Annotated in this window: 54 protein-coding genes (2 of these 54 only partly in view); 30 read left to right on the top strand and 24 right to left on the bottom strand. The window is 65.5% G+C overall.

What is annotated here, in order from left to right:
• The 3 genes in view from NMI01S_RS27720 to NMI01S_RS27710 are tightly spaced (each overlapping or abutting the next) and all read right to left on the bottom strand, a layout consistent with a single transcriptional unit that may run on beyond the window.
• A protein-coding gene (locus NMI01S_RS27720; RefSeq protein WP_063001655.1) for an alpha/beta fold hydrolase crosses the window boundary here: on the bottom strand, window positions 1-210 show its start. 612 nt of this gene lie to the left of the window's left edge; the window shows 210 of its 822 coding nt (coding positions 1-210); the start codon lies at window positions 208-210; the stop codon falls past the left edge of the window.
• Complete coding sequence (locus tag NMI01S_RS27715) at window positions 210-1,394, bottom strand: FAD-dependent oxidoreductase (protein WP_063920890.1); 1,185 nt, start codon at window positions 1,392-1,394, stop codon at window positions 210-212. The genes NMI01S_RS27720 and NMI01S_RS27715 overlap by 1 nt, the downstream gene beginning before the upstream one ends.
• Window positions 1,387-2,472 carry an amidohydrolase family protein gene (locus tag NMI01S_RS27710; protein WP_063001653.1) on the bottom strand — a complete coding sequence of 362 codons (1,086 nt, stop codon included), beginning with the start codon at window positions 2,470-2,472 and terminating at the stop codon, window positions 1,387-1,389. The genes NMI01S_RS27715 and NMI01S_RS27710 overlap by 8 nt, the downstream gene beginning before the upstream one ends.
• A gap of 180 nt (window positions 2,473-2,652) precedes the next feature.
• Between NMI01S_RS27710 and NMI01S_RS27705 the strand changes: the two genes are divergently transcribed.
• Entirely contained in the window at window positions 2,653-3,462 is an 810-nt protein-coding gene (locus tag NMI01S_RS27705; RefSeq protein ID WP_063001652.1) for an IclR family transcriptional regulator, read from the top strand.
• A 39-nt stretch (window positions 3,463-3,501) separates the two neighbouring features.
• On the opposite strand, the gene NMI01S_RS27700 is transcribed toward NMI01S_RS27705, so the two are convergent.
• The 3 genes from NMI01S_RS27700 to NMI01S_RS27690 are packed head-to-tail and all read right to left on the bottom strand — an operon-like array spanning window position 3,502 to window position 6,137.
• Window positions 3,502-4,566, bottom strand: a complete 1,065-nt coding sequence (locus NMI01S_RS27700; protein WP_063001651.1) for a DODA-type extradiol aromatic ring-opening family dioxygenase — start codon at window positions 4,564-4,566, stop codon at window positions 3,502-3,504.
• A 4-nt stretch (window positions 4,567-4,570) separates the two neighbouring features.
• Entirely contained in the window at window positions 4,571-5,788 is a 1,218-nt protein-coding gene (locus tag NMI01S_RS27695) for an NAD(P)/FAD-dependent oxidoreductase (protein ID WP_063001650.1), read from the bottom strand.
• A 22-nt stretch (window positions 5,789-5,810) separates the two neighbouring features.
• Complete coding sequence (locus NMI01S_RS27690) at window positions 5,811-6,137, bottom strand: non-heme iron oxygenase ferredoxin subunit (RefSeq protein WP_063001649.1); 327 nt, start codon at window positions 6,135-6,137, stop codon at window positions 5,811-5,813.
• A 224-nt stretch (window positions 6,138-6,361) separates the two neighbouring features.
• Between NMI01S_RS27690 and NMI01S_RS27685 the strand changes: the two genes are divergently transcribed.
• The gene (locus tag NMI01S_RS27685; protein WP_063001727.1) at window positions 6,362-7,678 is read left to right on the top strand and encodes an aromatic ring-hydroxylating oxygenase subunit alpha; all 1,317 of its coding nucleotides are present in this window, start codon (window positions 6,362-6,364) and stop codon (window positions 7,676-7,678) included.
• Window positions 7,679-7,722: 44 nt separating this feature from the next.
• Here NMI01S_RS27685 and NMI01S_RS27680 read toward each other — a convergent pair whose 3' ends face one another.
• The 3 genes from NMI01S_RS27680 to NMI01S_RS27670 are packed head-to-tail and all read right to left on the bottom strand — an operon-like array spanning window position 7,723 to window position 9,783.
• Window positions 7,723-8,460: a dienelactone hydrolase family protein gene (locus NMI01S_RS27680; protein WP_063001648.1), complete on the bottom strand. Its 738-nt coding sequence runs from the start codon at window positions 8,458-8,460 to the stop codon at window positions 7,723-7,725.
• A gap of 7 nt (window positions 8,461-8,467) precedes the next feature.
• Window positions 8,468-9,271 carry an SDR family NAD(P)-dependent oxidoreductase gene (locus tag NMI01S_RS27675; RefSeq protein ID WP_063001647.1) on the bottom strand — a complete coding sequence of 268 codons (804 nt, stop codon included), beginning with the start codon at window positions 9,269-9,271 and terminating at the stop codon, window positions 8,468-8,470.
• Window positions 9,268-9,783 carry an aromatic-ring-hydroxylating dioxygenase subunit beta gene (locus tag NMI01S_RS27670; RefSeq protein WP_245717056.1) on the bottom strand — a complete coding sequence of 172 codons (516 nt, stop codon included), beginning with the start codon at window positions 9,781-9,783 and terminating at the stop codon, window positions 9,268-9,270. The genes NMI01S_RS27675 and NMI01S_RS27670 overlap by 4 nt, the downstream gene beginning before the upstream one ends.
• Window positions 9,784-10,004: 221 nt before the next feature.
• On the opposite strand from NMI01S_RS27670, the gene NMI01S_RS27665 reads away from it, so the two are divergent.
• The 3 genes from NMI01S_RS27665 (at window position 10,005) to NMI01S_RS27655 (ending at window position 13,618) form a co-directional block, all read left to right on the top strand.
• On the top strand, window positions 10,005-10,994 hold the full coding sequence (locus tag NMI01S_RS27665; protein WP_157126402.1) for an esterase/lipase family protein: 990 nt from the start codon (window positions 10,005-10,007) through the stop codon (window positions 10,992-10,994).
• Window positions 10,995-11,087: 93 nt separating this feature from the next.
• The gene (locus tag NMI01S_RS27660) at window positions 11,088-11,957 is read left to right on the top strand and encodes an alpha/beta fold hydrolase (RefSeq protein ID WP_063001644.1); all 870 of its coding nucleotides are present in this window, start codon (window positions 11,088-11,090) and stop codon (window positions 11,955-11,957) included.
• 5 nt (window positions 11,958-11,962) lie between these two features.
• The gene (locus tag NMI01S_RS27655; protein WP_063001643.1) at window positions 11,963-13,618 is read left to right on the top strand and encodes a class I adenylate-forming enzyme family protein; all 1,656 of its coding nucleotides are present in this window, start codon (window positions 11,963-11,965) and stop codon (window positions 13,616-13,618) included.
• Between the two features lie 61 nt (window positions 13,619-13,679).
• On the opposite strand, the gene NMI01S_RS27650 is transcribed toward NMI01S_RS27655, so the two are convergent.
• The 4 genes from NMI01S_RS27650 to NMI01S_RS27640 form a co-directional block, all read right to left on the bottom strand.
• The gene (locus NMI01S_RS27650; protein ID WP_063001642.1) at window positions 13,680-15,041 is read right to left on the bottom strand and encodes a C40 family peptidase; all 1,362 of its coding nucleotides are present in this window, start codon (window positions 15,039-15,041) and stop codon (window positions 13,680-13,682) included.
• Window positions 15,042-15,549: 508 nt separating this feature from the next.
• On the bottom strand, window positions 15,550-16,380 hold the full coding sequence (locus tag NMI01S_RS36595; RefSeq protein ID WP_439956306.1) for a helix-turn-helix domain-containing protein: 831 nt from the start codon (window positions 16,378-16,380) through the stop codon (window positions 15,550-15,552).
• Window positions 16,381-16,663: 283 nt separating this feature from the next.
• Window positions 16,664-17,761, bottom strand: a complete 1,098-nt coding sequence (locus NMI01S_RS27645) for a LuxR C-terminal-related transcriptional regulator (RefSeq protein ID WP_063001641.1) — start codon at window positions 17,759-17,761, stop codon at window positions 16,664-16,666.
• Window positions 17,758-18,879, bottom strand: a complete 1,122-nt coding sequence (locus tag NMI01S_RS27640) for a LuxR C-terminal-related transcriptional regulator (protein ID WP_063001640.1) — start codon at window positions 18,877-18,879, stop codon at window positions 17,758-17,760. Before NMI01S_RS27640 ends, NMI01S_RS27645 begins: the two co-directional genes overlap by 4 nt.
• Before the next feature lie 287 nt (window positions 18,880-19,166).
• On the opposite strand from NMI01S_RS27640, the gene NMI01S_RS27635 reads away from it, so the two are divergent.
• From NMI01S_RS27635 to NMI01S_RS27550, 18 genes are all read left to right on the top strand, one after another.
• Complete coding sequence (locus NMI01S_RS27635; RefSeq protein ID WP_063001639.1) at window positions 19,167-20,270, top strand: NAD(P)-dependent alcohol dehydrogenase; 1,104 nt, start codon at window positions 19,167-19,169, stop codon at window positions 20,268-20,270.
• A 33-nt stretch (window positions 20,271-20,303) separates the two neighbouring features.
• The gene (locus NMI01S_RS27630; protein ID WP_063001638.1) at window positions 20,304-21,749 is read left to right on the top strand and encodes an aldehyde dehydrogenase; all 1,446 of its coding nucleotides are present in this window, start codon (window positions 20,304-20,306) and stop codon (window positions 21,747-21,749) included.
• A gap of 303 nt (window positions 21,750-22,052) precedes the next feature.
• Complete coding sequence (locus NMI01S_RS27625; RefSeq protein ID WP_094027751.1) at window positions 22,053-22,733, top strand: MlaE family ABC transporter permease; 681 nt, start codon at window positions 22,053-22,055, stop codon at window positions 22,731-22,733.
• 9 nt (window positions 22,734-22,742) lie between these two features.
• Window positions 22,743-23,576, top strand: a complete 834-nt coding sequence (locus tag NMI01S_RS27620; RefSeq protein WP_084513336.1) for an MlaE family ABC transporter permease — start codon at window positions 22,743-22,745, stop codon at window positions 23,574-23,576.
• A gap of 7 nt (window positions 23,577-23,583) precedes the next feature.
• The gene (locus tag NMI01S_RS27615) at window positions 23,584-24,753 is read left to right on the top strand and encodes an MCE family protein (protein ID WP_063001636.1); all 1,170 of its coding nucleotides are present in this window, start codon (window positions 23,584-23,586) and stop codon (window positions 24,751-24,753) included.
• The gene (locus tag NMI01S_RS27610) at window positions 24,750-25,763 is read left to right on the top strand and encodes an MCE family protein (protein WP_063001635.1); all 1,014 of its coding nucleotides are present in this window, start codon (window positions 24,750-24,752) and stop codon (window positions 25,761-25,763) included. Before NMI01S_RS27615 ends, NMI01S_RS27610 begins: the two co-directional genes overlap by 4 nt.
• Window positions 25,763-26,803, top strand: coding sequence for an MCE family protein (locus NMI01S_RS27605; RefSeq protein WP_245717055.1), 1,041 nt, complete (start codon window positions 25,763-25,765; stop codon window positions 26,801-26,803). Before NMI01S_RS27610 ends, NMI01S_RS27605 begins: the two co-directional genes overlap by 1 nt.
• Window positions 26,800-27,939: an MCE family protein gene (locus NMI01S_RS27600; RefSeq protein ID WP_063001634.1), complete on the top strand. Its 1,140-nt coding sequence runs from the start codon at window positions 26,800-26,802 to the stop codon at window positions 27,937-27,939. The genes NMI01S_RS27605 and NMI01S_RS27600 overlap by 4 nt, the downstream gene beginning before the upstream one ends.
• Window positions 27,936-29,162, top strand: coding sequence for an MCE family protein (locus NMI01S_RS27595; RefSeq protein WP_063920873.1), 1,227 nt, complete (start codon window positions 27,936-27,938; stop codon window positions 29,160-29,162). Before NMI01S_RS27600 ends, NMI01S_RS27595 begins: the two co-directional genes overlap by 4 nt.
• On the top strand, window positions 29,162-30,646 hold the full coding sequence (locus NMI01S_RS27590) for an MCE family protein (RefSeq protein ID WP_063001633.1): 1,485 nt from the start codon (window positions 29,162-29,164) through the stop codon (window positions 30,644-30,646). The genes NMI01S_RS27595 and NMI01S_RS27590 overlap by 1 nt, the downstream gene beginning before the upstream one ends.
• A 59-nt stretch (window positions 30,647-30,705) precedes the next feature.
• Complete coding sequence (locus tag NMI01S_RS27585; RefSeq protein ID WP_157126399.1) at window positions 30,706-31,239, top strand: Rv1363c family protein; 534 nt, start codon at window positions 30,706-30,708, stop codon at window positions 31,237-31,239.
• Window positions 31,236-31,784 carry an Rv1363c family protein gene (locus NMI01S_RS27580; RefSeq protein ID WP_063001631.1) on the top strand — a complete coding sequence of 183 codons (549 nt, stop codon included), beginning with the start codon at window positions 31,236-31,238 and terminating at the stop codon, window positions 31,782-31,784. Before NMI01S_RS27585 ends, NMI01S_RS27580 begins: the two co-directional genes overlap by 4 nt.
• Before the next feature lie 40 nt (window positions 31,785-31,824).
• Complete coding sequence (locus NMI01S_RS27575; RefSeq protein WP_063001630.1) at window positions 31,825-32,832, top strand: ABC transporter ATP-binding protein; 1,008 nt, start codon at window positions 31,825-31,827, stop codon at window positions 32,830-32,832.
• Between the two features lie 138 nt (window positions 32,833-32,970).
• Window positions 32,971-34,290 carry a cytochrome P450 gene (locus NMI01S_RS27570; RefSeq protein WP_063001629.1) on the top strand — a complete coding sequence of 440 codons (1,320 nt, stop codon included), beginning with the start codon at window positions 32,971-32,973 and terminating at the stop codon, window positions 34,288-34,290.
• Between the two features lie 75 nt (window positions 34,291-34,365).
• Entirely contained in the window at window positions 34,366-34,683 is a 318-nt protein-coding gene (locus NMI01S_RS27565) for a 2Fe-2S iron-sulfur cluster-binding protein (RefSeq protein WP_063001628.1), read from the top strand.
• Window positions 34,684-34,688: 5 nt separating this feature from the next.
• Window positions 34,689-35,105 carry a DUF2834 domain-containing protein gene (locus NMI01S_RS27560; RefSeq protein ID WP_063001724.1) on the top strand — a complete coding sequence of 139 codons (417 nt, stop codon included), beginning with the start codon at window positions 34,689-34,691 and terminating at the stop codon, window positions 35,103-35,105.
• Complete coding sequence (locus NMI01S_RS27555) at window positions 35,102-36,364, top strand: NAD(P)/FAD-dependent oxidoreductase (protein ID WP_063001627.1); 1,263 nt, start codon at window positions 35,102-35,104, stop codon at window positions 36,362-36,364. Before NMI01S_RS27560 ends, NMI01S_RS27555 begins: the two co-directional genes overlap by 4 nt.
• Window positions 36,365-36,381: 17 nt before the next feature.
• Window positions 36,382-36,606, top strand: coding sequence for a hypothetical protein (locus tag NMI01S_RS27550; RefSeq protein ID WP_063001626.1), 225 nt, complete (start codon window positions 36,382-36,384; stop codon window positions 36,604-36,606).
• A 121-nt stretch (window positions 36,607-36,727) separates the two neighbouring features.
• Here NMI01S_RS27550 and NMI01S_RS27545 read toward each other — a convergent pair whose 3' ends face one another.
• Together NMI01S_RS27545 and NMI01S_RS27540 are read right to left on the bottom strand one after the other, a co-directional pair.
• Window positions 36,728-38,485 (bottom strand): 1-acyl-sn-glycerol-3-phosphate acyltransferase, encoded by a 1,758-nt coding sequence (locus tag NMI01S_RS27545; protein ID WP_063001625.1) that lies wholly within the window; start codon window positions 38,483-38,485, stop codon window positions 36,728-36,730.
• Window positions 38,482-40,017: an HAD-IB family hydrolase gene (locus NMI01S_RS27540; RefSeq protein WP_245717054.1), complete on the bottom strand. Its 1,536-nt coding sequence runs from the start codon at window positions 40,015-40,017 to the stop codon at window positions 38,482-38,484. The genes NMI01S_RS27545 and NMI01S_RS27540 overlap by 4 nt, the downstream gene beginning before the upstream one ends.
• 13 nt (window positions 40,018-40,030) lie before the next feature.
• Between NMI01S_RS27540 and NMI01S_RS27535 the strand changes: the two genes are divergently transcribed.
• The 3 genes from NMI01S_RS27535 (at window position 40,031) to NMI01S_RS27525 (ending at window position 43,602) form a co-directional block, all read left to right on the top strand.
• Entirely contained in the window at window positions 40,031-41,458 is a 1,428-nt protein-coding gene (locus NMI01S_RS27535) for a wax ester/triacylglycerol synthase domain-containing protein (RefSeq protein ID WP_063920872.1), read from the top strand.
• Entirely contained in the window at window positions 41,455-42,411 is a 957-nt protein-coding gene (locus NMI01S_RS27530) for an alpha/beta fold hydrolase (RefSeq protein WP_063001622.1), read from the top strand. Before NMI01S_RS27535 ends, NMI01S_RS27530 begins: the two co-directional genes overlap by 4 nt.
• A gap of 168 nt (window positions 42,412-42,579) precedes the next feature.
• Window positions 42,580-43,602 (top strand): NAD(P)H-dependent glycerol-3-phosphate dehydrogenase, encoded by a 1,023-nt coding sequence (locus NMI01S_RS27525; protein WP_063001621.1) that lies wholly within the window; start codon window positions 42,580-42,582, stop codon window positions 43,600-43,602.
• Between the two features lie 11 nt (window positions 43,603-43,613).
• Here the strand turns inward: NMI01S_RS27525 and NMI01S_RS27520 are convergent, their stop codons facing one another.
• The 7 genes from NMI01S_RS27520 to NMI01S_RS27485 form a co-directional block, all read right to left on the bottom strand.
• Window positions 43,614-43,865: a hypothetical protein gene (locus tag NMI01S_RS27520; RefSeq protein ID WP_157126398.1), complete on the bottom strand. Its 252-nt coding sequence runs from the start codon at window positions 43,863-43,865 to the stop codon at window positions 43,614-43,616.
• Window positions 43,866-44,056: 191 nt separating this feature from the next.
• Entirely contained in the window at window positions 44,057-44,872 is an 816-nt protein-coding gene (locus NMI01S_RS27515) for an SDR family NAD(P)-dependent oxidoreductase (protein WP_245717053.1), read from the bottom strand.
• Complete coding sequence (locus NMI01S_RS27510) at window positions 44,869-46,023, bottom strand: acyl-CoA dehydrogenase family protein (protein ID WP_063001619.1); 1,155 nt, start codon at window positions 46,021-46,023, stop codon at window positions 44,869-44,871. Before NMI01S_RS27510 ends, NMI01S_RS27515 begins: the two co-directional genes overlap by 4 nt.
• Window positions 46,024-46,488: 465 nt before the next feature.
• Window positions 46,489-47,928, bottom strand: coding sequence for an aldehyde dehydrogenase (locus NMI01S_RS27500; RefSeq protein ID WP_174554577.1), 1,440 nt, complete (start codon window positions 47,926-47,928; stop codon window positions 46,489-46,491).
• 25 nt (window positions 47,929-47,953) lie between these two features.
• A complete protein-coding gene (locus NMI01S_RS27495; RefSeq protein ID WP_063001616.1) occupies window positions 47,954-49,057 on the bottom strand; it encodes an NAD(P)-dependent alcohol dehydrogenase in 1,104 nt (367 codons plus the stop codon).
• 2 nt (window positions 49,058-49,059) lie between these two features.
• Window positions 49,060-50,343: an NAD(P)/FAD-dependent oxidoreductase gene (locus tag NMI01S_RS27490; protein WP_063001615.1), complete on the bottom strand. Its 1,284-nt coding sequence runs from the start codon at window positions 50,341-50,343 to the stop codon at window positions 49,060-49,062.
• A gap of 5 nt (window positions 50,344-50,348) precedes the next feature.
• Window positions 50,349-51,671 carry a cytochrome P450 gene (locus tag NMI01S_RS27485; protein ID WP_063001614.1) on the bottom strand — a complete coding sequence of 441 codons (1,323 nt, stop codon included), beginning with the start codon at window positions 51,669-51,671 and terminating at the stop codon, window positions 50,349-50,351.
• 225 nt (window positions 51,672-51,896) lie between these two features.
• Between NMI01S_RS27485 and NMI01S_RS27480 the strand changes: the two genes are divergently transcribed.
• Window positions 51,897-52,220, top strand: coding sequence for a 2Fe-2S iron-sulfur cluster-binding protein (locus NMI01S_RS27480; RefSeq protein ID WP_063001613.1), 324 nt, complete (start codon window positions 51,897-51,899; stop codon window positions 52,218-52,220).
• Here the strand turns inward: NMI01S_RS27480 and NMI01S_RS27475 are convergent.
• Window positions 52,186-53,169, bottom strand: coding sequence for a helix-turn-helix transcriptional regulator (locus NMI01S_RS27475; protein ID WP_063001612.1), 984 nt, complete (start codon window positions 53,167-53,169; stop codon window positions 52,186-52,188). The two genes, NMI01S_RS27480 and NMI01S_RS27475, sit on opposite strands and share 35 nt — an antisense overlap.
• A complete protein-coding gene (locus NMI01S_RS27470) occupies window positions 53,166-54,314 on the bottom strand; it encodes a helix-turn-helix transcriptional regulator (RefSeq protein WP_245717052.1) in 1,149 nt (382 codons plus the stop codon). The genes NMI01S_RS27475 and NMI01S_RS27470 overlap by 4 nt, the downstream gene beginning before the upstream one ends.
• A 251-nt stretch (window positions 54,315-54,565) precedes the next feature.
• On the opposite strand from NMI01S_RS27470, the gene NMI01S_RS27465 reads away from it, so the two are divergent.
• The 3 genes from NMI01S_RS27465 to NMI01S_RS27455 all read left to right on the top strand — a co-directional run.
• A complete protein-coding gene (locus NMI01S_RS27465) occupies window positions 54,566-55,018 on the top strand; it encodes a MaoC family dehydratase (RefSeq protein ID WP_063001721.1) in 453 nt (150 codons plus the stop codon).
• A complete protein-coding gene (locus NMI01S_RS27460; protein ID WP_084513334.1) occupies window positions 55,015-55,905 on the top strand; it encodes an HpcH/HpaI aldolase/citrate lyase family protein in 891 nt (296 codons plus the stop codon). The genes NMI01S_RS27465 and NMI01S_RS27460 overlap by 4 nt, the downstream gene beginning before the upstream one ends.
• Before the next feature lie 314 nt (window positions 55,906-56,219).
• On the top strand, window positions 56,220-57,370 hold the 5' portion of the coding sequence (locus tag NMI01S_RS27455; protein WP_063001720.1) for an AMP-binding protein. It continues 541 nt past the right edge of the window; only the first 1,151 of its 1,692 coding nucleotides appear in the window; the start codon lies at window positions 56,220-56,222; its stop codon lies beyond the right edge, outside the window.

Below are 57,370 nucleotides of genomic sequence, written 5' to 3'. Positions count from 1 at the left end.
CAGGCCGAAGCCGACCAGATCGAGCGCGACGGCTCGCGACGAGCGGGCCAGGGCTGGCAGGGCGTGGTGCCAATTCGCCCACGCGGACACCCCCGGGCCCGAACCATGCAGCAGCAGAACGGTTTTCCCGTCGCCGGCGTCGTGATAGTGCGTCGATACTCCGTCGACGTCGATGAATTGGCCGGTTTCGAGTGTCGTTGTCGCGGTCATCAGTTCGTTGTCTCCTTCATCGGTGAACGGCCCTCGAGGCCACTGAGCAGCATCAGATCCCGGAGGTCGTCGGGGTGGGCGGCCGCGTCGCGGTAGTACGCCAGTTCTGTCTCCAGCTCCCGGCGGTCGCTGACCTGTGAGATGAGGTGCTGGCGCGCGGCGCTCATGGGTGCGGCGTGGTCGTCGAAGACGCGCTTGCGGTCGCGCGCGTACTCGTCGAGAACGATGTCCCCGGCCTGTCCGGTGATCACCGCGCTCAGTGCGTCGATCAGGTGGAAGGCGTCGAAGAATGCGGTGGTCGGGCTGTGACCGGTCATGCGGTTGGTGACGTGGGCGGCCTCGCCTGCGAGCAGAACGCGACCGCGCCGGTAGGTCGGCGCGGTGCGCTGATGCATGCGCGCGCAACGGTTTTCGAAGATGCGGGCGGGGGCATCGCCCAGGATGTTGCAGAGGGCATCCGAAAGCCGGTCGGCGACACCGGCTTCCGGCAGCGTCGATGGTTCGGCGAAGGTATAGCGCCAGCAGTTGTCGTCGGCGCGCTGCACGACCGCGCCGTAGCGGGCGTCCACCTGGACAGTGGTGGCGGCATATCCCTGCCTTGCGAAGTCCGCCTCGACCAGTGCCGTGACGCAGCGCTCCGGCCAGGTGTATCCGGGAAATCCCAGCCCCAGTCCGCGGCGGACCGCGCTGCGCGTGCCGTCGGATCCCACCACCCAGTCGGCGCGCAACCGGTGCGCGCCCGTCGCATCATCGAAGGCCAGCTCTACACCGTCGCCGTGCTGAATGATTTCCGACAGCCGGACATCGCGCAGCACCCTGGCGCTGGGCTGGTCGGCCAGATGCCATGCCAGAATCCGGCACAGCGCGGCCTGCTCTATGTGCAGGGTGAACGGAAAAGGTGTGACGGGCGCCAAGGCGCCGAGGTCGAAGTCGAGCCGCTCGCCGGTGCGCAACACCCGCAGGCACCAGCGTGCGGATGTGAATCCCGTTCGCAGGGCATCGTCGAGGACTCCGAGCCGGTCGAGGCCCGGCAGGACCGACCAGTCGTGGGCGCAGTGGGCTGCCGCGATGTCGTCGCACCCGGTGTCGGCGACCAGCACGTCGACGCCCGCGCGCGCCAATCCCAACGCGGTGGTCGATCCGGAGAGATCCGCTCCTGCAACCACCACCTGCACGTCATTCATCCGGACACCCACAGGCGTCGAATACCGTTGTGCAAGTGGTGATTTCGGTCGGCGCCCGCAGGAATGCGGAACCGTTCGCGGCGTGGATGGCGTGCACGGTCGGCGCCTCGATCGCTGCCATGGTCTGCGCGGAGCGCAGGAAGTCGGCTGCCCCCTCGAGCTGGCCGGGAATGAACGGGTAGTCGGTACCGAGCATGACGTGATCGGACCCGAACCGCTCGACCAGCAGGCTCAGGTGCGCGGAATCGAAGACCAGCGAATCGACCCAGAGCGAGCGGACCAGCTCCTGAACCCGGCCCTCATCCGCGTCGAGCCAGATCTTCGCACCCAGACGAAGGCGGGGATATGCCCACGGAAATGTTCCGCATCCGTGCGCCAGCGCCACCCGCAGGTTCGGGAAGCGTTCGAGTACACCACCGAATATCAGGGCCGTCGCGGCGACGGCCGTATCGGTGAGCATTCCGAGCCCGAAGTCGTATGGTTGCCCGCCACGGTGGATCACCCCACCACCGCCGTCGGTCGGATGCACGAATACGGCGGCACCCAGCGACTCGGCGGCCTCGAAGAAGGGCACGAGGCCGGGGGAGTCCAGGTCTTGGCCGGCGATCCGGGTGCCGATCTCGACGCCGGTCAGGCCGAGATCGACAATCACACGCTCGAGTTCCTCGACGGCCGCGGCCGTATGCGGTAGCGGCACGGTGCCCAGCCCGGCGAGCCGCCCTCCGGATCGGGCGACGGCGGCGGCGATCGAGTCGTTCGTGGCCCGCGCGCAGGCTGCACCGACGGTTTCGTCGGCCCAGTAGGCCAGCATCACCGGTACCGGCGAGATGAGCTGCACCCCGATCTTCGCGGCGTCCAGTTCACAGATGCGTTCGTCGATATCCCACAACACCGAGCGAACCTTTCGAAACAGCTTGTCTCCCAGCATGATCGAGCCACCGCCGGGGCCGTTCCGGTGCAGCGTCGGCCAGCGCGGATCGCACAGACCGGGCAGGCGTTCGGTCATGTCGAGACCGAAATAATGGGCGTGGGTATCCACGCCGGCGGTCGAAGTCGTGTGCTTGGTGGTCAGGTCCACGTCATATCCGAATCCTGGGGCGGGAGGCTGTCCTGGCGGTTCGGAAACTAATGGGATGCGCGCTCGGCGGGTATGGCCGGTTCCGGCCCCCGGAACCGGCCGATCGGCCGGGGGTGACGGCAGTCACGATAGGGAGTACACAGGAAATCGAATCGCCTCACCCGAGGCTCGAGGTACACAATGACGTCTGCCGATACACCACCGCGCGAATCCGGTGCGGGCGATCCGCCCTCGATTCTGTCGAAGGCGTTCGACCTGCTGCGCGCATTCAACCCGTACGTCCGGGTCATGACGCTGAGCGAACTGGCCCGCGCCTCCGGGTTGCCGAAGTCGACGGTTCATCGCTTGCTGGCGCGACTCGTCGAACTGGGCGTCGTGGAACACCATCGCGGCGGGTACAAGATCGGCTTGGACATGTTGCAGCTGTGCGCGTCCACGCCGGCCGGCTATATGCGCGATCGGGCCATGCCGTATCTGACGAAGCTGCATCGCTGGTGCGGGCACACCGTGCACATGGCGGTGCTGCGGCAGTACGACGTGGTCTATCTGGAAAAGCTGTCGGTCTCGGAGTCGCCGACGTCGATCACCTCGGTCGGCGCGCGGCTGCCGGCGCATTGCAGCGCGCTGGGGAAAGCGCTGCTGGCGCATGAAAATCTCGACGATCTGCGCGACTTTCTGCCGCGCCCACTGCCGGCGTTGACACCGAAGTCGATCACTGGGGTCGACGTGCTGATCCAGGAACTGCGGCAGGTGCGTGCCGACGGTGTGGCCCGGGAGCGTGAGGAAGCACAGCTGGGTTTGGCGTGTCTGGCCGCGCCGATCTGTATGAACGGGTTCGCCGTGGGCGCGATTTCGGTCGGCTATCCCGCCGAGTTCGCGCCACCGACCAGCCTGGCGGGTGCGATACGCGCGACCGCCGCGCAGATCGGCAGCGATGTCGACGCGGGGCTGGGGCACGGGCGGGAGCGCTGGTTCCCCCGGGAGATCTGAGTCGAACGCGATCCCACCGCGGGAACCAGCAGGCCCGCTTCAGCGGAAGACGGCGAAGGCCTTGTTGGAGTTGAAGATCTCGGTGACGACCAGATCCGACCAGTCCAGCCGCATATCCAGTTCGCAGACGGCGCCGAGCAGGCAGTACCAGTTGAGCATCTCGTGCTGGCCCGATTCGATGATCTGCCTGCTGGTGCGCGCGTTCCAGAGGTCGTAATCGCCTGCGCACATGCCCCGATAGAGCTCCTGGTCGGACTCCGTATCCGGGCGCAGATGCCAGCCCTTGTCGTGCAGGAACGCATGCGACCAACTCGATGAGGCGACCAGTGCGATCCGCTGGTCGCTCTGCCGCGCGAAACGCCCGACGGCGCGGCCGAATTCGAAGCAGCGAGCCGGTGTCGGCCCTGGCGGGTCGAGGTTCTCTCCGACGTTGATATCGGCGAAGCGCGCGATCCCGCCCTTGCGGGCGATGACATGTTCGCCGTAGCAATTCACCGCCATCGGCACGATCGGATAGGGGAATTGCACGCCGACCTTGTCGTAGTCGAGAAACAGCTGCGTGTTGCCGAATGCGTGCGGAAAGTGGATGCCGGTCCGCGGCTGATACGAATAGGCGACGTCGACACCGCTGCTGAGTACCGCGCTCGCCGCGGCCTTGGCGAATTCCGGCGCGCCGCGCATGACGAAAGACGTGTCGGACGGCAGCCCCCAGACATTGGGCACGCGCAGCATGTCGAGAACCCCGAAGGGATGCACCACCGTATCCGGATAGGCGAGCACACAGAAGGAGGGAATCACTTCTTCGCGGAAGTTCTCGTACTGGTCGTCGCCCCAGACGATGAGGACGTCCGGATCGAAATCATCGATCGCGGCCCGACACCGTTCGAGGTCGGCGAGCAGATGGCGTCGATGGCCGGCGGCGGCCGCGGTGCCTCCGTCCTCGCCCCATTCCCGGCGCGCGAGTTCGGACCAGGACGCGCGATCTTTCACCTCCGGCGGGATGTCCGGATCTTTCAGGGCACTTTTGAGCAGATCGGCCATATGCTCGTCCGTGCCCGCCAGCAGCGGATAGTGGGTCAGGCCCACACCTATTACTTCTGCCACTACCTCACCTCGGTTGTTTCGTCCGCCGGGACGCGGTCGCGGCGGTCTGCTCGTACTCATCGCTGTGTTGTCTGCCGGTGATCGCCCGGCGGAACCCGCCCAGCAGCCGGGGGTTGTCCACGACAAGCGCCCCGACAAGGACGCCGTCGGTATCGGCGTATCCGGCGACCAGATCGCCGGATATCAGGTCGCCGCGCAGGATCCGGGCAGTGCCCAGGGCGGGACGCCCGATGATCTGGATGCGGTTGCCATACTGGTCGGACCAGACGTAGGGCAGGGTGGCGCGAGGCAGCGGTTCGCCGAGGATCGCCGCGGCCACGATCGAGGCGTGGTCGTTGGCGTTGGTCCAGTGCTCGATGCGCAGCGCCTCGCCATAGAAGGGGTGCTGGCGGCGAGCGATATCACCGACCGCGTAGATGTCGGGAAAGCCTGGCACACAGAGGGATTCGTCGCAGCAGATCCCGTCCTCGACCGGCAGTCCGGACGTCGTGAGCCAGTCGGTGGCCGGCCGCGCACCGATGCCCACCACGACGAAGTCGGCCGCGAGTTCGGTCCCATCGGTGAGCCGCACCGCCTGCACCCGAGGTGAGCCGATGAATTCGGCGAACCCGGTTCCGAACCGGAGATCGACGCCGTGGGACGCGTGGAGCTGGGCCATGGCGCGCCCGATGTCGGGCCCGAATTGCTGTGCGTGCGGTGTCGACTGCGCTTCCACAAGGGTTACCTCCACCCCGTGGGCTCGCGCCGCGGAGGCGACCTCGGCGCCGATGAAACCGGCACCGATGATCACGCCCCGCCTGCCGGGCACCAATTCCCGGCGCAGGGCGACCGCGTCGTCGGCGGTCCGCAGGGTATGGACATTGTCACGTGATTCGGCGCCGGGCAGACTCCGCGGCCGCACGCCGGTGGCGATGATCAAGGTGTCGTAACCGATCTCCGCGCCCGCTGCGGTCGCCACCGTCCGGCGCACGGGGTCCAGGCCGGTCGCGCGCACGCCCAGCCGCAGTTCGACATCGAGAGTGTCGATATCGGCCGGTGTCAGCAGCGGTGGCGGCACGACATCCGCGGATCCATCGAGCATCTCCTTCGAGAGCGGCGGTTTGTCGTAGGGAAGATGTCGTTCCTCGCCGATGACCGTGATCGCGCCGCGATACCCACGGGCGCGCAATGCTTGCACGGTTCGTACTCCGGCGACCGATGCGCCGACTACCACGATTCGCATGTTTTCCTCGTCGTGCTCGAGTTCAGGACAGGATGTAGACGTTTCCGTCCGCGACCTCCACCTCGAAGGTCGCCAGGGCGACGGTGGCGGGGAAGCACAGCGGCCGGCCGTCCCGAATGTCGAAGCGGGCCATATGAAGTGGGCAGACCACCTCGTTACCCTCGAGATCGCTGTCCTCGCCGAGGGACCAGGCCTCATGAGTGCAGGTGTCGGCGGTGGCGTAGAAGTCGCCGTCGTCGTTGCGGAACAGGGCGATCGGGACATCGCCCGCGACGGTCATCGATTCGCCCCTGTCCAGGTGGTCCACCGTGCAGACGAATCGCCGTTCGGTCGTCCGGGTGCTTTCCATATGCGCCTCACAGACATGTCTTTCGGCCGCCGGGCTGCGACCTGATCGTCGACCGAAGTCTGGGGCGTCGTCGGGAATGTGCCCAGGGGCGGTTTCACTCGCTGGAAACCTCGCCCTTCCGGCGTCGCTTCGGTTCCGTCGATCGGAACCGGCTCGTGCGTTTCCGCCTCGATGGGTGCACGGTTCTTCGATATCCGTGTCCGGGAGACCGAAGGAGTTCTGTGGTGTCTGAGTACGTGATCGATGACCGGGAGATGCCCAGGTTCCGCGTCGATCGGCGGGTGATGGTCGATCCCGAAGTCTTCGCCAAGGAGCGGGACCGCATATTCGAACGCAGCTGGCTGTATGTGGGCCACGAGTCGGAACTGAGCAAGAAGAACGACTTCACGACGCGGACGGTCGCGGGACGTCCGCTGATCTTCGCCCGCGACAACAAGGGGGAAATCCGGGTCTGGATCAATTCGTGCCCGCACCGCGGTGCGATGCTGTGCCGCGAGCGGCGGGGCAATGCCCGCTTCCTCACCTGCTTCTATCACGGCTGGAGCTTCAGCACGGCCGGAAATATGGTCTCGATGCCCGGTGACGATTCCTACGGCGAGGATTTCCAGCGGCCCGATCTCGCCGCACCCCCCAAAGTCGATTCCCACCGCGGCTTCGTCTTCGTCAGCTTCGATCCCGGCATCATCGACCTGCGAACCTATCTCGGCGCCGCGGCTGAATACCTCGACCTGGTCTGCGATCAATCCGAACAGGGGATGCGGGTGCTGGCGGGAACCCACGAGTATTCGGTGAAGGCGAACTGGAAGTTGCTGGTGGAGAACAGCATCGACGGCTACCACGCGGTCTCGACACATCAGCGCTACTTCGAGATGGTGCTCGCTGCCCGTGGTGAGCTCGATCCGAACGCCCTCGGCGAATCCCGGGGGGTCGACCTGGGCAACGGTCATGCCGTCATGGCTGGTGCGCCCACCACCGAGGGGCTTTTCGGGCGGCCGCTCTCGGATGCGGGCGCCGCGGAGCGTGCCGCTCGATTCGACCGGTTGAGGGAACTGTATGGGGACGGCTGGGTGGACCGAATGCGCGGCAACCGCAATATGGTCATTTTCCCGAACCTGGTCGTGATCGATCTGGTGATGGGTGTGCTGGTCCGCAAGATCGATCCGATCAGCCCGGACTACATGGAGGTCACCGCCTGGGAATTGGCGCCGCCGGAGGAAGGTGACGAGCTGCGCAAGCAGCGTCTGGACAACTTCCTGACCTTCTGGGGGCCGGGCGGGCTGGCCTCGCCGGACGACGTCGAAGCGCTCGAAACCTGTCAGGTCGGATACGGCGCCCGTAAGGAACTCGGATTTTCCGACATCTCGCGCGGGATGAACAAGCGGGTCAATTCCAGTACCGACGAATTGCAGATGCGGGCGTGGTGGCGCCGGTGGAACGAGCTGATTACCGGCGAGGTGTTGCCCCCGGAGGAGCAGGATCCGCTCGGCGAGGCATTCCGGGCGTCCAGGCGTACCCCGGAAGACGCCGCATCGGCGTTGTGAAACGAGAGGCGGCCGAAGGAATTTCCTCCGGCCGCCTCTTATCACTACCGATTCACTCTCGGGCGCAAGACCCTACGTGTGGTCCTACTCGATCCGTTTTCCAGTCGGCGCCGTTGCCAGCGGCGGGCGCGAGCTGTCGGTCGCGGGGCCACCCGGGCGTCGAGCCATTCGACCGTGCGCTGCCAGCTGTCGTAGTACGCCGCGTAGCCGGGTCCATCGTCACCGCACCGATAGAAGTCCCGTCCCACGCCCGGATAGGAGACGACCTCGGTGTAGATCTGCGACCGCGAGTCGAGTCGTGACGCCAGTGCCCGACGATCATCGGCGCTCACGCTCGGATCGGCGTCCCCGAACAAGCCGAGCCACGGCGTACGCACCACGTCGTCGAAGTCGAGCAGACCCGGCCCGTCGGCAGCGGGGCTGATACTGATCGCCGCGGCGAGTTCGCGCTGCGCCGCGGCCTCGAACACCGCCGAACCGCCGTGACCCACACCGACCAGCCCGATCTGCTCGTCGATCCAGTTACGGTCGTCGGCTCGGGCCATCAGCACATCCAGGTCCGAAGCATCGACGCTCCCGGCTTCGACCGCGAGCGATTCGTACCCGTGTTCGGCGAGCCGGTTCATCAGTCCGGGGCCGTCGCGGTTCAACGTACCTCGCTCGCAGATCAGCACGACCAGGCCGCGCGGCGTGCCATCGAGTGAAATCTCCAGTGCGGGCATCGGTTTCGTGGCTCCGAACAGGGGCGACGTGGCGGGCTGAATCAACACCGGCTCGTTCATGGGGTCCTCAGATCGGGTGCGGTGTCCACGGCCAATACTTCGCCGTCGCGCCGCCGTCCACGGTGATATTCGTACCGGTGACCATCGAGCTCTCGTCGGAGGCGAGGTAGACCACGGCGCCGACGTAATCATCCGGGGTGGGCAGTCTCGACAGCGGCAGCTGGCCGGTCAAGTCCATCCGGTATTCGCCTGGGGCGCTGAGCAATTCGTCGAGTTGTTCGCGCGCGGCGGGATGGTTCGGCGCGGTCGCGGTCGGGGTGAAGCCGTTGACCCGAATCCCGTGCGGCGCGAGTTCCATGGCCGTCGAACGGGTGAAGTTGATCAGTCCGCTCTTCCCGGTGGAGTAGCCGATATTGCCGGGCTGGCCCTGCCACGCGGCGGTCGACAACACGAGGATGATGCTGCCCGCGGTTTTCGTCTCGATCATCGATTTCGCGACGGCCCTGGTGAACAGAAACGAGCCGCCCAGGATGACGTCGAGTTGACGGCGGAAATCCGCATACCCCATCGTCAGCAAGCCCTGCTGGTGGAAGAACACGGCGTTGCCGACCAGGATGTCGACCTTTCCCCAGCGTTCGACGGCAGCGGCCACCGCCGCGTCGGCGTGGTCCGGATCGGTCACATCACCGGCGATGGCCGCGGCGTCGCCGCCCGCCGCGACGATCTCGACCGCACAGCCTTCGGCGACCTCGGCCGTGAGGTCGGTGCACAGCACCCGAGCCCCCTGCGCGGCGAGGCCGAGCGCCAGTGTCCCGCCGATGTTCGGGCTGGTCCCGGTGACGATGGCCACCTTTCCCTGCAAGCGATTCACAGGATGATGCTCACTTTCCCATGGGGCCGCAGTGTGTCGAGGTCGAGCACGCAGCGGCGGATCCGGAACAGGAATCCGTCGCCGGCCGGTTCGACCACGTGCTCGTAATGGCCGACATAGGTATCGAGCGCGCTGGACCGCACCCGGTGGACCGTGAAATTGGCCGCGATGCTCAGCTCGTCCCCGTCGCGGCCGGTCACCCGCACATTCGAAATCGTGCGTCGGGTGCGCGAATGCGGGTACTCGGCATGCGCGGCGCGCCGCATGAGCGAATTGACCCGCTGTTCGAGCAGGAACCGATCGTCCTGCACCAGGAACAGGTCCCGGTTCGGATCACCGTCCGGTTTGTCGGTGGCCGGAACCAGATAGCGGCCGTCGGGGGCGAACAACTCGAGCCATTCAGGCAGCCACCACGAATCCAGCAGCGCCGCTTCGTAATACAGGAATTGCTCGACTCGGTGGCAGAGCGTCATCGACTCGGTAGCCGATGACGCCGCGGGGATATCAACCACGGCGGTTCTCCTCAGATCGGATATTTCCCCACTGTGGCGATGGGCGCGCGGGTTTGCCATCGGTTGTTCCGGGCCTCGGAACCGGCTTCACGCAAAACGTTGACTGTTCGGTCTGACCATACATATAGTAGGACAGATATGTGACGGCGGTCACGGCGGGCGAGGCGTTCTGAGCTCGATCGAAGGTCGTCGCCGGTCCGACCGACGAGTGTGGAGTGAATATGCGTGTGGCTCGTGTCATCGCCACTGTGGCCGCGGGGCTCGGAATGCTCTGGGTGACCACTTCGCCGGGTTCGGCCGACGAACCGGGGGCCGGGTTCCCCGCGGTGGCGGCGCACGAGTTCACTGTCGACCAGGACGAGTTGGCCGCCGCAGTCCAGTGCGACTCCGGTGCCCAGTCCGGGCGGCCGACTGTGCTGCTGATTCCCGGCACCGGTGGCAGGCCCGACGAGATCTGGTCCTGGAATTATGAAAAGGCGCTTCCCGCAGCGGGTTACGGGTGGTGCACAGTCGCGCTACCGGATCGGGCGCTGGGCGATTTCGCGATCTCGGCCGAGTACGCGGCCTATGCGGCGCTGCAGGCTCATCGGGTCTCCGGCCGGCCGATCGGCATCGTGGGGCACAGCCAGGGCGGTGCGATGGCGGCGTGGATCGCGAAATTCTGGCCGGAGGTCGCCGCCGTTACCTCCGACGTGATCCCGATCGCCGGGCCGCTGGGTGGCAGTGCGGTGGCAGACAGTCTGTGCGCGGGCGGCGCGTGTGCGCCGATCGCCTGGCAAATGGGCACTCGCTCGCATGTGACGTGGGCCTTCGCCAATGCTCCCGTGCCCGACGGACCTGCGTTCACCTCCATCCAGACCATGCAGGACGAACTTGTGTTGCCGCAGCCGCAGGCCGGCTCGATGCGCGGTGGACCGACGATCATGGTTCAGCAGGTGTGCCCCGGCCATCTGGCCGATCACGGCATGCTGGTCTTCGATCCGGTGGCCTACGCCCTGGTCCTGGACGCGCTCGGCCATCCCGGCCCCGCCGACCCGAGTCGGGTGGACCGTGGGGTGTGCGCGCAGGCGACACTGCCCGGATTCGACCCGGCGGGCTACACGAAGTTCACCAATACGGTGTCGGCCTTGATGTTCGGACTGCTCGATACCAGGAATTGGGTTCCCGCCGAGAAACCGCTGCCGGCGTATGCGGCGCACTACGACCGCTGACCGATATCGGTTGTCGGCCAGACGTTTTCATCCCGGTCGCGTGCGCGGCTGCCAGGAATACCGAGCCGAGTGCTCGGCTCGAGAGGAGTGCACATGTCTCAGCAGCCCACCCGTGTCGATTTTCCCAGCAGCGGCGGGCTGACCGTCGCCGCCTATCGCTGGGACCCGCAGGGGACCCCTCGGGCGATCGCCCAGATCGTGCACGGCGTGGGCGAGCACGCGTTGCGCTACACGCCGTTGGCCGAGGTGCTGGCCGCCCGCGGCTTCGTCGTCTACGCGCACGATCATCGCGGCCACGGCGCGACGCTGCTCGACGGCCAGGAACCCGGAGTCATCGGCGCCGACGGCTGGACCGAGCTGGTGGCCGACGTCGGCCGGATGGGGCGCAACGCCCGTGACGCGAATCCGGGACTGAAGTTGGTGCTCATCGCGCACAGCCTCGGCTCGTTCGCCACCCAGCAATTCCTGCCCGAGCACAGCGCCGAGGTCGATGCGGTGGCGCTGTCGGGCACCGCCGCGCTGGACCTGCTCCCGCTGGATCTCGACGCACCGGTCGACCTGTCGATATTCAACGCGGGAATTCCCTCGCCGCGAACGGAATTCGACTGGATCAGCCGCGACGAGGCGCAGGTGGACGCCTATCTCGCCGATCCGCTGTGCGGGTTCGGGCTCGATATCGCGGGAATGAAGGGCATGGTCGGCGGGGCGGTGGCGGTCGCCGCCGCGGAACGCGTCGCCTCGATCCGCTCGGATCTGCCGCTGTATATCGCTGTGGGCGACAAAGATCCGGTGAACGGCGAACTCGCGTTGGTGGACGCCTTGGTGCAGCGATACGAGCATGCCGGTTTTACCGACATCACACTGAAGGTGTGGCACGGTGCTCGCCACGAGATCTTCAACGAGATCAACCGCGACGAGGTCTTCGCCGATCTGCTGACATGGATCGATCGGAAGCTGGCGTGAGCGCAATGGATTTCGATGTCACCACGTTGCACGGCCGCCGAGCGGATCAGAGATGGAACCGAATGGTTGTCGGCGACATCCTGGAACGGCTGACCTGGAGCTCGCCGGAGAAGACCGCGTTGGTCGGTTGCCCGGGCGCCTATGCGACACCGGAATTCGCGCGGATGAGCTACCGCGAGGCCGACGCTACGGCCAATCGCATCGCGCACGCGTTGCGTGCGGAGGGCTTGAGCAGTGGCGACCGGGTGCTGCTGTACTGTGAGAATTCGATCGAAGCGGTGTTGACGCTGTTCGGGATCGCCAAGGCCGGGTTGGTTGCGGTGCCGGTGAATCCCAACCTGGCTCCCGATGTGCTGGCCTGGGCCCTTGACCATGTCGGGGTAGCGTTTGCCGTGGTAGACGCGGAGTTCGCCGAGCGGGTCTCGGAGGTATTCGATCGGGCGGGCGTGCGCGCGGGCGTCACCATCCCGATCGGTGGTCCGGTGCCGCCGGGCAGTCGCGCATTCGCCGAATGGATCGCCGATCAGCCGACCGACGAGGTTGATCTGAGACTGCACAGCGACGACATCTGGAGCCTGGTCTTCACTTCCGGAACCACGGCGATGCCGAAGGCGCCGATGACGTCGCACACTTATTCCTACACAACGGCATTCGCGTATGCGATGTCGCTGACTCGCGGGCTTCGATACGAAAACGACTTGGTCGTATGTACCTTCCTGCCGATCCTGTACCACTGCGGCCACAATGCGACCGTGCTGCCCGCGATGTTGGCGGGCGGGAGCATGGTGCTCGGACGCCGGCCCGATCCGGTCGCGCTGGCGCAGGCGGTCACCGCGCAGCGCGTCACCGCGGTATGGGCCGGATCGCCCGCGTGGGTGCAGAAACTGCTCGACGTGGGTTCCAGCCGTAGCGATGTGGACCTGAGCAGCCTGACGGTGGTGCTGTTCTCCTGGGGTGCGATGCGGCCGGAGATGGCCGAGCAACTGACTCGGATCTGCGGTGAGCAGGCGCGAATGCTCGAGGTGTTCGGACAGACCGAGGCGATGTCGTGCTATCGCTTCTGGCCCGATTGGCATCCCGACAAGTTCGAGCAGAGCCTGCAGGGAATCAACCATGTGGGAGTGCCGAATACGCTGCTCGCCGCCGATATCGTCGACGATGCCGGCGCGAGTCTAGGTTTCGCGTCCGGTGTGGCTGGTGAGGCCGTCTACCGGAGTCCCGCTGTCACCCAGGGGTACTACCGCGATGAGGAGGCGACCAGAGCGGCGTTCGAAGGCGGCTGGTTTCACTCCGGTGACAGCTGCGCTTATGACGACGACGGCATGCAGATCATGGTGGACCGGTTCAAGGACATCGTGAAGTCCGGCGGTGAGAACGTATCGAGCGTTCGGGTCGAGGGCGTGCTCGCCACGCACCCGGACATCGAGCGCGTCGCTGTGATCGGTATACCCGACGACACCTGGGGCGAACGCGTGACCGCAGTCGTCACGCTTCGCCCCGGCCGCAGCGCCGATGTGAAAGCAATGCTGGCCTTCGCGAGGGCCCGGCTCGCCGGCCACGAGGCTCCGAAACAGATTGTGGTAGTGGACTGTATGCCGGAGACGGTCGGCGGGAAGATTATGAAGTACCGACTGCGCGGACTTGTCCAGAGCAGGCCATAATTCGCGCTCAATTTGCGCGCCGGGGGCAACCATCGGGAAAGCCCCGGCGCGAAATCAGCTTTCAGTTGGGCGCCGAGTGCTCGGTGCCGATGTGGCGGGCGCGCATGCCCGTCATAAGCGGGCTGATTCGGACGACATCGCCGGTTGTCGGTGCGTGAACCATTCGGCCGTTGCCGAGGTAGATGGCGACATGCCCGGGATTGTCCCCGTCCGCTTCGAAGTTTCCGAAGAGCAGATCGCCGGGAACTGCCTGTGACAACGGAACTTCGGTGCCGACGTGCCACTGGTTCTGAGAGGTTCGCGGCAATGTCATCGCGCCGCTGGTCGCGGCGTGAACAGCGAAGGAGGTCAGTCCTGAGCAATCGAAACCTCCCGAGGACGGGCCGCTGCTGTCGCCTCCGCCCCAAACATAGGGCAGTCCCAAATATTTCAATGCCTGCGCGATGATTCGACGACCGAGGTCTTCCAGAGGTCGATGATCAGCGGCAGGCAAGTTGTAGTCGTTCGCCGACAACCACTCGAATTGCATGCGAGCAGACAGGATTCGCGCAACGTAGAGTTTTGTTTCGGCTTCGTAGTCGGGACTGCCGCTGGGCATGCCGCCGGACCGCAGAACGGCTCCGGCACCCGCGTTGTATGCGGCGAGAGTGAGCGCGAGGGTGTCGCCGGAGACGACGCCTGCGTGCTTCCATCCCTCGATCTGCTGGTAGGTGTCGCAGAGCAGATGGCCCGAGGCCATCACCGAATCTCCGACGTCGAAGATGTCGGGTACCCCGTCACCGTGCACGTCCCGGCCGTATTTCGCCCACGTGGCGGGCATGAACTGGCCGGGACCCATCGCGCCGGCGGGGGAGATCGGAGCGCTCGGACCGTAACGGAATCCGTTCTCGGCCGCGTACAACGCTGCCAGGGTCGGTGCCTGAATACCGGAACATAGGGTGCCGGCCTTCCGAAACCACGGGACGAAGACGGCGATGTCGCCGGTGACGGGTGAGGGGACTGCCGCGGCCGGGTCTACCGGGACGATCGCGAAAATCTTCGGGGCGGTCGAATATCGAGGGGCCGAATCGATGTCGGTCTGTGGGGCCGGTTGCACTGTCCCTCCGCTGCGCGGGCCGGACTGCGCTTCTGGCTGGGGGCCCACGCCGATATCGGTCTGTGCCGCAGAAGGTTTCGAAGGCGGCAGCATGTTTGCTATCCGCTCGGTGGTGTCGTCGACTGCTTGCCGCACCGGCTGCTGGGCGGGTTCGGGAAGCCGGGCGATCGCGTTGTCGAGCTGCACAGTCAGCGACGTGGCCGCCACGCCCGTGGATTCGACTGCCGCATGGGCGGAGTACGCGGCCGGGCCCGGCAGTCCCGAGTTGTCGACCGCGCCGGTCGCTGCTGACACAATGGTGGAAATCACGGTGGCCGGGTCCGACATCGTGAGCCGCCCTTCTACATTCGTTTCCGCAACAATTCGGCGATATGCCGACAATTGATCCCCCCGAGGACGATTGTGGTGCGGTGCCGCCTTCGTGACATCCCCCTGGCGGGTGGTGGCAGTACCAGTTCGAGGGACTGTCTGCAGGAGTGGGGAGCTGTCGAAACAGCCAGTAGTGGCCACACGCTGTCCGCGCGATAGTTCTGGTGTTCACTACAACACGTCGACTCGGTCTGGTGGTCGGGTCACAGGGATGGGAGACACAGGGTGACGATTCGGCGGCAGAGCAGCGCACCGGTCAGCCACGTCGCAGTCGACTTCGCCTTCAGCTATACGGGTGCGTTGGTCCCGCCGGAGGTAAAGTTGGGCGGTCGCATGCTGATCCAGGGCTCCACCGTCGTGGACAACCCTCGGAATTCGGCACCGGTGACTGCAAGTTACCGGTGCGTCGATCGTGGCGCGCGGCAAGAACACCGACAGTGACGGAAGCTGTGATTTCGGCGCGCAATTACAGGTTCGTGAGGCACTCCGGACAGGTTTTCCCGGGAGGGAGACATGGCCGGTTACCTGCCGACTTTGTCGGCGAGTGCCCCCAGGCCGAATGCGGAGCGCAAAATGCTCCCGGCTTCTCTAGCAGATCGGCAAGACGATTCGACAGTCTGACCCCCTCGGCGCAGCGCGGCGCGGATGCTGCGTCGGTGGCACGCTCCATCTCGAGGTGACGGCGCACTCCCGCTTGGGTGATACCCCCGTCCTCGCTCAGAATGCCTTTGTCACACAGCCGTTTCAGCGCTTCGCGCGGGTCGACCGCCGGCCACTGCCGATCGACGAGGCCGCTAAGGTCCGGTGCGGTTTCCGCATTCCACCGTGATCCCCATGTCGCGCATGAGCCGATGACACTCGCATGGGTAAATGCCACTGGAAACGAGCACTGCGAGTGGGTGTCACCCCGGTACTCCCGCAGGAAGCTGAATGCGTGCCAGATGGTGAGGTGTGCTTCCTTGTGATCCGGCCACGGCAGCGCGGCAAGACCGGCCGGTAGAGCGCGAGCACCGGTGTCGCGTATCTCCATGGCGTGGCGCAGAATACAGCCTCCTTGCCGTGCGTACGGAGAACCAACCAACTTCCGAGCAGTGTGCGGAAGCTTTCGTCGGCGACTTCGACCTGGACGTCCAATGCCTTCTGCGATGTGGTCTTCTCCCATACGCGAGGGAAATAGGCGTTGATACGATCGGGATGGAAGCCGGAAGAACGCCGCTTGCACGACGCTTGCCGGTGCCATGCCAAGCGGCGTGGCACGGGTAGCGTTGTAAACCATCCCGGTGTCGGTAAGTCCGATTCTTTCCTATGGCGCGCTGTCGGTCGGCGCCAATTGCGGTATCACATAGAACGCCTCTCCCATGCCGGTGGCAACCATGACGAATCGACCTCCGGTCAATCCACTCACAAGTTCGGCCTTTCTGTAGTGCGCCTCCGACGGAGACGGACGATCACGGTGAACAGATCGTGACCCATCGGCGTCCCGGAATAGTTGCATTGAAAGAGGGCTAGCGTTTCCGACAGTCCGGCAGTCCAGTTCCGACGATCGACTCGGTCGTATGGAAAAGGCCGATTGTCGGGCCCTATGGCGTTTTTCCGGCCCGGCGCCGTTCCTCCAGATACAGCGAAATGGCTTCCGATCGGTTGACCGCGCCGAGTTTGCGCAGTACCTGCTTGACATGTGACTTGACGGTTTCCACGGTAATCACCAATTGTTCGGCGATTTCGTTGTTCGACGCGCCGTCGACGATCAGGCCCAATACCTCGGCCTCACGTGGTGTCAGCGATTCGTGTACTGCCGCTCGTATCGACTGTGCAGGGCTGCCCGGTCGTATCGATGCTCCTTCGAGCCCGAGGTCCGCGTCCAGACCCGCGAAAGAGTCGGTCTCGGTGGCCAGCTGCCGCACCGCGGCGAGAATACTCCGCCGCTGCCGTTGCATCCGATGTGTTCGCACCTCGCGCTTCTGAATCACCGCGAAGGTTGCGGCGACGATATCGAGTAGCTGGAGATCGGTGCTGTCGACGGTCCAGGGCAGGTCCCGGGCGGCGTGGATCAGCGCACGGACATCGGAACCGACGACCACAGGCGCTATTACATAGTGCGCGGTGTCCAAGATCTCGGCCATATGGTCGCGGTCCTGCCCCAGTGCAGTGGTGTCGACCAGCGCCGACCGGCGGTCGGCGATGCAATCCCATTCGGCCGCAGTCGGTTTCCGGGAATCGGTACTTTCTGGCGGCGGCAATTCGGCACCGGGATGCACGTACCGCAGGGTGCAACTGGCACCGTCGAACAGCGAATAGCTCGCGCGCCGGAATTCCAGCGTGCCGGTCAGTTCCGAACAGGTCTGCCGAATCAGTGCCTCGACCGAGGTGGCGCTGCGCATCCGGGTGACTGTTCGTGCGAGTGCCGGTATCCGTTGCGTCTGTACCTGCAGGATGATCTCGCGAACCTGGGCCTGGGCGTCGAGAACTGCTGCGATCAAGCTTCCGCGCGCGATGTCGGCAGCCGAATCGGGTATCGCCCGCGCTGACAGCGCGACGGCGATTGTCTTCTCGGACATGAGGATCGCCTGGGCCAGCGTCGACACATCTGGTTGCCGCCCGAGCTGAAGGGTGCGACGCAGTTCGCGGTCGAGCGCCAGGAGGGTGTCGAGTGCCCGGTACGCCGTGCCGGCGTTCATAATGCGATTCCGCAGGGTTCCTGGGTCATACGCGTATAGGCCGCGACAGCGGCAGCACGACTCGAGGTCCCGAGCTTTTTCGAGATCTGCTTCAGGTGCGACTTGACGGTTGCCTCGGAGACTGTGAGGTTACGTGCGATCTGCATATTGGTCGCGCCGGTCGCGAGGTGAGTGAGGACCTCGCGTTCCCGGAAAGTCAGGGATGCCGCGCCTGTGGGCGCCGAATGCAACCGTCGTGTCGGTCTGTGCGCAGCCGCGGGCGGCGATGGTGAGGCCCACGCGGCTGCGTCGTCGGAATCGTCGAACATGGCCAGCACTTCGGCATAGGTATCGGCGGCACGTTTGAACTGTTTCGCCATGTGATCGGCCAAGCACGCACTCTCGAAGACCGTCGACAGGCATTCGGCGAACGCGGCGAGCAATTCGATACCGTCGTCGGTCAGGCTGTGCGGATCTTTCGGACGGTCCGCATGCAGCATCCCGATGGTCCTGCCGCGCACGGTGATCGGGGCCGCGACATAGGCGCGCGTCTGCGCGGCGTCGACGATCTGCTTATATGTCCGCTTGTCCGAGACAGGGTCGGAGACCAGAGCGGCGGTTCGCCGGCGGACCAGCATTTCCGTCTCGAGCGGTGCGTCCGACAGGGGAATCCGGGCACCGTCGACGAACTGTTCGAACGCCGCGGAGCCGACAGTGCGTTCCTCGATGTGCAGGTGTTGGGGCAGCCAGACTGAACCACTGATTGTCGAGATCATCGCCCGGCCCAACGACAGGTCGCGACAGGCCTGAGCGGGCACGGTGTCGATCAGTTGTCGAGGCGACAGTCCGGCCAACGTGCCGATGCTGTCGCGGATCTCGGAGAGGGAAGACAATTGTTGCGTCAGGGCCGTCGCCAGCTCCTCGTGTCGTAGCCGATGCAGTGCCGCCAGAACCTCGCAGGCCTCGGTTCGGCGTGCGGGCGTGGTTTCGGCGCTGTTGATCAGATCCAGCAGGCGAGTCCGCAATGTTGTGATTCGTGCGTCGCGTGGCAGAGGGAGATCGACAACATACTCTGCTCCGACGAGGTCGCTCGCGTGTTGGAGCACCTCCTGTGTTGCTCCGGCGAACGGTTCGTCCACGGCCGAAGTCCAAGATGCAATTGGCACCATGGAGGCCTCCTTGCACACCCTCGGGTCGGCGATGACCCTGCAAACACTGAATGGTTAGACCATAATTTAAGCTTGATGTGACGTCAAACACACGCGCTGTTCACATTTGCTGGACGGAATCCGACCCGGTGCGCGGATTCTCCCTCTGAAGGGGGAGCGGTGGGGGGTATTCGAGTGATTTGCCGTCTGAACAGCGGTTTTCCTGCTGTGCGCTACCTAACATCGGTCCGAACATCGACACCGTCAGGGAGTAGGACATGGAAATCAAGGCCGCTGTGCTGGGTGGGGTAGGCGAAAAATTCAGCGTCGAGACAGTCGAACTCGGTGCCCCCGCGGCCGACGAGGTGGTCGTCGAGATCGTCGGCGTCGGCATCTGTCATACCGATCTCGCCATCCGGGAAGGCCACCTGCCGTTCCCGCTTCCCGGTGTGGTCGGGCACGAAGGCAGCGGAACCGTGGTCGCAATCGGCGTGGAAGTCAGCACAGTCGCTGTCGGCGATGCGGTTGCCGTCAGTTTCAACAGCTGCGGTTCCTGCGTGCAGTGCGACCACGGAGCGCCGGCCTACTGCGTGAACTTCATGGCATACAACTTCGGCGGCGTGCGGCCGGACGGTTCCTCCGCGTTGGCGCAAAACGGAAAGACGTTGGGTTCCAACTTCTTCGGCCAGTCCTCGCTGGCGACGCACGCGGTTGCGCATGAGCGCAATGTGGTGAAATTGCCGGACGACGCCCCCGTGGAGATCGTCGGACCGCTCGGATGTGGCATTCAGACCGGTGCGGGCGCGGTGATGAATTCACTCGACGTGCAGGCCGGTTCCTCGCTGGTGGTGGCAGGCGGCGGAGCTGTGGGCCTGTCGGCCGTGCTCGCGGCGGTGGTGCGGGAAGCCCGCGTCATCATCGTCGTCGAACCCCATGAAAGCCGGCGCAAGCTCGCTCTCGATCTCGGTGCCACCCACGCGATCGATCCGAGCGCCGGCCCGGTGGCGGAGCAGGTCCGGGGCATCGTGCCCGAAGGCGCCGACTATGCGATCGACACGACCGCGATCCAGGACGTGCTGGTGCAGTTGGTGTTGTCACTGGGCGCTCGAGGCACCTTGGGGCTGATCGGCGTGCCCTCCAACCCGGAGGCGGCGCTACCGGTCCCACTCATCCCGCTCTTGATTCAGGGCCTCTCGGTCCGCGGCATCACCGAGGGCGATGCCGATCCGCACACCTTCATTCCGCAGCTGCTCGACCTGCACCGCCAGGGCAGGTTCCCGTTCGAGAAGCTGATCACCACCATGCCGCTGGCGCAGATCAACGAGGCGGTCGAAGCGCAGCACCGCGGCGAGGCCGTCAAGGTCGTCCTGACCAACCGTTGATCCGAAATATCAAAACGCGCAAAGGATTACATCATGACTGTTCAACGCGATCGTTTCTACATCGGCGGTACGTGGCGCATCCCGGCGTCGTCGGCGAAAATCTCGGTGATTTCGCCCAACACCGAGCAGGTGATCGGCCAGGTTCCCGACGGCGCACCCAGCGATATCGACGCTGCCGTCGCCGCGGCACGGGCGGCATTCGACGATCCCAGCGGGTGGTCGCAGTGGGCTCCGGCGCAGCGGGCGGACGCCCTGGACCGCCTTGCTGATGCGCTCGACAAGCGGGTCCCGGATATGGTCCAGGCGGTCAGCTCCCAGAACGGCATGCCGGTCGCGGTGTCGGAGAAGTTGGAGGCGGTATTCCCGCAGCTGTTGCTGCGCTACTACGCCGGCGTGCTCCGGGAAACATCGTTCGAGGAAACCCGCCCCGGACTGCTCGGCGGATCGACCCTGGTGGGCCGCACCCCGATCGGTGTCGTCGGCGCCATCGTCCCGTGGAACTTCCCGCAGGCGCTCGCCGCATTCAAATACGCACCCGGGCTCGCCGCCGGCTGCACCTTCGTCATCAAGCCCTCACCGGAGACCGTTTTCGACAGTTATGTGCTGGCCGAGGCGATCGAGGAGGCGGGTATCCCCGCGGGCGTGATCAATATCGTGCCCGGCGGCCGGGAAGTCGGTGCCTACCTGGTAGAGCATCCGGACATCGACAAGGTCGCGTTCACCGGCTCGACGGCGGCGGGGCGCAGTATCGCCGAGGCTTGCGGGCGGCTGCTGCGGCCGGTGACCCTGGAGCTCGGTGGAAAGTCGGCCGCGATCATCCTCGACGACGCGAACCTGGATCTGGCCGCGGTTGGTGAGCAGCTGTTCGGCGCCACCCTGCTCAACAACGGGCAGACCTGCTTCCTGGGGACCCGCGTGCTTGCACCGAAATCGCGGTATCAGGAAATCGTCGACGTGTTCACCGCTTTGGCGGGTTCATTGCAGGTCGGCGATTCGCTCGACCCGCAGACTCAGATCGGGCCGATGGCGAGCGCCCGGCAACGCGAGCGCGTGGAGTCCTACATTGCGAAGGGCATCGGCGACGGGGCGCGCGTCACCGTCGGTGGTGGTCGGCCCGAGGGGCTCGATCGCGGCTGGTTCGTGCAGCCCACGATCTTCGCCGACGTGGACAATCGCTCCGCGATCGCTCAGGAGGAGATCTTCGGCCCGGTGCTGTCGCTGATTGCGTACGAGGGCGACGACGATGCGATCCGGATCGCGAACGACAGTGCCTACGGGTTGGGTGGCAGCGTGTGGACCGGCGACCACGACCGCGGCGTCGAGGTCGCGCGGCGCGTGAAATCCGGCACCATCGGCATCAACAGCTATCTGCCCGATCCGACCGCGCCTTTCGGCGGCGTGAAGGCCAGTGGGCTCGGACGCGAACTCGGTCCCGAGGCGCTGTCCGCCTATCTGGAAACGAAGTCGATCTATCTCTGATCGACACGGTGTGCTCGGTCCCTCGAGGGCGAGTTCCGGGTCGATCGAAGTCACGCGTGTGAGCCGGGGTGGTGGACGTCGGTCGTTCGACGACGCTCCACCACCCGGCCGTGCTCGGCCCCGGTCGGCTGCCGCGTTCGATCGCCCGCCTATCCGATACGTGAGGAAGAAATGGCCGTAATAGATGGCCGTGCATCTTCGCGCGGCAGAAATAAATTTGCCGCCGAAGTGCTGCGCTTTGTGAAAGGCGGTGCCACCGCGCTCGGTGAATTCTATGTCACCGCCTGGGAAACATTCCGGTGTATGTTCCAGCGGCCGGTGCAGTGGCGCGAATTCATTCATCAGGCGTGGTTCATCTGCCGGATCTCGATCGCTCCGTCGATATTGATGGCGATTCCGTTCTGTGCGATGATCATTTTCGAGATCAATCTCATTCTGGATCAGATCGGCGGCATCGACCTCAGCGGCAGTGGCGCCGGTGTCGGCGTGATCCGCGAGATGGGCCCCATGACGACGGTACTGGTCGTCGCGGGCGCCGGCGCGACCGCGATCTGCGCGGACCTGGGCTCGCGAAAGATCCGCGAGGAGTTGGACGCCATCGAGGTGCTGGGTATCGATCCCATTGCGCGACTGGTGGTTCCGCGCGTCGCTGCGGCCGCGGTGGTGGCGGTGTTCCTGAACGGCGTGGTCACGGCGGTCGGCATCACCGGAGGTTACGTCGTCAGCGTCTACGTCCAGGGCGCCACGCCCGGACAGTTCGTGAACAGCTTGTCGCTGCTGACCGGTCTCGGCGACTTCGTCGTCGGCGAGATCAAGGCCGGTGTTTTCGGGCTGCTGGCCGGCCTGGTCGGTTGTCACCTCGGAATGCGGGCGAAAGGTGGATCCAAAGGTGTCGGCGAGGCAGTCAACCAAACCGTTGTCGTGAGTTTCGTCCTGCTCTTCCTCACGAATTCGATCATCACGACTATTTCCCTGCAGGCGTAGGAGGCTCGGGTGGCAACCAAAATTGCCGGTGTCGCGAACGCGCCGGTCGACAGTCTCGCCGATCTCGGCGGGCAATTGAAGTTCTACGGGCGGAGTATCTCCTACGCCCCGCACACATTCCGGCAATACCGGGGGGAAGTGCTGAAACTCATTGCCGCGGTGAGTATGGGGACCGGCGCGCTGGCGCGGGTCGGCGGCACGATGGTCATTCTCGGGTTCATGGCGATGGCCGGCGCCTACGAGGTCGGTCAGCAGGGCGATACGTCGCTGGGCCGGATCGGCATCGGGGCGCTGTCAGGATTCGTCTCCGCATTCTTCAACACCCGCGAAGCGGTCCCGTTGATGACCGCGTTCACCTTGATCGCCACCGTCGGCGCCGGATTCACGGCCGAACTGGGCGCGATGCGGGTCAGTGAGGAAATCGACGCACTGGAAGTGATGTCGGTGCCGCCGATTTCGTTCCTGGTGACCACGCGACTGATCGCCGGTGTCATCGCCGTGATCCCGCTGTACGCGATCGCGCTGATCATGGGATATTTCTCCACCCGCGCCGTAACCCTCGTCTTCACCGACCAGACCAGCGGAACCTACGACCACTACTTCAAGGAATTCCTGATTCCGGCGGATGTCTGGTGGTCGCTGTTCAAGGTCATCGTCATGGCGATCGTGGTCATGTGCGTCACCTGCTACTACGGATTTCACGCCTCGGGCGGTCCGGCCGGCGTCGGCGTCGCCGTGGGTCGGGCGGTCCGGACCTCGCTGATCGCGGTGATGGTGATCGACCTGTTGGTGGGCATCGCAGTATTCGGCGGTCCCGGTTCCGGCGCACACATTTCGGGGTGACGACGATATGACGAACACACCCAACCGATCTCGCATCCACGACGCCGGCGTCGGTGTCGCGATGATCGCCCTCCTGCTGGCACTGACGGCATTGGCGGTCGCGGTGTACAAGGACGCGTTCACCTCCACGGCGAGGGTGTCCATCCGAACCGGCCGGACCGGCTTGATGATGGACGTCGGCTCCCAGGTGGAAATGAGCGGCAAGGTCGTCGGTCGCGTGACCGCAGTGTCCTTTCACGACAGCAGCGCCACCATCGACATGGCGGTCCGGTCGGACCAACTGAAATGGATACCCGCGAACGTGGGTGCCGATCTCAGCACCTCGACATTGTTCGGCCGCAAATACGTTTCCCTGGTCCGTCCCGCCGATCCGTCGCCGAAACGGCTGGCCGACGGCGCGGTCATCGATGCGCGGCAGGTGACCGTCGAATTCCAGGACGTCCTCGGCAAGCTGATGGGTGTTCTGCAACAGGTCGACCCCGCGCAGGTCGACACCGTGCTGACGCAGAGCGCGGCCGCGGTGCGCAGTCGCGGAGGCGGACTCGGCGAGAGCCTGCAAACCCTGTCGGCGTACCTTAGTGAATTCAACGGCACCATGCCGACATTGCAGCGCGACATTCCCAAACTGGCCGACAATGCCGACACCCTGTCCGGACTGGCGCCCGACCTGCTCGCGGTCCTGAACAACGCGAGCGTGACCGGGCAGACACTGACCGACAAGCAGTCGGTGCTGGCGGCATTCCTGATGAGTTTCACCGGACTGGGCAATGTCGGAACCACCTTCTTCGACGCCGCCGGCAGGCCGTTGCCCGGAGCCGTCGACGCGCTCGATCCGGTGACCGGCGTGCTGGCCGACTACTCGCCGGAGTACCAGTGCCTGCTGTCGGGGCTCGTACAGTCCGACGCCTATTTGAAGCGCACGCTGGGCGGTGCCCGGCCGGGCCTCAACATTCTGGGAACGGTCCCCATGGGCGACCCGCCCTATACGCAACAGAATTTGCCGCATATCGGTGGGGTGTCGAATCCGCCGAGTTGCTACGGCTCCCATGACGGAGTGACGGGGGCCGATCCGGGCCACACCGATTTCGACGACGGCAGCCGGGCCTATGAAACCCCCGCCCCTCCTTCTCCCTCGGCCACGAATATCGCCGAACTACTGCTTGGACGGACGAAATGACCATACGTGGACCACTGATCAAGCTTCTCGTATTCGTCGTCGTCACGACCCTCGCCGGTTTTCTCGTCGCCTCCACCGTCGGCAATATCCGATTCACTCCGGCGACCTCGTACAGCGCCGTATTCACGGACGCGTCGGGTCTGAAGGTGGGCGACGATGTGAAGGTGGCCGGAATCCCGGTAGGGAAAATCCATTCGGTCGAATTGACCGGACCACGGGAAGCGCTGGTGAAATTCGACGTGGATTCCCAGCGGCCGCTGACCACCGCGACGAAGCTGCAGATCCGGTACAAGAACCTCATCTCCGACCGCTATCTGGAGCTGACCGACAGTTCACCGTCGGCGCCGGCGCTGGCGGCCGGTGCCGTGATCCCCGCGAGCCGGACCGGCGCGGGACTGCAAATGGATCAGCTGGTCAACGGATTCCGCCCCCTGCTACAAGGATTGGATCCCGATGCCGCCAACCGGCTGACCGCCTCGCTGGTCGAGGTCATCAACGGCCGGTCGGACAAGATCGCCGATATCGTGCGGCAGGTCGCGACGCTGAGCGGCACGCTCGCCGATAAGGACCGGGCGATCGGGGCGATCATCACCAACCTCGGCGCGGTGATGAACACCGCCGACCAACGCGGGCAGGATCTGTCCGCCGCGGTGGCCAATCTGCAGAAGTTGGTCAGCGGTCTTAACGAGGACCAGGCGACGGTCACCGGCGCGGTGGACCAGCTCGACGCTGCGACTTCCACCCTCAGCAGCGTTCTCGCCGAAGCGCGCGCGCCGCTGGCCGCCGATATCACACAACTGGGGCGTACGGCGGCCAATCTCAACGCCGAGACCGACAGTCTGAACGCGTTGCTCAGCGGACTGCCGCACGCGTACCAAAAGATCTCTCGTGCAAGCAGTTACGGCAACTTCGTGAACTTCTTCGTATGTGGTTTGGCCATCCGGTACCCCGGTCCGCAAGGGGGCGCCGATACGCCGATGGTCGTAGCCCCGGCAGACAGGTGCAAATAATGGGTCGGATCGCAGAGCGGGCACTGAAATGGAAATGGCGCGGACGGTTGCCGATGCGGGAACGAAATCGCGTGCGCGTGGGCCTCGTCGGCACACTGCTGGTGGTCATCGTGCTCGCGGTCGTCTTCGAGTACCGGTCCATTCCAGGCGTCAGTGACAATTCGAACTATCGCGCCGAGTTCGCCGATGCCAGCGGTTTGGCGGTCAAGGACGACGTGCAGGTCGCCGGCGTGGTGGTCGGCCGGGTGAAGAGCGTCGAGCTGTCGGGTGACCGGGTGGAAGTCGAATTCACCGCCGATACCCATGGTGTGCGGCTCGGCGCCGACACCCGGGCGGCGATCCGGGTCGGCACGCTGCTGGGCAAGCGCTACATCGAACTCGCCCCCGAGGGACCGGGAACCCTCGCGGCCGGAGCGACTATTCCGTTGCAGCGCACCACATCCGGCTACGACATCTCCCGGTCGCTCGCGGAGGTGTCCGATACGGTGGCGAAGACCGACAAGACGCGCCTCAGCGACGCGTTGAATCAGGCCGGCGCGTTGTTGAAGACCGTGTCGCCCGACCTGGAATCGTCACTGACCGGCATAACCCGGCTGTCGAACACGGTCGCGAGCCGCGACCAGGCGATCGACGATCTGCTGGCTCATGCCAACGGCGTCAGCGGAATTCTTTCCCAGCGAAACGAACAGTTCGCACTCCTGCTGGCCGACGGCCGATCCCTGTTCGCGGCGCTGAACACCCGGGCGGACGAAATCCACCGGGTTCTGGTGCAGGCGAAAAGCGTCTTCGACGAACTGAGTGCGCTCGCCCAGGAGAACACCGCGAGTATCGGGCCCACACTGACCGAACTGGGCACGACAGTGGAGACCTTGAACAAGAACTACAAGAACGTCAGCGATTCGATCTCCGGCCTGCGGACGTTCGTGACCCAGCTCAGTGACGTCGTCGCCAGTGGCCCCTTCTTCAATGTGCTGCTGGACAACATCACCCCGGCGACGTTGAACAATCCACAGCCCAACAATTCCGGAGGCCCGCGATGAAACGGATTCCTCGATTCGCGGTGATCGCGGTGGGCGTGGTGGCGGTCGTCGCGGTGGCCGTATCGGTCCTGGCGGCCGCCCATCCCTCCAAAAAGCACGTGGTGGCCTACTTCCGCAGCACCACCGGGCTCTACCCCGGCGACTCCGTCGATGTGCTGGGGGTGAAGATCGGGACGGTGGACAAGGTCGTCCCCGCCGGTGACCGGGTCCGGGTCGAGATGTCGGTGGACGCCGATCGGCGCGTGCCGGCCGACGCGAAGGCCGCCATCATCGCCCCGACGCTCGTCTCGGGCAGATACGTCCAATTCGCGCCCGCCTATACCCACGGGCCCACCCTCGCCGACGGCGCGGTCATCCCGCTCGAGCGCACCGCCGTGCCGGTCTCCTTCGACGAGGAGAAGAAGCAGGTCGACGAGCTGCTCGAGGCCCTGGGACCGAACGGCCACAACGGAAATGGGCCGCTGGCGGATGCGGTCAGCGCGGCCGCGGGCACGGTGGACGGCCGCGGCACCACCATCAACAACACCTTGGCGGCACTGTCGGCGGCGGCGGTCGCGCTGGACAAGGGCAGCCCGGATCTGTTCGGGACGTTGCGCAATCTGCAGAGTTTCGTCTCCGCGCTGGCGGCCAACGACAAACAGATCGTCGGATTCGCCGGGCAGCTGTCGTCGGTGTCGCAATTGCTCTCCGACAACCGCACCGAGCTGAACGCACTGCTGAACAGCCTGGCTACTCAGATGGGGCAGATCCAGGAGTTCGTGAAGAACAACCGCGGCCAACTCGTGAGCGATGTGTCGTCATTGCAGCACATCACCCAGTTGCTGGTGGACAAGGAAGACGATCTCGCCCAGATTCTGCACAGCGCCCCGACGGCACTGGGCGACTTCTACAACATCTACGACCCGCAGACCGCGTCGCTGACGGGCGGCCTGGCGCTGCCGGGCATTCCGGATGGCCGCTCGCTGCTGTGTGTGCTCGCCACCACGGTGAATGCCCCGCCGGACATGTGCCGGACGGCGACCCAGTCGCTGGCGGGCCAGCTGGCCGGTGCGGTAGCGGAGACCCGACCACCTTCGGCGCCGGCGCCGACCGACCTACAGGGGCTGCTGGCTCCGCTGACGGGGGGTACTCGATGAAACAGATCAGGAAGAAGAAGGCCCTGTCGGTATCGCTCGGTCTCTTGGCGACGACGACGGTGCTGGCGGGCTGCGGACGTTTCGACGGCGTCAATTCCCTGCCGTTGCCGGGGAATGCGTCGAAGGGCAGCGGCTTCGACATCACCGTCGACATGCCGAATGTGCAGAACCTGGTGAACAATTCGGTGGTCAAATCCGGCAACGTCGATGTCGGCACCGTGACGTCGATCCGACTGGACGGGTGGCATGCGCGGCTGAACGTTCAATTGAACGATTCCGCCGCGTTGCCCGCGAATGTGTCGGCCACGCTCGGCCAGACCAGCATTCTGGGTGCCCAGTACCTGGAATTGTCGGTCCCCTCGGGACAGCAGCCCGCGACGCGCTCCTTGCGGGCGGGCGATGTCATCGGATTGGAGCGAAGCGGCGAGTACCCCTCCACCGATCGGGTGCTGTCCGCATTGTCGGGGGTGCTCAATGGCGGTGGGCTCGAACAGATCCGGACCATCGTCGCCGAGGCCGATTCCGTGCTCGACGGCCGCGAGGACACCCTGCGCGACCTGATCGACAATCTGGACACCTTCGTCACCAGCCTGAACAACCAGCGCGACGATATCGTCCGGGCCATCGATTCGGTGGACAAGTTGTCGGGCACGCTCGGCGCCCAGACCGCGACCATCGACAAGGGGCTCGCCACGCTGGCGCCCGCATTCGGAGTGCTCGACAAGCAGCAACGGCAGCTGACCGACACACTGGCCAGCCTCGGGCGGTTCGGACAGGTCGCCAACGAGGTGCTGACGGCCAGTCACACCGGATTGGTCGACGATCTGACCAATCTGCGGCCGGTCCTGACCGAATTGGCGGCCGCGGGAGCCAACCTGCCGAAGGCGCTCGACCTGGCCGCCACGATTCCGTTCCCGGTATCGACGATCGATCGTGCGATCCGCGGCGACTTCATCAACCTGTACCTGACGCTCGACCTGAGCGCCAACGGCGTGCTGAACAAGATCCTGCCCAGCATGCCGAAGGGCCTGCTGGAAAGCGTGGTGGCCATCGGTCATGTGGTGGACCCGATGATCGCGCCGACCCAGGCGCACCCGCCCTCAGACGCCGCACCGCCGGCAGTCGGATTGCCGCCGCAACCCCCGGCGTTACCGGCACTTCCGTCGTTGCCCGGGTTGCCGGGGTTGTTCGCGCCGCCCGCACCCAGCGCCGGAGGACACTGATGCACAAGACACGCCTGGTCAAACTGCAATTGACGGTGTTCGCCGTCGTCGCGGCGGTGAGCTTGGTCTTCGTGGGAATCAACTACTGCGGAATCCAGAACGCCACCCGGATCGGCACCTACACCGTCACGGCGCATTTCGCCGACGGCGCCGGTCTCTACGACAACGCTCTGGTCACCTATCGCGGTTCCGATGTAGGAGTCGTGCGATCGATCTCGTTGAGCGACAACGGGATCGCGGTGCAACTGCAGCTGAAGTCGAACAAGCGGATCCCGGCCGACACCCCGGCCGCGATCAAGAGCGTGTCCGCGGTCGGTGAGCAATACGTCGACCTGACGCCGACCGCCGACCGCGGCCCGTACCTGCACGACGGCAGCGTTATTCCCTTGGAGCACACCACGATTCCGACGTCCGCGGCGACCCTGCTCGATCATGTGGACCGGCTCCTGCAGGTCGTGCCGCCCGAGGATCTGCGCCAGACCCTGGCCGAAGGCTCGCGAGCTCTCGACGCGCAAGGGTCACCGGCCGGACGACTGATCGACTCCGCCGATTCGATCATCGCTCTGGCACAAAAGAATTGGGATCCGACCAAGAGGTTGATCCAGGATGCGGAACCGCTGCTCGACGCCGGTAACGCGGTGTCCTCGGATCTGACATCCTCGGTGCACGACCTGGCCTCGTTCACGGCGCAACTGGCCGGTGACGACCCGAATGTGCGCACGGTTCTCGACCAGGGCAAGGGGTTCGCGGACACCGTCGGTTCGGCGCTGACCGACTTGACCGCGCCGCTGCCGAATCTGCTGGCGAATCTGCAGACGGTTGGTCAGGTGCTTCGGGTCAACGTCCCGGGGCTGCGACAGATCCTCGTTGTCTACCCAGCGATCACCGCGTCGTTCAACTACAGCGTGCAGCATCAGGGTCTGCAGCGGGACGGCGATCAGTTGAGCGCTCAGGCACCCCTGGACGTCAAGTTGCTGAACACGTTCGGGCCGGTGACCTGCACCCAGGGCTACGAGAGCACCCAGCGACGCGACCCGTCGGACACCAGCCCGGCACCGGCGAATCCGGATGCGACCTGCATGCTGCCGCACAACGATCCCCAGGCGGTGCGCGGCTCCCGCAACATGCCGTGCGTCTCGAATCCCGCTGTGCGCACCACATATCAGGCCGACTGTCCCGGCGGCGCACCTTCGACCTGGCCCGGGATGCTGTCCCACCCGGGCGGTGCCCCGGCCTCCGCCCCGGCAGGCCCGCCGCCGCCGACGCCGACCGCTGTCCCATCGCCGGCCGGACCGGCCGAACCCGCTCCGCCCGCCGCACCGATCGCTCAACCCACCGATGCGCCCGCCGCCGTTCCTTACGACCCGGTGACCGGACGCTTCACCGCACCCGACGGAAAGGCATACACGGTCTCTTCGTTCGACACCACACAGAAGGAGGCGATGACGTGGCAACAGCTACTGATCAAGCCGACACGAAACTGAGAAGTGACGATCCCGCGACGGAGGACACCGAGCCGAGCGCCGATTCGTCGTCTGTCGCCGTGGCCGAGGAAACCACCGAAGTGTCCGCCGAAGTGAGAACCGCTCGGAGACTTCCCTTTACGGCGATCGGCGTGGCGCTGCTCGTCGTGGCGATCATCGCCGGGTCGGTCGTCGCCACCTTCATGCAGCTGCATCTGCGCGCTGACGATGCCGCCAAGGACAGGGATGCCGCGGTGGTGTCGGCGGCGCGGCGGATGGTGGTCGATCTGACCACATTGAGTCAGGGATCGCTGGATGGCGATATGAAACGGATCATGTCGGAAACAACCGGTTCCTTTCGCGATCAATTTTCCCACCAGGCGGATTCGTTCCGTCAGGTCGTGGCGAAGGGAGCCGTCGAGTCGACCGGGCAGGTCACCGAAGCCGGACTGATCAGCGCCGACCCCAACCAGGCTCAGGTGCTGGTGGCGTCGACCTCGACGGTCAAGAACAGTGACGCGCCGAATGGTCAGCAGCGGTTGTACCGGATGAAGGTCAGTCTGCAGCACCTCGGCGGGACATGGCTGATCTCGGATGTGGAGTTCGTATCATGACAATCGCGAAAATCGTCCGCCGAGTGCCGCTGTGGACCGCAGCTCGGATCGAAGGCTGGTCGCGTCGGCGGAAAACGCTTGTTCTGGTCCCGCTGGCGATGTGGCTGATCGCCCTCATAGCCGCGGTCACGGTCATGGGAATTCGCATTCAGCACAACGACTCGGTGAACACCGCCCGAACCAGCGCGCTGGCGACCGCCGATACCAGCGTTCCGAAACTCTTGTCCTATCGGGCGGATTCGGCCGAACAAGATCTCGACGACGCGGCGAATCTGCTCACCGGCGATTTCAAGAATCGGTTCCAATCTCTGGTGAAGGACACGATCATCCCGGCGGCCATGGAGCATCAGACGGTGACCAAGGCGTCGGTGGCCGGCAAGTCGGTGGTGGACGCGACCTCGGATTCGGCCACCGTGCTGATGTTCATCGACCAGACCACCAGCAGCAAGGAATCCCCACAGCCGCGCCTGGATGCCAGTCGCGTGCGTATCCGGCTGAATCACATCGGCGATCAATGGCTGATCTCCGAACTGCAGCCGGTGTGACCCGCCAATCGAATCACGTCATCGAACAACTGGAGAGAATATGAGTGGCGTCGAAGTCGCGGTGCAGGGGCTGACGAAGTCGTTCGGATCGCAGACGATCTGGCGGGATGTGTCGCTGACACTGCCCCGCGGTGAAATCAGTGTGCTGTTGGGGCCGTCGGGCACCGGGAAATCGGTATTCCTGAAGTCGTTGATCGGATTGCTGCGCCCCGAAGAGGGTTCGATCGTCATCGACGGGACGGATATTCTGCGCTGTTCGAACAAAGAACTCTATGAGATCCGGAAAATGTTCGGCGTCCTGTTCCAGGACGGTGCGCTGTTCGGATCCATGGATCTCTACGACAACACCGCCTTCCCGCTACGTGAGCATACGAAGAAGAGCGAGTCCGAGATTCGCGACATCGTGATGGAGAAGATGGAGCTCGTCGGCCTCACCGGCGCCGAGACGAAACTTCCGGGCGAGATATCCGGTGGTATGCGCAAGCGCGCGGGGCTGGCTCGTGCGCTGGTGCTGGATCCGCAGATCATCCTCGTCGACGAACCCGACTCCGGTCTGGATCCGGTGCGTACCACCTACATCAGTCAGCTGCTGATGGATATCAACGCACAGATCGACGCCACCATCCTGATCGTTTCGCACAACATCAACCTGGCGCGCACCGTGCCGGACAACATCGGCATGCTGTTCCGCCGTGAACTGGTGATGTTCGGACCACGCGAGGTGCTGCTGACCAGTGACGAGCCGGTGGTCGAGCAATTCCTCAACGGCACCATGATCGGGCCGATCGGCATGTCGGAAGAAAAAGACGAAGCACAGATGGCTCATGAGCGGGCGCTGGTAGAAGCAGGCCACCACGCGGGCGGAGTCGAGGTGATCGCCGGGGTGGTGCCGCAAATGCGTCCCACACCGGGAATGCCGCCGCGGCAAGGGGAATTGCGAAGGCAGGACCGGGTGCGGGAAATTCTGCCGTCCCTGCCGCCGGCCGCGCAGAGCGTGATTCTGGAGTCCATGACCGAGGAGGAGTACGTCCCTCCCAGGTGGGGGTAAAACCCCCCGATGTGGTGAGGCGCGCACCGGGTGCTATCGCTGAGACTCGAATCACACTGCAGTACAACGAATGACGATCGCACGGGCGTTCGCCGTAGGGCATCGAGAACGCGCGTAGACAACCGAGAGAGGTTGACCATGACCACGGTCGAATCCGACACCGGGACCGTTCCCGACGACATCGCACGCACCGTCGTCCTGCCCGAAGGACACGCCGACGACGCGAAGGTATTCGAGGCCTACCGCTGGCTGCGCGAAAATCAGCCGCTCGCCCAGGTGCGGGTGGAGGGCTACGACCCGCTCTGGCTCGTCACCAAACATGCCGACCTCATGGAAATCGAGCGGCAGCCGGAGATCTTCAGCGCCGGCGGCGGTCCGGACAAGGGCACGCACAACCCGCTGCTGGCGAATCAGGCCGGTGACGAATTCACTAAGCAGCTCCTGGGTGGGAGTCTGCGGATTCTCGACGCCCTGCCCTACCTGGACCCGCCGGAGCACACGGTCATCAAGGATGTCGCCTTCGACTGGTTCCGTCCCGCCAATCTGAAGAAGTGGGAGGACCAGATCCGCGCCATCGCAAGGGAATCGGTGCAGCGGCTGACCTCCGGATCGCCGGAGCTGGACGCGGTGCAGGAATTCAGTGTCTTCTTCCCGCTTCGCGTCATCATGACTCTGTTCGGTGTGCCGCAGGCCGACGAACCGCTGATGTTCGCCCTGACCCAGGACTTCTTCGGGGTCGCCGATCCGGACGCGATCCGCGACGATGTCGAAGCGCTGTCACCGGATGCCGCGGCGCAGCAGTTCGCGGCAGCGATCAAGGATTTCTACGCCTACTTCGATGTCCTCGTCGAAGACCGCCGGGTGAATCCGCGCGATGATCTGGCCACCCTGATCGCCGTCGCCAAGGACGAGACGGGGGAGTACTTCCCGAAGTCCTTCGCCTACGGCTGGTTCATGGCGATCGCGACAGCCGGCCATGACACCACGGCGAGCACCTTGGCCGGATGCCTGCACAACCTGGCCGCTCGTCCGGACATCCTCGACCGGGTCAGGAACGACCCGAGTCTGATTCCGCACCTGGTCAACGAATCGCTGCGGATCGTGTCGCCGGTGAAGCAATTCACCCGGATGGCGCTGTCGGACTACGAGCTGCGCGGTCAAAAGATCAAGGCCGGTGATCGGCTGGTGCTGCTGTTCCAGTCCGGAAACCGCGATGCCGAGGTGTTCGACAATCCCGACACCTTCGATATCGACCGGCGCCCGAACAAGCACATCGCCTTCGGCTACGGCCCGCACATGTGCATCGGCCAGCATCTGGCGAAGCTCGAGCTGAAGGTGATGCTCGAAGAGCTGCTGCCGCGGCTCGCGAAGGTCGAGGTAACCGGCACGCCGAAGATGATCCAGACCAACTTCGTCGGCGGACTGCGCCACCTGCCGGTCCGACTGACCTTCTCCTGACCTCGTCGCGGTGCGCCGGGAGCGCGAAGTTCCCGGCGCACCGATGATTTCATCGAATAGAAAGTGCAGCAGCGCATGGCGAAAGTCGTGTACCACCTACCGGACGGCACGACCTCCCAGGTCGACGTCGATGCGGGGCAGAGCATCATGAGTGGGTCGGTCAACAACAATCTGCCCGGAATCGTCGCCGAGTGCGGAGGCAGCTGCGCGTGCGCTACCTGCCATGTGTTTCTCGCCCCCGAGTATCAGGATCTGTTCGCGGAGCCGAGCGACGAGGAATCCGAACTCATCGACTATCTCGATGGTGCGACACCGGAGTCCCGGCTGTCGTGCCAGCTGATCGTCTCCGATACCGACCGTGAAATCCACGTTCGCGTAGCCGACAGCCGGTGATCGTGGTGGCTGCGCACTCGAGCCCGAATGACCGGTGGACCGATATCCGGCATGCTCTCTACATCGTCGCCGGCATTGTCGCGCTATTGCTGACCTGGCCGCACGCATTCGATTGGATGCGAGACGGCGGGAACATCCTCAACCCGATCGCCTTCTTCGGCGACGCGATCGACGCGGGCGGCACGGCCGCATTCCTGAGTATCGACATGCTGATCGCCTGGGCGGTATTCATGGTGTGGGTGGTGACCGACAGCGCGCGCATCGGAATGGGCCGCAAATGGGGTGTGTTCTTCATCGTGCTGTCCTACATCGGGGTCTCCATGGCTTTCCCGGTGTATCTCGTTGCGCGCGAACGCTTTCTGGCTCGCCGCGGCGGTGCCGGGAGTGAGGACGCTGCTCGAGTGGCGGTGAGCAGCGAATGACCGCGACCACTGGCCCCAGCGATTCGGTCGTCATCATCGGCGCCGGGCACGCCGGGGCGACGCTCGCCGGTCTGCTGCGCCAGCAGAAATGGGCGGGCCCGATCACGTTGATTGGGGAGGAGTCGCATCCGCCCTACCATCGGCCGCCGCTGTCGAAGAAGTTCACCGACGACACCATGGTGCAACTGCTCAAACCCGCGGACTTCTACCCCGACAACGACATCGAACTGCTGCTCGGGGTGCGGGCGACCGCAGTCGATGTCGCTGCTCGACGGGTGAGTTTGGACAATGCTGAGCATCGCGACTTCGCAACGCTGGTGATCGCGACCGGGGCGACGCCTCGCATGGTCCCGGTTCCCGGCGCCGAGGCCACGGGCATTTCGACGTTGCGCACGATCGCGGATGCGCAGCGATTGGGGTCCGCCTTGGACGCCGAGGCGACGCTGGCCGTGATCGGTGGCGGTTACGTCGGCATGGAAGTTGCGGCGGTGGCGCGCTCGAGGGGTGTCGACGTCACGGTGATCGAACGTGAGGACCGCATCCTCGCGCGGGTCGCCAGCGCCGAACTCTCGCGCCGGCTGACCGAGTATCACGCGGCACGCGGCACGCGCGTGGTCGTGAACTGCAACGTCGCGGAATTCCTGACCACGGACGGCGCTCTCACAACCGTTGTGGCGCACGATGGTACGGCGATCGCCTGTGACCATGCGCTCGTCGGTGTCGGCGCGGTGCCCAATGTGGAGCTGGCACAGCAGTGTGGCGTTGCCTGCGACGGCGGCGTCCTGGTGGATCGCGCCGGACGGACGAATGTGCCGGGAATCATGGCCATCGGGGACGTCACCCGCCGCCCGCACGACGCACTGGACGGGCTCTATCGCTTGGAATCGATTCCCAGCGCGGTCGAACAGGCCAAACACGCCGCCGCCGCGATCTGCGGGACCGATGGGGGAGTCCACGAAACACCGTGGTTCTGGTCGGACCAGTTCGATCTGAAGTTAAAGATCGCCGGTCTGCTGGAGGCGGGGACCCGCACCATCGTGCGCGCGGGGGAGTCGCCCGAATCGTTTGCGTTGTTCCATCAGCGCCTCGATCGCACGGTGTGCGCGGTGGAGACGGCGAACAGCCCGAAGGACTTCATGGCCGGCAAGAAGCTGATCTCGGAGCGGGTGCCCGTGGACCCCGATCTGCTGGCCGATGCGGAGGTGCCGATTCGGGACCTGCTGCGAGGCGGCTCGCCCACGCGATCGGTGACCTACTGAGTGAAACGGCAGACATCATGGATCTGGTAAGCAACGGTGAGGTCGTGCTGTGGCGGCGCAGTTTCGAAGTACTCAATTACTTCGGCCGCTGCCCGGTGTGTGGTTACAGCGCCGAGGCAACCGTGGTGGTGACCACCTATACCGACGGTTCGTCCGACACCCAGCCCCTCGGGCGCTGTGGGCTGCCCTGCGGCTGGACGGGAGCGATCGAGATGAACACCATGACCAGCGTCAACCGCTGATCGGATCGCCCTACCGAGCGACAGATCGGACCCGTGCTGTCGAGAGAACGTTCGATCATCCGAACCGCGAGAGGCCGCCGGCATCGATGCCGGCGGCCTCTTTCGGTTGCGCGACGCGGAACTAGCGGCGGGCAACCGACCGTCGCGACAACTGCTCGATTCGATCCTGGATCGCTCGGATCTCGCGTCGGAACTCCGCGCGGCGCTGCCCCGATCCCGGCTGTTCACCGTCCAGCAGGCCCAGGCGGCGAGCGAGCCGCAGGGCGGTGTGAAACATCTCGGCCGAGGTGGATTCGGCGCCGGCATTGCGGCGTTGTAGTGCCCACTGGTGTGCGACCGCGAGGCACCGTTCGATGAACCACGGCTCATCGAACTCCGCCGAGTCGCCGAGTTCGGCGAGTTGGTGTGCGACCACCGCGTAGGCGTCGATGAACGGCCGCAGCATCAGCGGTGCCACGAGCAGATCGACGCGGTCGAGGCATCGTTCGGCGGTGGCCGCGTCGATCGATGCCAAATCGGTGTTTCCACCGGAGATCAGATCGAGTTCGGACTGCAGCGCCGCCACGAATTCGGTTCTGCCCGCGAAGAAGAACTCGAATTTGAGTAGATCGCGCAGCCGCAGTGCGTCGTCGAGCGCGGTCGCTGCGCCGTTCGTCGTGCACGAACCTTGTACGGCCACTTCGACAATCGCCCGTTCGATCACGGCGTGGATCGCGCTGTTGCGGTAGACCGCGGCGACCAGGTGCTGGCTCGGACGGATGCCCCACACGGTGGTATCACCGCGGAAACTGCTGAGCACACCGGTTTTCTCGAGGTCTTGCAGCGCACGCCGGACCGTGGCCCGGTCGGTGAGATTCGCCGCGCCGGCCGTCTGCCAATTCCGCGCGCGCAGGTACTCGGCGAGTGGTTCCACCGTCTCGAGCACCTCGTCGAGCGTCAGTGCCCGGTCGGCGGCCAATAGCGCGATACAGACCACCGCCGTCGGAGCGACCGGTGTGGCGCGGTTGATCCGGTGCGACACTTCCACGGCGATGCGTTCGATGGCGGTGGTCTCGGCGGCATCGTCGCTCTTGAGTTCCTTGAGCCGGGACCGCAGCTCGATCGGCTCACCGAAGTCGACATACACGCGGCCCAGCCGGCGCTGCAGGCCACGTAGGTAGCCGAAGAGCCAGCGGACGTTCTCCGGCGTTTTGTTCTGCCCGCCCGCCTCCGCGGTCATCTTCTCCACCTCGTGGGTCGGAAGCTGGTCATAGAGGATGGAGACCGGCACCAGCAGCACGTCCGAGCCCTCCTGTTCCTCGACGGCATCGGCGACGTAGCGCAACAGGCCGAGGCGTGGCGGGCGGAGCTTTCCGGTCCGGGAACGGCCGCCCTCGATGGACCAGATCATGTTGGAGCGGTCGGCGACGAGTGTGCGGATGAACGATCGCAGGGCGAGTTTGTATACCGGGACATCGTTTGTCGCGCGCCGGATGTGGACGATGCCGGTTCGCCGGGCAATGGTCCCGAGCGGAAAGAAGTCGAGGTTGGCGCCCGCGAATCCGAAAGGCGCCCGCACCCCGAGCTCCACCAGCGCAGTGGGAAATACCCACTCGTCGAGATAGGACCGATGTGAGATGAGGAATACCAGCGAATGCCCGCGGTCGAGCGCGTGCAGCTTCGCCAATTCCTCCTCGTCGACGAGCCGGTCGTAGCCGCGCAGCATCCACCGCCCAAGTGCATGCCACTGCCGCAGCACAGTCTGGTTGTGGGTGGCCCACATGCCGCGGTGGTAGGACCGGATCTCGTCGACGATGTCGGAAACCGGCCGGTTGAGGCGCGCCGCCAGGGCGGCCACCTCCTCCGCGGATTCGGCGCCCTGGCCCGCGTGTTCGGTCACGACTGCGCCTCCAGATTCGTGGACGTTGCCGAATCGGGCCAGTGCGCGAGGGTATCCGAATACAGCCGCCGCACCTGCTCGACCGAGCGATCCAGGTCCGCCTTGGTCCAGCCGATCGTGGATATCGGGTCGTGCACGAGTACCTCCACGGTGCCCGATCGGGCGGTTTTCGCGTTGCGCCACATCAGTTCTCCTGCATTGCGGATAACAATCGGGACGAGCGGGACTTCGGCTTGCATCGCCAGGTGGAAGGCGCCCTTCTTGAACCGGCCGACCCGGGGGGTGAGCGACCGGGTGCCCTCGGGGGAGATGACGATGGAGACCCCTGAGGTCAGCCGCTGCCTGGCCTCTGCGAGCGCCTGGTGGGCTTGTTCGGGGTCGGCGCGGTCGATGAAGGCGAAGTCGGCCATGGCCAGCAACTGCCCGAGAACAGGGATGCTCGCCGCCTCCTTCTTCGCCACGGCGGTGAATCCGCCACGCAATATCGACGTCGTGACGAGGAGATCGATCAGGGAGCTCTGGTGATTGATCAGGAACACCGCCGGGCGCTGTGCCCACAGGTTGGCTTCGCCGATCACCCGAACGTCGATGTCGCCGAGGGCGGATCCGACCTGGGCGAAAAGACTTGTGGCCAAGTCGATTCCGCGGCGCTTGTTGCCGGTCAGCGCGCCGATCGCAATGCCGGCCACGCCGGATCCGGCCAGCGCGCCGTACATCGCCGCGGTGCGCAGCACCGGTTTCGGATCGAGCCTGCCGGGGCCACGGCGCAGTCGCAACGCGGGCCAGTCGTGGGCTCGTGCGTGCTCGGCCAAACCGGGCTGCGCGTTGACCGCACAGGGACGGCCGACGCACGACAGGAAAGGCACATCCTCGTTCCCGTTGGCATAGGCGAACGACTCGGACAGGTCGATGCCCGTGGCGTCGGCGAAAGTTGCTACTGCCGCGGCCTTTCCGGCTGCCCAGGGTGGGCGCCCCGCTACCCGGCCGGTCAGCAGTCCATCCACCGCTTCCAGTTCCGAGCACAGAATCCGGTCCACTTCCAGTTCGCGAGCCAGCGGCTCGACCTGGAATCGGGTGGCCGACGTCGCGATCACCACGGTGTGCCCGCAGTGCTGGTGTTCCTTGACCACGCTCCACATCTCATGGAACAGCGAGCCCGCGATGCTCTGGCTGAACAGCCGCGCGCCGAGTTCGGCGATGTCGGCGGCGGGCCGCCCGGCCCAGCCTGCCACGCCGCGGGCGAGCAGTTCGCCGAACTGGTCTTCGGTCAGTGTCGGCCCGGCCATGGAGCGCAGCGTGTGCACGAGCTCGTCTACCCCGATCTCTCCGTGCCGCAGCCGATGTGAGTACAGCGACTCGGCGGAGTAGCCGTCGATCAAGGTGCCGTCGAAGTCGAAGAACGCGCCGACGGCCGGGCCCGTGGGCGCACGCCGGATCGCGTCCAGGTGGGCGGAGAGCGACATATGCGGTGTGTCTCCTTGCTGCTGCTGGTCAACACATCGGGCGATAGTTAGAATGGTAATACCATACAACCTAGGAGGTCCGATGGGAACGTCTCCGCGTTCGGCGGATGAGGCGGCCAACTGGGGCGGAGCGCCGGAGATGTCGGCCTGGGAGGGCCTCATGTGGCGCGCCGAGCGCGATGCGCGCACCCGTTCGACCGGCATCCTGCTCGAACTGCTCGACCGTGAGCCGGACTGGGAACGGCTCGTCGCGGCGTTCGAGCGCACCAGCCGGCGCATCCCGCGGCTGCGTGACCACGTCGTCGAGCCGCCTGTTCCCATGGTTCAGCCGGCATGGTCACCGGACCCGGGATTCACCGTCCGCGACCACCTGCGCCGGGTGCAGCTCGGGCCCGACGCCGGAATACGAGAGCTCTTGGCGCAGTGCGAAACCGAGTGGGATGTCCAGCTCGACCGTGCCCGGCCGCCGTGGGAAGCGATTCTCTTCGGTGGACTGCGCGACGGTGGTGCCGCCCTCGCCTTCCGCTTTCACCACAGCCTGTCCGACGGTATGGGCCTGGTGCAGTTGCTGGAATTGGCGCACGAGGGTGATCGCGACCAGGGATCGAGCGCCCCGCCGTCTTCGCCTCCGCTGACCGGGGCCGGGATGCTTGTCGAGGCGACGTTGACGGCCGCAGATCCGGGCACAGTGTTGCGCGCGGCGCGCGCGGCGCTCGATCGCTCGTTGCGCGCGTTGCGCGATCCGCTCCGCACGGTCGCCGATGCCACCGGCTATGTCGCGTCGCTGTCGCGCCTGCTCGCACCTGCGCAGGCCCATCGTTCTCCGCTACTCGCGGTGCGCAGCCATGGCGCGCGGCTGATTGTTGTGAATGTTGCGTTGCGCGAGTTGAAGTCGGCCGGCGCGGCGGCGGGCGGCTCGGTCAACGACGCCTTCCTCGCGGCGGTGCTCGGTGGCATCCGGCGCTATCACGACCGCAAGGGCGTCCCGGTCGACGACGTCGTGGTGGGGATACCGGTCAGCCTGCGCAACGAGGACGATCCCCTGGGAGGCAACCGATTTGCCGGGATTCGCTTCCCTGGACCGGCCGGCGAGCTCGATCCCGCACGGCGGATTCACGCCATCCGGGAACATGTGCTGGCCGCCAGAGACGAGCCCGCGATCGGCTTCCTCGACTTCCTGTCGCCGGTGCTGACCAAGCTGCCGACCTGGGCGATCATCGAATTGTCGGCCGGCCTGACGACGAGTTCGGATGTGCAGGTATCCAATATTCGCGGCATCACCCGTCCGGTACAACTGGCTGGGGCGCAGGTAACCGGGATGTACCCGCTCGGGCCTCGCCCGGGCGTCGCGGCGATGATCGCGATGATCACCTACAACGGGATGTGCTGCCTCGGGCTGAATGTCGATCCCGGCACCTTCGACGACATCGAGGCGCTGCAGCAGTCCATCGACGAAGGGTTCGCGGAAGTGCTCGCCCTCGCGGCGCACGGTCCGGAAGGCCGCGCATGAAACGACGGGATCTGCGCCGCGACGACCTCGACATGCGCATCAGGGCCGCCGAGGCCGACGCCTACGCCGCCTACGGTGTGGCCGGGACGGAACGCTTGGTCGAACTCGATTCCGGGTTCGGTCGGGTGTTCGTACGCCTCACCGAATTCGGTGCTCTCGATGACCGTCCGCCGGTTGTCCTCTTGCACGGAATCGCCTCTGCCACAGTCCTTGCCGCGCCGCTGCTGCCCTATCTGAGCGATCGTCGGGTCATCGCGGTGGATTGGCCCGGCCACGGCCTGTCCGGCGAATGCGTGTTACCGCCCGGGATGGATCTGCGCGCGCACTGCTCGGCGGTACTGGGTTCACTGCTGAGCGAAATCGGCGCCGTCACAGTGAATATCGTCGGCCACTCCATGGGCGGGCAGTTCGGGCTCTATGCCGCCGCAGATCTCGGCACTCGCGTGCGACGACTGGCGGTGCTCGGCGCACCCGGCGCCGCGCTTCGCGGTGTGAAACCGATACCGGCCATGTGCCTGCTCGCACTGCCCAAACTCGGCCCGATGGCGCTGTCGCGGCCGATGCCGGACCGGATGTTCGAGCGCACCAACGATGTGTCGCTCGGCCGGGACGCTCTGCGTGACGCCGCGCCGGAAATGGTTGTCGCGCTGCGGTTGATCGGCGCCAGGACTGGCAACGCCCCGAGTATTGCAGGCTTCTTCCGGACGCTGGTCAAAAGGGCGTCGGTGCGTCCGCAAGTGATGCTGGCCGGCGACACGCTCGCCCGCCTCGGACAACCGGTGCAGTTCGTCTGGGGTGACGACGATGTGTTTCTGCGGCCGCTCGCCGCCGCGGCGTCGATCGTGGCGGTGCGAGATGTGCGCGTGCTCCGGCTTCCCGGGGCGGGTCACGCACCGTGGTTGCAGGCTCCCGAGCGCACGGGGCGGGCGGTCTCCGGCCACCTGCGCGGCTGATAACAAACCTGGCCGGCTGTCAGGGTTTCTCACCCGCACGAGTGGTCTCGAGTAGCCCTTCCGAGGGATCTTCGCCGTCTGTCCATCTCGTCCGTCCCGCCGTCGAGGCACGATGACGCCGTCTGGTGAGGCGATTCGGTCTCGTGGTACTCGGGGAAGAAGGCAGCGATGACAAGCATCAACCGGCAGCCCGTGGTCGCGGTTCTGGGAGCGGGCTCGTGGGCGACCGCGGTGGCATCGATCGTGGCGCGGAATTCACCGACCGTGATGTGGGCGCGCTCGGCCGAGGTCACCGCCGAAATCAACGAACGCTCGCGCAACGGGCGCTATACCGGGGAATGGCCGCTGCCCCCGGCCTTGCGTGCCACATCGTGTGTCGAGGAAGCCCTGGCCGCAGCGGACGTCGTCGTCGCCGGAATTCCATCGAAGGTATTCCGTGACGTGCTGGGCGACGCGGCGGCATTCGTCCGGCCCGGGGTGCCGATCATCAGCCTGGTCAAGGGGCTCGAGCGCGGAACCGACCGGCGAATGACACAGATCGTCTCCGAAATGCTGCCGGGGCATCCGGCCGGTGTGCTCGCCGGCCCGAACATCGCCCAGGAGATCGTCGAGGGGTATGCCGCGGCCGCCACTCTCGCCATGCCCGAGCCGGATTGCGCAGACCAGCTCGCAGCCCTGTTCCGGACATCTCGATACCGCGTCTACTCCAGTACCGATGTGGTCGGCGTCGAACTGTGCGGGGCATTGAAGAACGTGTACGCGATCGCCGCGGGAATGGCGGACGGCGCCGGCGCGGGTTACAACACCAAGGCAATGGTCATCACGCGTTCGCTGCGCGAGATGGCATCCCTCGGGTCGGCGCTGGGCGGTGAGCTCGCGACATTCAGTGGTCTGGCCGGCAACGGCGATCTCATCGTGACCTGCACGAGTCCGCGCAGCCGGAACCGCAGGCTCGGTGAAGCGCTCGGTCGTGGCATGACGATCGAGGACGCGCTCGCGACGCTGACCCAGGTGGCCGAGGGCGCCGGCGCTGTGGGCGTCGTCAAGCGGCTGGCCGAACGAGTGGGTGTCGACGCGCCCCTCGTGCGCGAGGTGGACGCGGTAGTCAACCACGGGGCGACAGTAGCCGACGCGTACCGCGGACTGCTGCGCGAGATTCCAGGTCACGAAACGCGCGGAAGCGGCTGGTGAGCGCGAGCGCCTCAGGGGCCGAGAAAGAGGCGCTCACACGGCAATCGGGGCATGAGCTCGCAGTGCTCCACCGTGGTAAGGACCAATTCGATTGCGCACCAGCGTCTTCGCGTCCAGTCCATGATGATATTGCGCGCGGCCTCCGCGGTGGCAGTGTAGTCGAGCGCGACGTCGGCCAGCCAGATACGTAGGTGCACATGCCCGTCGGACGGGCACCACCGTGCCGCCTGCATCGCTGATACGCTTCTCGGTAGCTGCTTCATCGAGGCTCCTCCGTATCAGATCCATGCTCCGGCAATCTGCCCGTTCACCACATCCCCCTGGTGAAGCATGCCTGTACCTCATCGGAGGGAATTTCGGCGCAGGGACACCGCACGAACACGCCCCGTGGGACCGCAACGTGTGTGTCGATGCGGTCCCACGGGGCGCGTGGGTGAGGCGCGCTACATCGGACTCAGGCCGCGGAGATGCCGCCGTTGACGCTGATGGCCTGACCGGTCAGGCGACCGGACTCCGGGCGGCACAGGAATACCGCCAACGCGGCGATATCGTCGGCAACCGGCACTCCGAGGTGCGCCTGCTGGGCGGCCTTGGCGAACAGCTTGGCGCTGAACCCGTCGCTGGTGATGCGCTCGGTCGAACCGGTTTCGTTGACCAGGGACGGTGTCAGGACGTTGGCGCGGATCCCGTCGCGTTTGCCTTCGATGGCAATCGTCCTGGTGAACATCACGATCCCGGCCTTGGCGGCGCCGATCACCGCCTCGCCGGGAGTCGCGGTCTTGCCCGCGTCGGACGCCAGGTTGACGATGACGCCGTGGCGCCGCTGTCGCATCATCGGCATCACCGTGCTCGCCATATGCATCGAGGGCAAGGCGAGATCGGTGTAGATGGTGGCGATGTCCTCGGTCGCGATCTTGGAAAACAGCTCCGGCTTGACGTCCGCCGCAGTCGAGCAGACCAGGATATCGATGCCGTTCAGCAGGATTTCGGATTGCGCGGCAATCGATTTCGCCGCAGCCGGGTCGATCGGGTTGCCTTGAACGAAGCTGACTTGCGCGCCGGACTTCTCCACGAGCGACTTCGCTTGCTCGCCACGCGCTTCGTTTCGCCCGACCAACACGATGCGAGGGACCCCCGCCTCGGCCAGCTGTCGCGCCGTCGCGAGTCCGATGCCGGCGGTTCCGCCGATGACCAGCGCCCCGCTGTCGGCGAGTTCCTTCGGCGGAGCGAGGATGCGGCCCGATTCGGCCGACGGTTGCGTCTTGCTCACAGCGACACCGTCCCGCGGGTGAAAATGTCCTTGGCGATGATCTTCTTCTGGATCTCCGCGGTCCCGTCCGCGACCAGGTAGGCCATCACGTCTCGGAAGCGTTGTTGCAGTGGGAATTCCACCGAGTATCCGAGGTTGCCGTGAATGCGCATCGCCGCCTCGATCGCGTTCTTGGCGACGATCGGCGGCCACCATTTGCTCATCGAGGCGAGCGAGGTGTGCGGGCGTCCGGTCTCGCGCGACCACAGCGCGCGATAGCAGATCCAGCGCGCCCCCTCGATATAGGTCGCGTGTTCGGCGAGCTGGAAGGAAACACCCTGGTTCTCGCCGATGGGCTTACCGAATGCCTCGCGCTGCTGCGCGTACTGTGCGGCTTCCTCGAGGCTCTGTTTGGCGGCGCCCAGGCAGAGCAGACCGAGCGCTGCGCGGCTGAAGTCGAAGTGGTTCATCACCGACTGGAAGCCACGGCCCTCTTCGCCGATGATGTGCGAGGACGGGATGAAGACATCCTCGAAATGCAAAGCGCCCCAGCCCAAGGGCAGGCACCCCATACCGGGCATATGGCTGCGGCTGACGCCGGGGGAGTCCAGCGGGACGACGAAACAGCTCACGCCGGTCGAGCGCGTGGTGCCCGCTTCCCGTGCGTAGACGAGGGCGACGGTCGCGTTCATCGCCCACGAGATGGCCGTCTTCTCGCCGTTGAGTTTCCACCCGCCGGGCACGGCGGTGGCGGTGGTGCGCAGGCCCGCCGCATCCGATCCCGACCCGGGTTCGGTCAACGCGATCGCAATCGTCTCTTCTCCGGCGATCAGCGGCGGCAGATACCGCTCGCGGACCTCCTTCGAAGCCAGACTCAGCTGAGATCCCGAGAGTCCGATCTGTACTGGTACTCCGGCCATGTTCACATCGCCGTAGGCGAGGGTCTCGGTGGCGAGGCCGAGCAGGACGGGATCTTCGTGCCCGGTGCCGCCGTACTCTTCGGGCAAGCCGATGCCCAGGACCCCGAGGTCACCCAGCTTCTTGTAGATGTCGAACGGAAACTCGGCCGATGCGGCGCGGTCCCGGTAGCCGGGTAGTAGTACATGTTCGCTGAAGCTTTCCAGCGTCTTGCGGAACTCCTCATGTTCGTCCGCGAATTCGAAGGACACCATCCGGGCCCCTCCTCTCTTAAGGTCCGACCAATATTATCATTGGTCCTTATTTAGACCTAGAGTGCCGCGGTGCGACCCGTGCCTAGGATCTGCGCCAAGCGCGCCTCGAACGCGCGTCCGGTGATTCCGAATCGCGTGAAGATCTCGTCTTCCGGCGGTCCGCCGAAGGGTAGCCAGATCTCCGCGAGGCGAACCATCTCGTCGGTCTCGCTGTAGGCGTGCGGAGGTGACGCGTGGCGGGTTCGGCGTGGCAGATCGCGTGTTTGCCGATATCGGCGGATTCGTTGCGCCAGTTGTAATCGGGCATGGGCACTCGGGGCGGATCGCATCGTGTCGAAAACTTTCATGGGGCGGCCTGCTCTGATGAGGCCGCACTCGAACGTGGCAAATATGGTCAGACCATAATATGGTCAGGTCCTTCTGTGCGCAATGGCCCTCCGGCTCACGGGCCACGGCGCCACGTTCTCACCGCACGTCGAGATAGATACTCTTCACGTTCTGGTAGCTCGACAAGCCCTCCGGGCCCAGCTCGCGGCCCATGCCGCTGTTCTTGATTCCGCCGAACGGCGCGGTCGGGTCGTTGGAGTATCCGTTGATTCCGACCGTGCCCGAGGCGATGCGGCGCGCGAATCGGGCGCCGCGGTCCGCGTCCGCCGTCCATACCGTGCCGCCGAGCCCGTAGTCGGAACCATTGGCAATCGCCACCGCCTCGTCCTCGTCGGCGTAGGGGATAACTGACAGCACCGGTCCGAAGATCTCTTCCCGGGCGATCGTGTGGTCGGGTCGCACGTCGGCGAAGACCGTCGGTTCGACGAACCAGCCACGATCGAAGACCCGGCCGCCGCCGGCGGTGACGCGCGCGCCGTCCTTGCGCCCGACCGCGATATAGCCTTCGACCCGTTCGCGTTGCCGGGCGGAGACCAGCGGTCCCATCTGCGTGGCGTCCGAGAGTGGATCGCCCACCGTGATGCTCTTGGCGAGATCGGTGATCGTGTCGACGATTTCGTCATAGCGCGCGGCCGGCGCCAGGACGCGGGTGCACAGCCAGCAGATCTGCCCGTTGTTCAGCAATGTCGCACCGAAGAAGGATTCGATGTCTGCGGCGAGATTCGCATCATCGAGCACGATGGCGGCCGATTTGCCGCCCAATTCCAGCGTCACCGGTCGCAGCAGTTCGCCACAGGTGCGCGCGATCGCTCGCCCTGCGCCGGTCGATCCGGTGAACGACACCTTGTCCACACCCGGGTGCGCCACCAGGTAGGCGCCGAGTTCGCGCCCGCCGGGCACCACATTGAGAACACCGGCCGGCAGTCCGGCCGCGAGCGCGGCCTCGGCCATCAGGAATGCGTCCAGCACGGTTTCCGGCGCGGGTTTGAGCACCACGGTACAGCCCGCCGCCAGCGCCGGCGCGATCTTCAGAAACGTGATGGCCTGCGGCACATTCCACGGCACGATGGCGCCGACCACACCGATCGGGGACCGCGTCACCGCAGTCGAGCCGCCGAGCATGCCGGGCCGGATTTCGTCCTCCTGATCGGCGACCATGCTGCCGTAGTACTGCAGAAGCAGTGCGGGAAAGCCACTTTCGAACTGCCGGGCCAGACCGATCGGCATACCGTTCTGGCTGCTGACCCGGCGTGCGGTGTCTTCGCCCCGCTCCTGCAGCTTCTCGGCGAACTCGGCGAGTACTTCCGCGCGGCGTTTGCCGTCCCACTGCGCCCAGCCGGCCGGATCGTCGAAGGCCGCCCGGGCCGCGGCGACCGCTGCGTCGATATCGGCCTTGCTGCCCTCGGGGACGGAGCCGATGCGCTCCTCGGTAGCCGGTGAGATCACCGGGATGATCGAACTCGTGGCCGGCGCGACCCAGCGCCCGTCGAGGTAGAGGTCGGTGTAATCGATGGTCATGATGGTGCCTTTTGCTCCGGACGGTTCAGTCGTGGACGAGAACGGGTTTGAGGACCTCGCCGCGATGTTGCGCCGCGACGGCGTCGTTGATCTTGGTGAAGTCGAAGGTGGTCACCAGCTTGTCGATCGGGAACCGGCCGGCCCGGTACAGCTCGATCAGTTCCGGGATGAATTCGTCCGGAACGCTGTCACCTTCGATGATGCCGACGACCGTGAGGCCCAGTACCAGCGTCTCGATCACCGAAATCGGCAGCGCGGCTTCAGGATCGGCGGGCACGCCGATCAGGCCCAGCTTTCCGTGGAAGGTCATCGACTTGACCAGACCGTCGATCACCGCCGGCATGCCCGAGGTGTCGATGGCGTAGTCGACACCGGCGGCGACTATGGCACGAACCTGCTCCGCGACCGGACCCGCGCCAGGGTCGATGGCGTGTGTCGCGCCGAGTTCGATCGCGAGTTCGCGGCGCGAGGCATGGGGCTCGATGACGATAATGGTCGCGCACTCCCGCACCGCGGCGGCCATGACGGCGGCCAGGCCGACCGATCCCGCCCCGGCGACCAGCAGCGACGAGCCCGGCTGGCACGTGAGCGAACGCAGCACCGCACCGGCTCCGGTTTGGATGCCGCAACCGATCGGCGCGATTATCTCGGCCGGGAGGTCGCTCGGCGCCTTCACCACATTGCGCTCCAACGCCACGCTGTGGGTGGCGAACGAGGACTGCCCGAAGAACAGCCCGGTGATCGCCTCGGCTCCCGCCGACAGCGGGCCGGCGCCGTCGGCGCGCACACCGGCGTAGTTCAAATGCATGAAGTTGTGGCAGTACGACGGCGAATCGGCACGGCATGCCGGGCAGGATCCGCAGCTGGCGAAGGTGATCGCGACTCGGTCGCCCGGCGCCACCTTGGTGACGCCTTCGCCGATCGCTTCGACGAGACCGCAGCCTTCGTGACCGAACACCGCGGGCAGTGCGACCGGCAGCGCTCCGTCGCGAGCGGCCAGATCGGTGTGGCAGATTCCGACGGCCTCGATCTTCACCAGCACCTCGCCCGGCTTCGGTCCGTCGATGGTGATGGTCTCGAGCGAGAAGTCGCTGTGCGGGGCGCGGGCGACCGCGGCGAATGCTTGCATGATCAGATCCTTCGTGTTTCGGCGCGATCGCTCGCGGCGACCGGTGTGTGATCGCTGCCCTGCGCGGCATGACGCAGGGAGGTGGTCGAATCGGCCAGAGCGGCACGATCCAGCTGCGCGCCGGTGCCGATGAGCTTCTTTCCGGCCATGAAGTCGGCTGCGGCGTTGACAGTTTCGACGCACTGCGCGCGCCCGTCGGCGTCCAGGTGGAACAGTGCGCAGGAACCGGTGCGGGGATCGCCGCGCAGCACCGCCGTGGTGCCCGGTGCCGGTACTCCGGCCATCTTCATCTTCAGGTCGAACTGATCCGACCAGAACCACGGCACCTCGTGCGCGGGGACCGGTTCGCTGGTGATCACGGCGGCGGCCTGTCTTGCCTGTTCCGTGGCGCTCGGAATGCTCTCCAGCCGGACCAGTGCCCCAAGACCCTCGTGCAGCCGATGGGTGACATCGCCGATGGCCAGAATGTTCGGATCGCTGGTGCGGGCGGCCGCGTCGACCACGATGCCCGCCATGCAGTCCAGCCCCGCATCGCGGGCGAGACCGTCCTCGGGAGCCGCGCCGATGCCGATAACCACAGTGTCGCAATCGATGTCGGTGCCGTCGCCGAGCCGTACTCCTCGGACTCTTCCGTCGCGGCCGAGAATTGCGCGCACGTCGGCGCCGGTGACGATGCGGGTACCGCGTGCGAGATGACTGTCGGTGAGGATGCGCGACAATTCAGGGCTCGCCACGCGCGCCAGTACCCGGTCCTCACGTTCGATCACGGTCACCTCGCATCCGCGTGCTCGGGCGGCTGCGGCCACCTCCAAACCGACATAGCCGGCGCCGACGATGGCGATGCGCGCGCCGGCGAGCACAGCGGTCCGCAACTCGGTGGCATCGGCGAGGGTCCGCAGCGCGAGCACGCCGGCGAGATCGGCTCCGGGAACCGGGAGGGTGCGGGGACCGGCGCCGGTGGCGAGTACCAGGGTGTCGTAGCGGACGGTCCGTCCAGACCGGGTGGTCACTGTCTGTGCCGCGCGATCGATACCGACCACCGGATCGGCCAGGTGAAGTTCGATGTCGTTGTCGGCGTAGAACGATTCGGGCCGCAACCACTGCACGTAGTCGTCGCTGTCGTACTTCTTCGACAACGGCGGCCGATGATACGGCGGGACCGGCTCGGCTCCGTACATCACCACGCGACCGGTGAATTTCTGCTGCCGGAGCAGACCGGCGAGCGTGCCGCCGGCCTGTCCCGCTCCGACGATCACCACGGTGTGAGTCGGAAGATCGGTGTACATTGCCATTACCGGTCGAACTCGATCGCCACGGGCATATTCTTGAGCCCGCCGACGAAATTGGTCTGGATGAACCGCGTATCTCCGGTCGGAGTAATCGACTTCACCCGCGGCAGTAGCTCTTCGAACATGACGCGCAGTTCGAGCTTGGCCAGATGCTGCCCGATGCACATGTGCGGGCCGTAGCCGAAGGCGATGTGCCTGTTGGGCCGCCGGGTCAGGTCGAAGCGGTCCGGATCCGGGTTGGCGTCGGCGTCCCGGTTGCCGGACTGATACAGCAGCATGAAGCGGTCACCGGCGTGAATCTCGCGCCCTCGCAGGGTGTAATTCTGCGTCGCCATGCGCATGAAGTGCTTCACCGGCGAGGCCCACCGCAGCGACTCATTGACCAGGTGCGGAACCAGCGACAGATCGTTGCGGACGAGTTCGAGCTGGTCCGGGTGACGGGCCAACTCGAGCAGACCGCCTGCGAGGGTGCTGGAGGTGGTGTCGTGGCCGGCGGTCGCGATGGCGATGAAATAGCCGTAGTAGACCTCGTTCTTGTAGTACTCGCCGTCGGCATTGCGGGCCGATGCGATCACGGTCGCGAGATCGTCGCGCAGATTCGTGCGCCGATCCTGAAGCAGCGCTTCGAAATACGCGAAGAAGTCCTGAATCGTCGCCACCCACTGGCGGGCTGCGGCATCCGGGCTCAGCGGTTCGACATCGGTGCGGACCGCGTCCGGATCGGCGGTGCCGAAAAATTCCTGAGTCAGCGACATCATCTTGGGCTCATCGCTTTCCGGCACGCCGAACAGGCTCATGATCACGTGCAGCGGATACTGCAGCGCGAAGTCCTTGACGAAGTCGATACGCCCGTCGGTCTCGAGCAGCCGCGCCACCGCGGACTTGGCCAGCTCACGGATCACCGATTCCCACTGCGCCAGGTTCTGCGGCCGAAACCAGTCCAGCGCAATATCTTTGATCTCGGTGTGCTCCGGCGGATCGAGGTAGGTGAGGGTTTCCAGGATCCGCAGACTGCCGTTGTTGATGCTCTTGGTGAACGCGTCGCCGGCCTGATTGGCCAGGATCGGATTGACCGACCCCTTGTCCTCGCCGCCCGCGCTGGTGAAGATGTCGGGCTGGCGTTCGATCTCCATGAGGTCGGCGTGCTTGCTGACAAGCCACAGCGGGTCGTAGCCCTCGACGACCGCGCGGCCGAGCGGATTGTTCTCCCGCAGCCAGCGGTAGGCCTCGAACAGCGCGTCGTTGTCACGGTGGCCCTCGGGAAGCACGATCTGCCGGGCGATGGTCTCCGGGATCAACTCGGTGGCCTGCTCCGTGGTGCTCATTGTCTCTCCTCGCTCGATCGGGAAGTGGTACCCAGCGTGGCAGCGGGACAGGTGAGTCACATCACACCGATGCCGGAACAGTGTCGGCAGAAAGGGGGATTTGCGGCGCGGGAATCACCCCGATGGCCGATGTTGATCGACCGTCGTGGGGATGTCTGCCCACCTTCGCGCTTCGCAGACTGGAATCGCTGGTAAGCAGCGTTTCACCTTTCGGAGGAGGACCCCATGCCCACCGTTGTCTATCGACTGCCCGACGGCACGGCCCATTCGGTCGACGTTCCCGCCGGCCAGACGGTGATGGACGGCTCCGTGCGAAACAACCTGCCGGGCATCGTCGCCGAATGCGGCGGAAGCTGTTCGTGCGCCACCTGCCATGTATATGTGGAGGATGAGTCCGCCGCGGCGTTCGGCGAGCCGTCCATGGAGGAGCAGGATCTGCTCGAATTCCTCGACGGGGCGCGCAGTTGCTCCCGGCTGGCCTGTCAGCTGGTGCTGAATGCGGAGATGGAGCCGATCACCGTGACGGTGGCGCAATCGAATGGTTCGTGAGAGATCCAGCGGAATGGCGGGCGATCAATACACTGCGGTTGGTCGCCCCCAACTTTCGCAGTATCCGTTTGACATGCGATTTCACTGTATCGACGGTGATGACCAATTCGTTGGCGATCGCGGTATTGGACGAGCCCGTGAGTATCAGTCGCAATACTTCGCTCTCCCGTTCGGTCAACGGTTCCATCCATGAGGGAGCGGGCGGTGTGGACTCTCGTACCGCCTGCCCCGCCGGGACATCGGTGTGACCCTCGCGTGCGACAACACTCGATCGAAGGAGCTCGAGCTGCCGGGTTCTGCGCGCGGCCAGGCCCAGCCGTCGCAGGCATCCGCCGAGCACCTCCAGCAACAGCGTGGTCGAATCATGCTGTGCCGCATCGAATGTTCCCGCCACATGAACGATCAGAGCGGGCGTGTCGCCGACGGTGACTGCCATGATCGTGCAGTCCTGGGGGAACAGATGCCTCAGCGCCGCCACCGGCCGGCCGGTCAGCGGTGCGCCCCCGCCAGTGACGACGCGCGACTCCGCCGATCCGGGAAGCAGCGGGTAGTCCGCCGGGATCGCCGCCGCGTCACCGGACTCGTACGTCGCGACCGGCACGGCTCGATCGGCCTCAATACTGGAGGCCAGCACCCGCTCGGCGGAGCAGATATCCGCCAATGCCGCGCATGCACGTCGAAGTAGTACGGTGCCCGACGAGGCATCGGTAAGGTCCGCGACCGCCCGGTCGAGGCGCTGAGCCGCGCGGCGAAGCTCGTCGATCTCGTTGTCGCGCAACGCTTGTTCTCGTTCGAGGCGCTCGGCGAGTTGGCTACCGAGTTCGGTCAAGCGAGGGCCTGACGCCGTTCTCATCGCGGCGATGAGTGCGTCGGCGGTCGGCTCGACATCCTGCGCGTCCCGGCCTGCGGGGTCACGCTCCGCCGCCTCCTGCGGCCCGGATCCGCTCATGCCGAAAGTCCTGGCGGCGACCGGTGGCCGGCGTAGAGGGCGGCGGCTTCGGCTCTGGTGCTGACGCCGATCTTTTTGAAGATGCGTTGCACATGCGATTTCACGGTGCCGTCGGAAATGCACAATTGTCGCGAAATCGCGCCGTTGGTGGCGCCACTGGCGATCAGTGCCAGCACATCGCGCTCACGGGCAGTGAGCGCTGTGGGGTAACGTGTTGCGCGCGTGGCAAATTCGAGTTCCGTCGAATGCGCGACAGGCTTGCCCTCGAGGTCGTCGAACGCGACCTTCGTGTCCTCTAGCTCGCGCAGCGCGCGCTGAAGTTTGTTCAAATCCTCCGTGGTGCGGCGATTCTGTTCGGTGATCGACGCATGCAATTGCGCCGATTCGGCCGACAGCGCACACGCCTGCGCCAAGGTGGTGATCAGATGGAAATCCGCCTCGTTCAGGTCATTGTCGTGACGGTCGACATGGACGATCGCGACCGCTCGATTCGCGACGACGATCGGTACCGCGAGATAGCCCGCCGGGCGGCTCAGGTCCAGCAGCGGCCGATACGTGTGCCGGTTGACCTCGGCGGGCCCCACCGCATACGAGCGACGGCGCCGGACCAGCTCCGCCTCCCGTGGCGCATCGCGCAAGGGGATCGACCGGCCGTCGACCGCGGCGACCAGCGGATCGTAGTCATGACCCAGTTCCGGATTCACCGAGACCGATACCGGTGACCAATGCGACCCCGAGACCACCGAGTACATCGCCTTGCCGTAGCCCAAGGCGGTGCACAACTCGCTGGTCAGCACGCTCGACAGCGACGCATCGCGAGCACTGTCGATCGCCCGCACCACGCGAGTCAGGCCGCCGAACTGCTTGCTGTGCACGTGAATGCGGCGGGCGATGTCCGCCCGTATGGCCTTGTCGACCGTCATCAGGATCGTCGCGACCTCGGCGGTCACCTCGGGGGCGGGCAAGCCGATGCGCAGCGCACGGCTGGCGTAGTCGCGCACCAGCGACAGGCTCGGATTGAAGTCCTGCAACCGCAGCAACTCGGGATCCGGACCGATCAATTCCAGCAGTCGCGTGAAGGCTTGTTCGGCGACATGGGCGTCGCTTCCCGGGCGAGTCCGCGTCGTTGCTGACTGCACAGTCACTGTCACTCCTTGCGCAATGAGATCACCGACGTGCGGCGGTGTTCGTCGACGACGACGCCGTGTGACCCAAGGCACACCATACCATGTATATGGTATGTCCAAATATGGCGGTTGATCCAATGTGGGCAGCGTCGACTCCGAGATTCGGTCGGTCTTCGACCCTCTGCTCGAGTGCTGGAACGCGGGGCATTGACCCTTCCAATAATTTGGTCGTACCATATAACAGTTACGGCGATATGGAGGTAGGCAACGTGGCTGGTGTGTGGTTCGACGAGTTGTCGGTGGGGCAGAGGTTCGAGCATGCGATTCGGCGCACGGTCACCGAGACGGACAACGTGTTGTTCACGGCGATGACGCACAATCCGGCGCTGCTGCACCTCGACGAGGAGTACATGCAGGGGACGCAGTTCGGTCAGCGGATCGTGAACAGCGCGTTCACGCTGGGGCTGATGGTCGGGATCTCGGTCGGCGACACCACGCTGGGGACGGCGGTCGCCAATCTGGGCTGGGACGAGGTGCGCTTTCCCAAGCCGGTATTCCACGGCGACACCCTGCACGTGGTGACGGAAGTCCTGGAACTGCGCGACTCCAAGTCGCGACCGGATCAGGGAATCGTCGTGTTCTTGCATCAAGCGTTCAACCAGCGCGACGAACTGGTCGCTTCGTGTAAGCGATCGGGTCTGCAACGGAGGAAGCCGCAGTGAACGCGCCGATCCGATCGTTCCTGTTCGTCCCCGGCGACAGCGAGCGAAAGATGGGCAAGATCGCCGATTCGCCGGCCGATGCGGTGATTTTGGACCTCGAAGACGCCGTCAGCGCGAGCCGGAAACCGATGGCCCGGCAGCTGGTCGCGGAATTCCTCAGCGCCGAATCCGGCTCCGCACACGGGCCGCAACTATGGGTGCGGATGAATCCGCTCGGAACCGAGCATGCGCTGGCGGATCTGGCCGCGGTCGTCGCCGCGGGGCCTGCCGGGATCATGATTCCGAAGATCGACGGACCCGCCGACGTCGTACGCGTCCATCACTACCTCGAGGTGCTCGAGTGCGCCCACGGACTTCCGGCGGGCAGTATCCGGCTGCTGCCGGTGGCCACCGAGACGGCCCGCGCGCCGTTCCGGCTGGGCGATTTCGCCGACGCCGGGATCGCGCGGTTGTACGGATTGACTTGGGGTGCAGAGGATTTGAGCGCGGCGTTGGGCGCCTCCACGAATCTCGAGCCGACCGGGGAGTGGGCGGTCACCTATCGAATCGTGCGTTCGCTGGCGTTGATGGCCGCGCGGGCGGCCGATGTCGAGGCCGTCGAGACGCTGTATGTGGACATCCGCGACACCCAGGGGCTCGCGGAATCGTGCCGTCGCGCCCGCGCCGAAGGATTCAGTGGCAGGATCGCGATCCATCCGGGCCAGGTCGACGCCATGAATGCCGCGTTCACTCCGACGAGCGACGAGGTGAACCACGCCCGGCGGGTCGTGGACGCGTTCGCCGAGGATGTGGGGACCGTTGCGCTGGACGGAAAGATGCTCGATCTGCCGCATCTGAAGCAGGCCGAGCGAGTGCTCGCTCTGGCGGGCCACACCCGAGAATCCTGAGCCCGGTCGGTCGCCGGCGGCATGTCCTCCGCCCCACCGCTGCCGCCGTTTCACCGTCTTGCCGGCAGCGAACATGCGAGCCGATCACACCGCGGCAGCGGACCCCGGTGTGATCGGCATCATCATGCGTTCCATGGCTGGGCGCGGAGCGCCGCTGTGACCGTTTTGCCTATTTCTTCGATTGCATACCTGCGCTGTGCAGCGAAAACAGTCCTTCATTCGAGACCTTCATTATGACAAATGCTTGCGCTATTCGGTCCAACCATTCTAACCTTTGGACGAAGCGCGGGACATACCGATAGAGGATGGACACCATGACGAGCGAGCGGAATCTCGGCCGATACACCCAGGCGCAGATCGAGGAGTTCTACGCGACCGGGCAGTGGGCCGACGTCAACTTCACCGAGTTGCTGCGCTCACGCGCCGAGGCGAATCCGGACAAGGTGTTCATCACCGACGGCACATACGCCCTCACCTTCGCCGAGCTCTACGACACCTCGCAGCGCCTGGCGCTGGGCCTGCGCCGCCGGGGTGTCCGCACGGGCGACCGTGTGGCGGTTCAACTTCCGAACTGGGCCGCCTTCGTGCTGGTCGCGGCGGCGCTCGCGCGGATCGGTGCGGTGATGGTGCCGATCATGCCGATCTACCGCAAGGACGAGGTGTCGCATGTGGTGTCGGACGCCTCGATCCGGATGGCGATCGCACCGGCGCAGTTCAAAGGGTTCGACTATCTGTCGATGTTCGAGGAGATCCGCAAGGATTCCGACACCCTCGAGTCGATCGTCGCCGTGCGCGCCCCCGAGGACGCGCGCGACGCGCTGGCCGAACGCGGAATCACGGTGCTCGAGGACCTGATCGCCGCTGATGATTGCGCGAGCGTCGACGCGGCCCTCGATCTGCGCGTGCACCCGGACGATCCGTTCCTCATCGTCTACACCTCGGGCACGACCTCGCGCCCGAAAGGCTGCTTGCACACCTTCAACACCTACGCCTCCGGCGCGCGCGCCCTGTGTGTGGCGTTCGGGCACACCGAGGCGGATGTGCAGTTCGGGCCCTCACCGATCACTCACACGACCGGTCTGGTGACCAGTGTGCTGATCCCACTGGTCGCGGGTGCGTCCTCGCACCTGATGGCGGAGTGGAATCCGGAACGGGGCCTGGCCGAGATCGAGAAGTTCGGCTGCACAGCGGCGGTCACCGCGACCACTTTCCTGCAGACCCTGGTCGCGGCAGCCGAGGAACACCCGGAGTTCGACCTGTCGTCGCTGCGGGTGTGGGTATGCGCCGGTTCGCCGATCCCGGCGGCGGTCGTCGAGAACGCCAAGGCCAAGCTGCCGAGTACGAATGTGCTCTCGCTGTACGGTCGCAGCGAGAACCTGTCGACGACGACGTGCCGCATCAATGGAGATCCGCAGCGGGCCATCACCTCCGACGGCACCGCGCTGCCCGGCTCGGAGGTTCGCAT

The organism is Nocardia mikamii NBRC 108933 (genome assembly GCF_001613505.1).
GTDB lineage: Bacteria > Actinomycetota > Actinomycetes > Mycobacteriales > Mycobacteriaceae > Nocardia > Nocardia mikamii.
The sequence above is the reverse complement of the archived record's forward strand: the minus strand, read 5'-3'. Positions and strand labels throughout refer to the sequence as shown.

Coding starts and splice junctions, on each gene's coding strand:
- NMI01S_RS27715 (WP_063920890.1), bottom strand. CDS start 1,394: ATGAATGACGTGCAGGTGGTGGTTGCAGGAGCGGATCTCTCCGGATCG.
- NMI01S_RS27705 (WP_063001652.1), top strand. CDS start 2,653: ATGACGTCTGCCGATACACCACCGCGCGAATCCGGTGCGGGCGATCCG.
- NMI01S_RS27695 (WP_063001650.1), bottom strand. CDS start 5,788: ATGCGAATCGTGGTAGTCGGCGCATCGGTCGCCGGAGTACGAACCGTG.
- NMI01S_RS27690 (WP_063001649.1), bottom strand. CDS start 6,137: ATGGAAAGCACCCGGACGACCGAACGGCGATTCGTCTGCACGGTGGAC.
- NMI01S_RS27680 (WP_063001648.1), bottom strand. CDS start 8,460: ATGAACGAGCCGGTGTTGATTCAGCCCGCCACGTCGCCCCTGTTCGGA.
- NMI01S_RS27665 (WP_157126402.1), top strand. CDS start 10,005: ATGCGTGTGGCTCGTGTCATCGCCACTGTGGCCGCGGGGCTCGGAATG.
- NMI01S_RS27660 (WP_063001644.1), top strand. CDS start 11,088: ATGTCTCAGCAGCCCACCCGTGTCGATTTTCCCAGCAGCGGCGGGCTG.
- NMI01S_RS27655 (WP_063001643.1), top strand. CDS start 11,963: ATGGATTTCGATGTCACCACGTTGCACGGCCGCCGAGCGGATCAGAGA.
- NMI01S_RS27650 (WP_063001642.1), bottom strand. CDS start 15,041: ATGTCGGACCCGGCCACCGTGATTTCCACCATTGTGTCAGCAGCGACC.
- NMI01S_RS27645 (WP_063001641.1), bottom strand. CDS start 17,761: ATGAACGCCGGCACGGCGTACCGGGCACTCGACACCCTCCTGGCGCTC.
- NMI01S_RS27635 (WP_063001639.1), top strand. CDS start 19,167: ATGGAAATCAAGGCCGCTGTGCTGGGTGGGGTAGGCGAAAAATTCAGC.
- NMI01S_RS27630 (WP_063001638.1), top strand. CDS start 20,304: ATGACTGTTCAACGCGATCGTTTCTACATCGGCGGTACGTGGCGCATC.
- NMI01S_RS27625 (WP_094027751.1), top strand. CDS start 22,053: ATGTTCCAGCGGCCGGTGCAGTGGCGCGAATTCATTCATCAGGCGTGG.
- NMI01S_RS27615 (WP_063001636.1), top strand. CDS start 23,584: ATGACGAACACACCCAACCGATCTCGCATCCACGACGCCGGCGTCGGT.
- NMI01S_RS27610 (WP_063001635.1), top strand. CDS start 24,750: ATGACCATACGTGGACCACTGATCAAGCTTCTCGTATTCGTCGTCGTC.
- NMI01S_RS27605 (WP_245717055.1), top strand. CDS start 25,763: ATGGGTCGGATCGCAGAGCGGGCACTGAAATGGAAATGGCGCGGACGG.
- NMI01S_RS27600 (WP_063001634.1), top strand. CDS start 26,800: ATGAAACGGATTCCTCGATTCGCGGTGATCGCGGTGGGCGTGGTGGCG.
- NMI01S_RS27595 (WP_063920873.1), top strand. CDS start 27,936: ATGAAACAGATCAGGAAGAAGAAGGCCCTGTCGGTATCGCTCGGTCTC.
- NMI01S_RS27590 (WP_063001633.1), top strand. CDS start 29,162: ATGCACAAGACACGCCTGGTCAAACTGCAATTGACGGTGTTCGCCGTC.
- NMI01S_RS27580 (WP_063001631.1), top strand. CDS start 31,236: ATGACAATCGCGAAAATCGTCCGCCGAGTGCCGCTGTGGACCGCAGCT.
- NMI01S_RS27575 (WP_063001630.1), top strand. CDS start 31,825: ATGAGTGGCGTCGAAGTCGCGGTGCAGGGGCTGACGAAGTCGTTCGGA.
- NMI01S_RS27570 (WP_063001629.1), top strand. CDS start 32,971: ATGACCACGGTCGAATCCGACACCGGGACCGTTCCCGACGACATCGCA.
- NMI01S_RS27565 (WP_063001628.1), top strand. CDS start 34,366: ATGGCGAAAGTCGTGTACCACCTACCGGACGGCACGACCTCCCAGGTC.
- NMI01S_RS27555 (WP_063001627.1), top strand. CDS start 35,102: ATGACCGCGACCACTGGCCCCAGCGATTCGGTCGTCATCATCGGCGCC.
- NMI01S_RS27550 (WP_063001626.1), top strand. CDS start 36,382: ATGGATCTGGTAAGCAACGGTGAGGTCGTGCTGTGGCGGCGCAGTTTC.
- NMI01S_RS27535 (WP_063920872.1), top strand. CDS start 40,031: ATGGGAACGTCTCCGCGTTCGGCGGATGAGGCGGCCAACTGGGGCGGA.
- NMI01S_RS27530 (WP_063001622.1), top strand. CDS start 41,455: ATGAAACGACGGGATCTGCGCCGCGACGACCTCGACATGCGCATCAGG.
- NMI01S_RS27525 (WP_063001621.1), top strand. CDS start 42,580: ATGACAAGCATCAACCGGCAGCCCGTGGTCGCGGTTCTGGGAGCGGGC.
- NMI01S_RS27520 (WP_157126398.1), bottom strand. CDS start 43,865: ATGAAGCAGCTACCGAGAAGCGTATCAGCGATGCAGGCGGCACGGTGG.
- NMI01S_RS27510 (WP_063001619.1), bottom strand. CDS start 46,023: ATGGTGTCCTTCGAATTCGCGGACGAACATGAGGAGTTCCGCAAGACG.
- NMI01S_RS27500 (WP_174554577.1), bottom strand. CDS start 47,928: ATGACCATCGATTACACCGACCTCTACCTCGACGGGCGCTGGGTCGCG.
- NMI01S_RS27495 (WP_063001616.1), bottom strand. CDS start 49,057: ATGCAAGCATTCGCCGCGGTCGCCCGCGCCCCGCACAGCGACTTCTCG.
- NMI01S_RS27490 (WP_063001615.1), bottom strand. CDS start 50,343: ATGTACACCGATCTTCCGACTCACACCGTGGTGATCGTCGGAGCGGGA.
- NMI01S_RS27485 (WP_063001614.1), bottom strand. CDS start 51,671: ATGAGCACCACGGAGCAGGCCACCGAGTTGATCCCGGAGACCATCGCC.
- NMI01S_RS27480 (WP_063001613.1), top strand. CDS start 51,897: ATGCCCACCGTTGTCTATCGACTGCCCGACGGCACGGCCCATTCGGTC.
- NMI01S_RS27475 (WP_063001612.1), bottom strand. CDS start 53,169: ATGAGCGGATCCGGGCCGCAGGAGGCGGCGGAGCGTGACCCCGCAGGC.